Here is a 56,322-nt window from a genome sequence, read left to right as displayed (position 1 = left end):
CACGGTGGTGGGGACCCCCGGCTACCTGCCCCCCGAGGCCTACGAGCTCACCGACCCGGACCCCGCGCAGGACCTCTACGCGGCGGGCATCACCGCGCTGCGGATGCTCGACCCCTCGCTGGAGCCGCAGGAGAGCATGGGACCCGACGACGCGCGCGCGGTGGTGGGGGAGGAGGGCGACCTCGCGGAGCACCTCGCGGCGCTGCTCACCCCCGACCCCGCCCAGCGCCGCGACGCGGCCGTGGCCGTGCTCCACGAGCTCACCGCGGGCGCGGCGCGGCGGCGCTTCGACCCGGCCCGCACGCGTGACGGGGAGCCGTTCGAGGTCTTCGACGTCCTCGAGCCGCTGCCGGAGCCGTGGGCGAGCCGGGTGCGGACCGGGTGGGACGGCGGGGACGGGACGGCCGGCGCCGGGCTCGGCGGCGGAGCCGCCCCGGGCGCGGAGACCGGCGGCCGGTTCCCGGACGGCCCCGACACCCCGGGCACCGGCTCCGCCGGCACCGCTTCCGGAAGCACCGGTCAGCGGACGGTCGGGACCACAGTGGGCGGCAGCGGGGTGGCCGACACCGGCGGCGCCGGCAGCGGAACGACCGGCAGCGGGAGATCCGGCACCGGGGGAGTCGACACCGGGTCGGGCGACGACGAGGTGCCGGACCCCACTGGGTCCGGGCGCAGCGCATCGGGGGACGGGGGGCCCGGGCGCGACGGCTCCGGGCACGGCGGGTCCGGCGCCGGCGACCCCGGCCGGGACCGGGCGGGCCGCGGGCCCGCCGGGGGGAGGGCCACGGAGGCGCTCCCGCGGCCGGCGCGGACCGGGCGGCGCCGCGGGGGCCGAGCCGTGACCGGCGTGTTCGTGGTCCTCGTGGGGATGACCGCGCTGCTCAGCGGCTATCTGCTGCTCGACCCCCTGAACTCCGCGGACCAGGTGCCCGATCCTGGGGCCTCGCCCACGGTGACGCGCAGCACGGACGGGACCCCCAGCCCGGCGCCGGAGGAGAGCCCCGTGGTGCTGGAGCGGGTCTGCGAGGACATCGGTGGCGGGCAGGAGCGCTGCTACTTCCGCGCGCCCTGAGGGCCCGTGTTGGGAACGGACGCGACCGTGGGGGAAAATGGCCCCCATGACGTATTCAGGTGAGCGCGGCCAGCGGCTGGTCGAGGACATCAACAAGGCCGGCTTCTACCCGCAGCTGGTGATCGACGTGGTCCAGGACTCCCTGGACGGCCGGTCCCCGGTCTCCCACCTCGTGCAGCTGGAGACCCACATCGACCGGACCGAGGTGCACCGCCACACCACCGTGCTGGTGCTCGCCGAGGACGTGCTGCACGTGACGCACGTGGACGACGAGGAGTTCGACGAGAGCGGCCGGGACGTCGTGGCACGGGTCTCCACGGAGACGGTCGGCATCTCGCAGATCCGCTCGGTCACGCTCAGCTACTCGTACTACCAGCCGGCCAACTACCGGCCGGACAGCCCGATCTCCGAGGTCACGCTCGCCATCGCGTGGACGGGCACCCTGCACGTGGACCTGGCGCCCGCGCTGTGCGAGGACCCCCAGTGCCAGGCCGACCACGGCTACACCGGCACGGCCGCCCGGGAGGACATCGTGCTGCGGATCAGCGCGGAGGCCGACGGCCCGACCGCCGTGGAGGGGGCGCGGGAGTTCGCGCGCACGCTGCGCCGGGCCAATCTCGCCCCTCTGACCGACGGCGCGCAGATCGCCCAGCCGGCCCACGGGCGCACGCCGGCTCCCCGGCGGGCGGCCGACGCCACCCCCCGCACCCGGTTCACCGACCGGTTCACCGGCCGGGACAGCGGCGCCGCCCGGTGAGGGCGGTCCAGGAGGTCCTGCCCGCGCTGCCCGCCGACCTGCCGGGGCCGCCGCGCTACGGCAGCCGCTCGGTCGCGGAGGTCATGTCCTCGGCCGCGGCGTCCCTGGGCGTGCCCGGCTTCCGGGACGCGCTGGGCCTGCCCTCCGCCCGGAGGGTCGTCGTCGTCATGGTGGACGGACTCGGGCGGGCCCAGCTGCGGGCCCGCGCCGGGCACGCCCCCGGCCTGGCCGGCGCGCAGAACCTGGCCACCCTGGACGCGGCGTTCCCCACGACGACGGCGGCCTCGCTGGCCTCCCTCGGCACGGGCGCCGCCCCCGGGGCGCACGGCCTCGTGGGCTACGACGTGCTGGACCCCGACCGGGACCGGGTCGTGAACCAGCTCGGCGGCTGGGACGCCGCCGTGGACCCCCGCACGTGGCAGCCGCTGCCCACGGTGCTCGAGCGCGCCGCCGAGCACCTCGACGTGGTCACGGTCAGCCGGGGCAAGTTCGCCGGTTCCGGGCTCACCGACGCCGCCCTGCGCGGCGGCCGGTTCGTGGCCGCGGAGGGACCGGCGGCGCGGGTCAGCACCGCCCTCGACCAGCTCGCCGCGGGGCGCGACACCCTCATGTACTTCTACTGGGACGAGCTCGACCGGACCGGCCACGCCCGGGGCTGGGAGTCCTGGGAGTGGACGGCCCAGCTCGAGGAGCTCGACGCGTCCCTGCGCCGCCTGGTCGCCCGGGTGCCGGCCGGCACCACGGTGCTGGTGACCGGTGACCACGGCATGGTGGACGTCCCCCGGGACGCCCGCGTCGACTTCTCCGAGCTGCCGGGGCTGCTGGACGGCGTCCGGCACACGGCCGGCGAGCCCCGCACGGTGCAGCTGCACCTGGAGCCGGACGCGACGGCACAGGACGTCCGCTCGCTCGTGGCCGCCTGGCGGGAGCAGTTCGGGTCCCGGGTGTGGGTCCTCTCCCGGGAGTCCGCCCTCGACGCCGGCTACTTCGGCCCGCCGGCGCTCGTGCGCGACGCGGTGCGCGGGCGCATCGGCGACCTCCTCGTGCTGGCGAGGGAGCCCCTGGCGCTGTTCGACCTGGGCCGGCTCCGCCCGAGCGTCCTGTCCATGGTCGGCCAGCACGGCTCGCTCACCCGCGCCGAGCGGGAGGTCCCGCTGCTGCGCCTGGCCTGAACGGCCCGCGCCCCGGGACCTGCGCGCGGGGAGCGGCGGCCGAGCTGCTGCGGCCCGGGCCCCGACCGGGGGCTCGGGCTCAGGGTGCGGGCGAGGCGTCCCCGTCGGCGTCCTCCCCGGCGGCCGTTGCGGCCCCGGCCGCACCGGCGCCTCCGCCGTCCGCGCCTTCGCCGTCGGGATCCCCTTCGTCCGGGCCGCCGTCCTCCGTGCTGTCCCCGTCGACCTCCGAGGGCGCTCCGGGGGTGGCGGGGCCGGGCTCCGGCGAGGACGGCGGCGGCGCGGACGGAGCGGGCGGAGCGGGCGCCGGTGCGGGCAGCACGGGCTGCGGCGGGGCGGGGGCGGGAACGACGGGTGCGGGCACGACCGGTTCGGGGACCACAGGCGCCGGGGGGACGTACGGTGCCGGCGGCGCCACCGGAGCCGGTGGCGGCGGGGCGGGCTCCTCCGCCGAGGGGCTCGGCGTGGGGGAGGGCGTGCGGGAACGGGACGGCGTGGGCGAGGCGGTGGGTGTGGCGGTCGGCGACCTGGTCACCGTGGGGGCAGGGGTGAAACCGGCCTCCTGGCCCGCGCCGAAGAGGTCGCGCCCCACTCCGCCCAGGTAGAGCGCCGCGACCCCGGCCAGCACCACGAGCACGACCGCGCCGAGGACCAGCCCGGCGACGAACCGTCCGGGGCCGGATCCCCGGACGAGCTCGGCCGGCGTCTCCGGAGTGCCGGAGGCGCCGCGGACGCCGGCGTCGCCGGACTCCGGGTCGGCGGCCTCGCGCTCGTCGTCCCCGAAGAGGTCGTCCTGGATGGAATTGCCCATGTCGTGCTGCCCCTGACGTGGTGTCGTCCGTCCGGGCCGCACGCGGGATGGGGGAGCGCGCGGACCCGGAGGAACGGCGCGGAGCCGTCCCCTGCTGCGTGCACTCTAACCCGTGCCGGCCCGGCGGCGCCGGACGGCACGCACCGGCGCCGGGGCTCAGTCGGACGGGCTGCCGAAGACGATCTCGTCCCAGCTGGGCACCGAGGACCGTGCGGAGCGCCGGGCCTTGGCCGTCTTGTTGCGCGGACGGGGCCGTTCGGGCGTGGCCTCCTCCGCGGGACCGGAGTCCTCGGGCTCCTCGCCGGGGACCGCGGGGGTCCCGGCGGCGGAGCGGTCGCCGGGGGAGTCCTCGCCCGGGACGTCCCGGCCCGTGGAGTCCTCGGCCCCGGGGGCCGCGTCACCGGAGTCGTCCGCGTCCGGCCGCTCCCCGGGACGGGCGGCGTCGACGCCGTCGGTCGGCTCCCGCCCGTCCTGCTGGGCAGCCTCCTGGGCGCCGTTCCGCGCGGCGGGCTCCTCGACGAGCTCTCCGGTGGGCCGGTCGGCGGGCTGCTCGGCGAGCTGGTCGACCCGCTGCTCCGCCGTCCGGGCCGTGGGCTCCCCGACCGGCTCCGGCGCGGTGCCGGTCTCGGGGAACCGGGTGGCCGGCTGGAAGGGGCGGTCGAAGACGGAGCTGTCCTCGGGGGCGGAGAGCGGACGGGGCCGCCGCTCGACGTGCCCCATGCCGCGGCCCAGGATCTCGGCCAGGGCGTCGTCCCCGTCGGCGTCCTCGCCGATGCGCTGCCCGCGGCGGGCCTGCAGGACGTCGAGCAGGTCGTCGGCCTCCACGGCGGACCGGCGCAGCTGCGTGAGCTCGGGGTCGAGGCCTCCGTCCAGGACGCCGAGGCCCGTGCCGAGCGGTGTGTCCGGGGTGCCGGCCTCCGTGAGGGCCTCGGCCCACGCGTTCGCCGGCCGGACGCTCTGGTTCGCCGGGTTGTAGAGCCACTCGGCCAGCGGCTCGTCGTGGGCGGGCGCGGCGGAGCGGTCGACCACCGAGAACCGGGCGACCACCGCCCACAGGTGGTCCTCCCGCTGCCACGAGTCCCACTCGAGGGAGGAGGGGTCCACCCCGAGGTCGGCGGCCCGGTGGGCGACGGCGCGGCCCAGAGTGAGGGGCTCGCCCTCGAAGACGGAGTGGTACCCGCGGTGCGCGGAGCGGTCCTCGATCTCGACCTTCTGGGCCTCTGTGGCGACATGGGCGCGCTCGGCGAGGATCGGCCACTCGTAGCGGCGGACCCGGGCCGCCTCCCAGCCGCTCTCGGCCACGATCTCCTCGACCGTGGCGCCGGAGCGGAACCGGGCCTGGATCTCGCGGGGCCCGAACTGGCCCGTTCCCCGCTGGCGGGCGCCCGGCAGCCGCCGGGCGCGCTGGACGGCCAGGCGCAGCTCCTGGTCGATCCGCAACAGGTGGCGGGTGCCTGCCTCGTCCTCGACGACCAGGTGCTCACCGTCGTCGTGCACACCTGCCAGGCGCAACTGCTCCATGCTGTCATTCCTCCGGGGTGGTTCTCGGGTGCGCTCGGGGTCGTCGAGCGGGCGCTGCGGGGCGGGTCCGTCGGTCGCGGCCGACGTGCCGGCCGGGACCCGCCCCCAATCCTACTGGCCGTCGCACGACCCCGGCCGGAGGCCGTCCGCGGACGGACCCGGCCGCGTGTTCACGGGCCCCGGGGTGGTTGGATTTTTGCCCTCGGATGGTGAACAATCTACGCGACACAGAGCCCGGTGGGCGGCGCAGAGCCGTGCCGGAGCCCGCCCTCGGACCCCCAATGGAGCGAAGACCGGACATGGCCACTGATTACGACGCGCCGCGCAAGCAGGACGACGAGCTCAAGGAGGACTCGATCGAGGAGCTGCAGACGCGCCGCACCGATCCTCAGTCCGGCAGCGTGGACGAGGACGAGGCGGCCGCGGCCGAGACCTTCGAGCTGCCGGGCGCAGACCTGTCCAACGAGGAGCTGTCCGTCGTCGTGCTGCCGGCCCAGGAGGACGAGTTCACCTGCGGCTCGTGCTTCCTGGTGCGCCACCGCTCCCAGATCGCCGAGGACAGGGGCGGGGTGAAGTACTGCGTCGAGTGCGTGGGCTGAGCCCCGCCGGGCCGAGCTCGTCCGAGAACCGGAAGAACCCCGTCGCGACGGTCGTCGCGGCGGGGTTCGTCCGTGCGGAGGTGCCGGCCGCGCTCACGGGCGCTCGGAGAGCACCTCGACGATCTGCTCCGGGTGCCGGGTCGAGGTGAGCCAGTAGGGCGTGGGGTCCACGGGGTCGGTGATGCGGATCCGCACCACCGGGCCCACGGACGCCCGGAAGTTCATGAACGCCCGTCCGTCCAGCTCGGGGCCGCGGACCCGGCGGACGTCGTCGCCGCGGAAGGCCTCGGCCTCGCCCACGAACCGCCGCTCGATGCGGGCCCGGCCGACCTGCAGGGACTCGCCGGTGACGACGATGGTGGTGCTGGAGGCCACGAGGGCCACGGCGGTGCCGCCGCCGACGACGACGGCGGCCGCCCCGGCCACCCACGGGTCGATCGGGGCGAGCGCCACCAGGGCGACGACGGCCGCGAAGAGCACGAGCAGCCACATCCACCACGCGGGGGTGAGCTTCTCCTCGTAGAGGATCTCGGCAGCGGACCGCTCGGAGGAGGGCCGGCGGGGCTCGCGGGGGCCGTCGGCCGGGGATGCACTGGAGGACGCAGAACGGGGCATGGCTCTAGCGTCTCACGACTGCGCCCGGGGTCCGGCGCGTTAGAGTGGGGCACTGTGAACCACCAGTCGACAGGCCACCGGCCCCCGTCGGGCAACGGGCGCCCGCTCAGCATCGCGCTGCAGGCCCTCGACCCGGACCTTCCCCTGCCCGCCTACGCGAAGCCCGGAGACGCGGGCGCCGACCTGCGCTCGCGCCAGGACGTGGTCCTCGGCCCGGGGGAACGGGCCCTGGTGCCCACCGGCGTGGCGATCGCGCTCCCCGAGGGGTACGCCGGGTTCGTGCACCCCCGGTCGGGACTCGCGGCCCGGCACGGCATCACGGTGGTCAACGCCCCGGGCACGGTGGACTCCGGCTACCGTGGCGAGATCATGGTCACCCTGCTCAACACGGACGGGTCCGAGCCCTTCACGGTCCGCCGCGGCGACCGCATCGCCCAGCTCGTCGTCCAGCGCGTCGAGCAGGCCGCCTTCGAGGTCGTCGACGTGCTGCCCGGCTCGGCGCGCGGCGGCACGGGCTTCGGCTCCAGCGGCACCGCCTGAATCCACGAGCCGCCCCCCCCCACGAGCTCACGCCACGAGCCGGCACCGCGTGCCGGCGGAGGAGAACGACAACATGTTCGGTCGCAAGAAGAACAAGTCCGCGACGCAGGACGCCGCCGCCCAGCAGCCGGAGGCCGCGCCGAGCGCGGAGGACGCCGCGGCGGCGCGGCGCCGGGAGCCGCAGGGCCCGCTCGACGTCTCCCAGGTCGACGACCGCGACGGCTACCTCGACCTCGGCGCCGTGCTCGTGCGTCCCCGCAAGGGGCTGGGCGTGCGGCTCGAGGTGGACGAGCGCACGCAGCGCCCCCGCGCCGTCGCCCTGGACCTCGACGGCGGCTCGGTCCAGGTCCAGGCGTTCGCCGCGCCCCGCTCCGAGGGGCTGTGGGACGAGGTCCGCCGCGAGCTCGTGCAGTCGCTGCGCACGAGCAACGGCGAGCCGACGGTCGAGGAGGGGCCCTTCGGGCTCCAGGTCGTGACCCGCTTCCCGGCCACGGCCTCCGACGGGACCCACGGCTTCCGCCTCGCCCGCTTCGTGGGCGTCGACGGTCCGCGCTGGTTCCTGCGGGCCGTCTTCACGGGCACCGCGGCGGTGACCGCGGAGTCGGCCGCGGCCCTCGACGAGGTCGTGCGCGAGCTGGTCGTGGTGCGCGGCGACCGGCCCATGCCTCCCCGGGAGCTCCTCACGCTGGTCGTGCCCGAGGACGCGGTCCGCGGGACCGCCCCGGAGCCGGAGGCCGTGCGCCCGCCGCGGCGGGGCCCCGAGATCACCGAGATCGGCTGAGCCATGTCGAGAGCAGGCAACGGGGACGCCCGGCCGACGCCGGGGACGGGGGCCATCGACGTGGTCGCCGAGGCGCCCGTGTGCGCGGGCGACCTCGATCCCTCGACCGCCGCCGGGGGACGCCGCCGGGTGATGGCGACCGGTCTCGTGGTGGAGGTGACCGTGCCCCCGGTGACCGGCGCGCAGAACTACACCGCCCTGCTCGCGCCGGACTGCCCGCAGGCGCCGGGCGACGCGGACCCGGTCGCCCCCCGGCCGCTGCGCCTCGTGTGGCACGGGCAGCGCACCGTGCCGGGCGTCACCGCGGGCACGCGGCTGCGCTGCGTGGGCGTGGTGAGCTTCCGGGACGGGCGCCCCTCGATGTTCAACCCGCGCTACGAGATCATTGCGAAGCAGGTCAGCAGATGACGGACCCCCAGGACCCCGGGAGCACCGCCGGCGAGCCCGGCCGCGGCCAGGACGTGGAGCGCTCGATGGCCGCCTACGCCGCGCGCTCGGGCATGCGCCGCAAGGACAACGGTCAGCTCGACGTGCTGCACGCCGTCGGCGGCTGGCGCGGACTGGCCGAGACGATCCTGCCGGGCTTCGTGTTCCTCGCCGTGCTGCTCGTCGGCAACACCCTCGGGGTCGCGCTCGTCGCGTCCCTGGGCACGGCCGCCCTGTTCACCGCGCTGCGCCTCGTCCAGCGCCAGAGCCTCGTGCAGGCCGTGTCCGGCCTCGTGGGCGTGGGCGTCTGCGCGCTGTTCGCGCGGGCCACCGGCGAGGCGCTGGACTACTACGTCCCCGGCTTCTGGATCAACGCCGCCTGGTTCGGGGGGCTCGGCGTGTCCCTGCTCGCCGGCTGGCCGCTGCTCGGCGTCTTCTACGGCTACATCCGCGGGGAGGGCGCGCACTGGCGCGACGTCCCGGTGCGCCGTCGCGCCTACCAGGTGGCCACGGTCATGCTCATGGCGCTGTTCGCGGCCCGCCTCCTCGTGCAGGTGCCCCTGTACCTCACGGAGAACCTCACCGGCCTGGGCGTGGCGCGCCTGGTCATGGGCGTACCCCTGTACGCGCTGACCCTGTGGCTCGCGTGGCTCGTCTCCCGGCCCCCGGAGCAGATCGCCGCCCAGGAGCAGGACACCCCCTGAGACCCGCCGCCGGGCTCAGGCCCGGTGGGGCTCGTGCCGTCCGGCGGTCGTGAACATCGCGCGCAGCTGCGCCTCGCCCTCCGTGGTGGAGACGAAGAAGAGCTGGTCGGCGCCCTCGACCACGTCGTCCCCCGAGGGGGTGATGGGGACCCCGTCGCGCAGGATGGCGACCAGCGTCACGTCCGGCGGCCACGGCACCTGGGAGACCATCGTGGCGATGATCGGGTGCTCGTGCGGCACCGTGTAGGCGGACAGGGTCGCCCCGCCGGTCTGCAGGGTCAGCAGCCGCACCACGTCGCCGACCTCGACCGCCTCCTCCACGAGAGCGGTCATCAGCCGCGGCGTGGACACGGCCACGTCCACGCCCCACGCGTCGTCGAAGAGCCACTCGTTCTTGGGGTTGTTGACCCGGCCCACCGTGCGGGGCACGCCGAACTCGCTGCGCGCCAGGAGGGAGACCACGAGGTTCGCCTTGTCGTCGCCCGTGGCGGCGACGACGACGTCGGTCTCCTCCAGCCCGCCCTCCCGCAGCGTGGAGAGCTCACAGGCGTCCCCGATGATCCACTGGGCGCCGCGCAGGTCCGAGCGGCCGATCACCTCGGGCTTCTCGTCGAAGATCACCACCTCGTGCTGGTGGGAGAGCAGCTCCCGGGCGATCGAGGCGCCCACGGCGCCCGCGCCCACGATGACCACGCGCATCAGGATCCTCCCCGGGAGGTGTCGTCGGAGCCGGGCGCGTCGTCGGACTCCCGGCGCAGGGAGTTGGCGAAGTCGAGCACGTCCGGGCCGGGCGGGCGGGACAGCACGCGGGACACGGCCTCGACGTCGTCGGTGCGCATCATGGCGTGCACCACGTCGCCCTGCTGGTAGCTCATGTCGGGGCCCGGCAGGACGCCCTCCCCGAAGCGCGTCACGAACGCGATCCGCACCCCCGTGGCCTCCTGGATCGCGTCCAGGTGCAGCCCGGACCACGAGTCGTCCAGGGACAGCTCGCCGAGCTGCAGCCGTCCCGAGGCCTCGCGGAAGTCGGCCGTGATCGTCTGCTCGGGCAGGATCCGGCGCAGCGCCTGGTCGGCGCTCCAGCGCACGGCGGCGACGGTGGGGATCCCCAGCCGCTGGTAGAACTCCGCCCGGGAGGGGTCGTAGATGCGGGCCACCACGTGGCGGACCTTGAACGTCTCGCGCGCCACGCGCGCCGCGATGATGTTGGAGTTGTCCCCGCTCGAGACGGCCGCGAAGGCGTAGGCCTCCTCGATCCCGGCCCGGCGCAGCACCTCCTGGTCGAAGCCGAGGCCGGTGACCTTCTTGCCCTCGAAGGACCTGCGCAGCCGCCGGAAGGCGCGGTCGTCCTGGTCGATCACCGCCACGGTGTGCCCGGAGTCCTCGAGGGCGTGGGCGACCATCACGCCGACGCGTCCCACTCCCATGATCACGAAATGCGCCATGCCTCTCAGCCTAGGTCACCCCGGGGGCGCGGCTCGCACGGGGTGCGGCGGACAATCGGTGCGGGACGGACTACCGTGGGGAGCCGTGCAGAGCATTCCCCGGGCGCTGAGACGTGCACTCGTCGGCAAGCCCATCCACAACGAGCGGTTCAGCGACGCCGTGCTGCCCAAGCGCACGGCGCTGCCGGTCTTCTCGGCGGACGCCCTCTCCTCGGTGGCCTACGCCCCCGACGAGATCATCCTCACCCTCGCGCTCGCGGGCACCACGGCCGTGGCGGTCTCCCCGTGGGTGGGCCTGGCCGTGCTCGTGGTGCTCACCGTGGTGATCACCGCCTACCGGCAGAACGTGCGCGCCTACCCGTCCGGCGGCGGCGACTACGAGATCGTCTCCAAGAACCTCGGCCGCACCGCGGGGGTGGGCGTGGGCGCGGCCCTGATGGCCGACTACGCCCTCGTCGTGGCGGTGTCCATGGCCACCGCCGCCCAGTACGTCACGGCGGCGCTGCCCGCGCTCGCCGGGCGGCGGGTGGAGCTGGCCGTGGCCGGGATCCTCTTCGTGGGGCTGCTCAACCTGCGCGGCCTGAAGTTCATGGGCCGGGCCGCGGCCGTGCCCACCTACTTCTTCCTCGCCGTCCTGGCCGCGCTGCTGCTCGTCGGCCTGGGCCAGGACGTCACCGGTTCCCTGGGGGACGCCCCCAGCGCCGGGCGGGAGGTCCTGCCGGCCGCAGGCTTCGACGCCGGGCTGGCCGGTCTGGCGGGCGCGCTGCTGGTGCTCCGGGCCTTCTCGTCCGGGGCCGTGGCGCTGACCGGCGTGGAGACCATCACCAACTCGGTGCCGTACTTCCGCAAGCCCCGCGCCGCCAACGCGGCGGCCACGCTGGGCGTGCTCGGCGCGCTCTCGGCGGCCCTGCTGGCGGGCGTGCTGTACCTCGCCGACCGCACGGACGTCGTGGTGGTCGGCGACCCGGAGGAGCAGCTGCTCGTCGACGGCCGGCACCCCGGTCCCCACTTCTTCCAGGACCCCGTGCTGGGCCAGCTCGCCAGGACCGTCTTCGGCACCGACTCCCTGTGGTTCTTCGTGCTCGTCGCCGCGACCGTGGGGGTGCTGATCCTCGCCGCGAACACCGCCTTCTCCGGCTTCCCCACGCTGGCGTCCCGGCTGGCGCGGGACGCCTTCCTGCCCCGGCAGCTGCAGGCGCGCGGGGACCGCTTCGCGTTCACCAACGGCATCCTGCTGCTGCTGCTCGTCGCCGTGGTCCTCACCGTGGCGTTCGGCGCCAACGTCAACGGCCTCATCCAGCTCTACATCGTGGGCGTGTTCGTCTCCTTCACGCTCACCCAGGCCGGCATGGTCCGGCACTGGGCGCGCGTCCGGCGGATGCGCCCGCACCCCGGGGTCCGCCGCGAGCTGTTCCTGCGCCGCGCCGTGGCCCTGATCGCCTTCGTGCTGTGCGCGGCGGTGCTCGTCGTCGTGCTCGTCACCAAGCTCACGCAGGGCGCGTGGATCACCATCGTGGCCATCGTGGTGCTCAGCGCCGTCATGGCGGGGGTCCGGCGGCACTACGACGCCGTGGACGCCGAGCTCGCGCTGCAGCCCGACTCCCCGGTCCGGGCCCTGCCCTCCCGGGTGCACGCCATCATCTACGTCTCCTCCGTGCGCAAGCCCCTCATGCGCGCCCTGGCCTACGCCCGGGCGTCCCGGCCCTCGACCCTCGAGGCCGTCGTGGTGGACACCAACGCCGCCGCCACCCGCCGGATCCTCGACGAGTGGCGGCGCCTCGAGATCCCGGTGCCGGTGACCGTGCTCCACGCGCCCTACCGGGACACCATCGACCCGGTCCTCGACCACGTGCGCGGCGTGCGCCGCAAGTCGCCCCGGGACCTGGTCGTGGTGTACCTGCCCGAGTACGTGGTGCGGCACCGCTGGGAGCGGCTGCTGCACAACCAGGCCATCCGGCCGCTACGGGCCCGCCTGCACCAGGAGCGCGGGGTCATGACGGCCTCCGTGCCCTGGCACCTGTCCTCCGCGTCCGGCCAGGACACGGGCCCCGAGTCCGCCCCCGAGTCCGCCCCAGAACAGAGAGCGCCCCGCCCGTGACCCCGTCCCGCCCCCCGGCCCCCGCCGGGCCCCCGGAGCCCGCCGAACCCGTCGAGCTCGAGCTGCGCCTGGGCCCCGTCGCCCACGGCGGCCACACCGTGGCCCGCACCGGCGAGGGCCGCGTGGTGTTCGTCCGCCACGGCCTGCCCGGCGAGCTCGTCCGTGTCCGCCTCACCGACAGCGGCCCCGCGGCCCGGTTCTGGCGCGGCGACGTCGTGGCCGTCCACGAGGCGGACCCCCACCGGCGGGCCGAGCACGTGTGGGCCCCGGCCGACCCGCTGCTGACCTGGCGGCGCGGCGAGCCGCCCGTCGGCGGCGCGGAGTTCGGCCACGCCGAGCTGGAGGCCCAGCGCGCCCTCAAGGCCGCCGTCGTCACCGAGCAGCTCACCCGCCTGGCCGGGCTCGAGATCGGGCTCGACGTCGAGGCCATGCCGGGGGAGGACCCGCAGGGCCGCGGCTGGCGCACCCGCGCGCACTTCGCCGTCGACCCCGCCGGACGGATCGGGATGCACCCCCACCGCAGCGCGGCCGTCGTCCCGGTGGACGCCTTCCCCCTCGTGGTCCCCGCCATCGACGCCCTGCGGCTCGGGCGGCTCGACCTGCGCGGGACGGAGCGGGTCGACGTCGCGGCCCCCGCCGACGGCGGGACGCCGCTGGTGCACCTGAGTCTCGCCGCCGGGGCCGACCGGCACCGGCTGCGCCGCGAGCTCGCACGACTCACCGCGGACCGGGACGTCTCCGTCACCGCCCGCGCCGAGGGGGAGCGCGAGACCGAGACGTGGGCCGGACAGCCGTCCGTCGTCGAGCACGTGGGCCCGCACCGGTGGGAGGTCTCCGCCGAGGGGTTCTGGCAGATCCACCGTGCCGCGCCCGCGCTGCTGCACCGGGAGGTGCCCGCGGCCGCGGGGGCCCGCCCGGGGGAGCACGCCCTCGACCTCTACGCCGGCGCCGGCCTGTTCACGGCCGCGCTCGCGGACGCCGTGGGGGCGACGGGCACCGTCGTCGCGGTCGAGGGCTCGCCGGTCACCAGCGCCGACGCCCGTCGCGCCTTCGCCGGCCGGCGGGAGATCCGCGTCGAGCGGGGCAGCGTCGACAAGGTGCTGGCGCGGACCTGGCCGCGGGCGGCACCGGCCCGTGGCCGCGGCCGCCCGGCCCGGGGCGGCGGCACGGCCCGCCCCGACGTCGTGGTCCTGGACCCGCCCCGGGCGGGCGCCGGACGGACCGTCGTGGACCAGCTCGTGGCGCTCGCCCCGCGCCGGATCGCGTACCTCTCGTGCGACCCGGCCACGCTGGCGCGGGACCTGGGCCGGTTCCGCCGCGCCGGGTGGCACGTGCGGTCGGTGCGCGCCTTCGACATGTACCCGAACACCCACCACGTCGAGACGCTGGCGGTCCTCGAGCCCTGACGGGCGCACCCGTCCACATGCGTGACGGCGGCCTCCCGGGGCGTATCGGAGTCACCGGGCTCACACGGGCTACACTGACAGGTGACTGTTCACGGGAGAACCTCCGGCGCTCCGCCGGTGTCCTCCCGCGGGCGTTTCCAAGACGGTGGCGAGAGGAGTTCCACGCATATGAGCACGGTGGACAGCTTCGGGGCCAAGGGCGTTCTCGACGTCAAAGGCACCGAGTACGAGATTTTCCGACTGAACACGCTGGAGGGTGCGCAGAAGCTCCCGTACAGCCTGAAGGTTCTGCTCGAGAACCTGTTGCGCACCGAGGACGGCGCCAACATCACCTCCGAGCACATCGAGGCCCTGGCCAACTGGGACCCCGAGGCCGAGCCCAGCATCGAGATCCAGTTCACCCCGGGTCGCGTGATCATGCAGGACTTCACGGGCGTGCCCTGCATCGTGGACCTCGCCACCATGCGCGAGGCCATCGCGGACCTCGGCGGCGACCCCACCCGCGTGAACCCGCTCGCCCCGGCCGAGCTCGTGATCGACCACTCCGTGCAGATCGACTCCTTCGGGACCTCGGACTCGATCGGGATCAACATGGACATCGAGTACCAGCGCAACGGGGAGCGCTACCAGTTCCTGCGCTGGGGCCAGACGGCGTTCGACGACTTCAAGGTCGTCCCCCCGGGCATGGGCATCGTCCACCAGGTCAACATCGAGAACCTGGCCCGCGTCGTGATGACCCGCGAGGTCGACGGCGTGCTGCGCGCCTACCCGGACACCTGCGTGGGCACGGACTCGCACACCACCATGGAGAACGGCCTCGGGGTGCTCGGCTGGGGCGTGGGCGGCATCGAGGCCGAGGCCGCGATGCTCGGCCAGCCCATCTCCATGCTCATCCCGCGCGTGGTCGGCTTCAAGCTGACCGGCCAGATCCCGGCCGGCGCCACCGCCACCGACGTGGTGCTGACCATCACCGAGATGCTGCGCAAGCACGGCGTGGTCGGCAAGTTCGTGGAGTTCTACGGCGAGGGCGTCGGAGCGGTGCCCCTGGCCAACCGCGCCACCATCGGCAACATGAGCCCCGAGTTCGGCTCCACCGCCGCGATCTTCCCGATCGACGACGTCACCCTCGAGTACCTGCGCCTGACCGGCCGCACCGACGAGCAGATCGACCTCGTCGAGGCCTACGTCAAGGAACAGGGCATGTGGCACGACCCGTCCGAGGAGATCGCCTTCTCGGAGTACCTCGAGCTGGACCTCTCCACCGTGGTCCCCTCGATCTCCGGGCCGAAGCGGCCGCAGGACCGGATCGCGCTCACCGAGGCGAAGGCCCAGTTCCACGAGGACCTGCAGAACTACGCCACGAGCGTGGACGAGGACGCCACCGGCAACACCGCGGACGACCAGTCGGCCCAGTCCTTCCCGGCCTCCGACGCCCCGGCCTACATGCCGGAGCACAGCCACACCAAGAACGAGGAGCCGCGCGAGCACCACGCCTACGCGGAGTCCGACCGCCCGACGAAGCTGGTCCCCGTGACCATGCCCGACGGCCGCGAGTTCGAGCTCGACCACGGCGCGGTCTCGATCGCGTCGATCACGTCGTGCACCAACACCTCGAACCCGTCGGTCATGATGGCCGCGGCGGTGCTGGCGCGCAACGCCGTCGAGAAGGGGCTCAAGGCCAAGCCGTGGGTCAAGACCTCGATCGCCCCGGGCTCGAAGGTCGTCACCGACTACTACGAGAAGTCCGGTCTGGTCCCGGCGCTGGAGGAGCTCGGCTTCTTCATCGTGGGCTACGGCTGCACCACCTGCATCGGCAACTCCGGCCCCCTCGAGGACGAGATCTCCCAGGCCATCCAGGACAACGACCTGGCCGTGACCTCGGTGCTCTCGGGCAACCGCAACTTCGAGGGCCGGATCAACCCGGACGTGAAGATGAACTACCTGGCGTCCCCGCCGCTGGTCATCGCCTACGCCCTGGCCGGCAACATGGACTTCGACTTCGAGAACGAGTCCCTGGGCCAGGACGCCGACGGCAACGACGTGTACCTCAAGGACATCTGGCCGGACCCGGCCGAGGTGCAGAAGATCATCGACGCGTCCATCGACACCGAGATGTTCACCTACCAGTACGGCACCATCTTCGACGGCGACGAGCGCTGGCAGAACCTGGACACCCCCACCGGCAAGACGTTCGAGTGGAACCCCGAGTCCACCTACGTCCGCAAGCCCCCGTACTTCGAGGGCATGACGATGGAGACGACCCCGGTCGAGGACATCACGGGAGCCCGCGTGCTGCTGAAGCTGGGCGACTCGGTCACGACCGACCACATCTCCCCGGCGGGCTCGTTCAAGTCCGACACCCCGGCCGGCAAGTACCTCATCGAGAACGGCGTCCAGCGCAAGGACTTCAACTCCTACGGCTCGCGCCGCGGCAACCACGAGGTCATGATCCGGGGCACCTTCGCCAACATCCGGATCAAGAACCAGCTCCTGGACGGCGTGGAGGGCGGCTACACCCGCGACTTCACGCAGGAGGGCGGCCCGCAGGCCGCCGTCTACGACGCCTCGATCAACTACCAGCAGGCCGGCGTCCCGCTGGTCGTGCTGGGCGGCAAGGAGTACGGCTCCGGGTCCTCGCGCGACTGGGCCGCGAAGGGCACCTCCCTGCTGGGCGTCAAGGCCGTCATCGCCGAGAGCTACGAGCGCATCCACCGCTCAAACCTCATCGGCATGGGCGTGCTCCCGCTGCAGTTCCCGGCCGGTGAGTCCGCGGACTCCCTCGGCCTGGACGGCACGGAGACCTTCGACATCCAGGGCGTGACCGGGCTCAACGAGGGCACCACCCCGAAGACGCTCAAGGTCACCGCCACGAAGGAGGACGGCTCCACCGTCGAGTTCGACGCGGTCCTGCGCATCGACACGCCGGGCGAGGCAGACTACTACCGCAACGGCGGCATCCTCCAGTACGTGCTCCGGAACATCGCGAAGTCCTGATCCCAGGGCGTTCGCGGCACGCAGGGGCCCGGTCCGGGAACGGACCGGGCCCCTGCGTGCTGACGGGCCCGTCGGGGCGAACGAGTAGGATCGGGGAAGCGCGCCGCCCCGGACCCCCGGGGGCCAGCGGCGCGAGCGACCACGACGCCGAGGACTGCGGGAGAAACCATGAGCGTGCTGGAGCGGGTGTCCGGGCCCGAGGACCTCGCGGGACTGAGCCGGGCGGAGCTGAGCCGGCTGGCCGAGGAGATCCGCGAGTTCCTCGTCACCCACGTCTCCGCCACGGGCGGTCACCTGGGGCCCAACCTGGGGGTCGTCGAGCTGACCCTCGGGGTGCACCGGGTCTTCGACTCGCCCCGCGACTCCGTCGTCTTCGACACCGGGCACCAGTCCTACGTGCACAAGCTGCTCACCGGCCGCAAGAACTTCGAGACCCTGCGCCAGGAGGGCGGCCTCGCCGGCTACCCGGACCGCCGGGAGTCCGAGCACGACATCGTCGAGTCCTCGCACGCGTCGTCGTCCCTGTCCTGGGCCGACGGCATCTCCCGCGGCTACGCCATGACCGGCCAGCACGACCGGCACACGGTGGTGCTGGTGGGGGACGGGGCGCTGACCGGCGGCATGGCCTGGGAGGCCGTCAACAACATCGCCTCCGACCGCGACCGCAAGGTCGTCATCGTGGTCAACGACAACGGCCGCTCCTACGCCCCGACCGTGGGCGGCTTCGCCAACCACCTCGCGGAGCTCCAGGCCAGCGTGCAGCAGGGCGTGGACGCCGTGCGCACCGACCGCCGCTACGAGCAGACCCTCGAGACTGTCAAGGACCTGCTGAAGCACTCCGGCCCGGTGGGGGAGATGTTCTACCGGGGCCTGCACGGGATGAAGCAGGGCATCAAGGACGTGGTGGTGCCCCAGGGCATCTTCGAGGACCTCGGCATGAAGTACGTCGGCCCCGTCGACGGCCACGACCTCGAGGCCGTCGAGCAGGCCCTGAGCAACGCCAAGAACTACGGCGGGCCGGTCATCGTGCACGCGATCACCGAGAAGGGCCACGGCTACGGGCCCGCGACCGCCAACGTGGACGACCAGTTCCACGCCGTGGGCGTCATCGACCCCGTCACCGGCCGCTCCGCGGCCACGAGCTCCGAGCGCAGCTGGACGGCGGTGTTCCGCGACGAGATCGCCCGGATCGCCGACGAGCGCGAGGACGTCGTCGGCATCACCGGCGCCATGCTCATCCCCGTGGGGCTGCAGAAGATGCAGGCCGCCCACCCCGACCGGGTCGTGGACGTGGGCATCGCCGAGCAGCACGCCATCGCCATGGCCGCCGGCATGGCCTACGGCGGGCTGCACCCCGTGGTGGCCCTCTACGCGACGTTCCTCAACCGCGGCTTCGACCAGCTCCTCATGGACGTGGCGCTGCACCGGGCCGGTGTCACGGTGGTCCTCGACCGGGCCGGTGTGACCGGCCCCGACGGCCCCAGCCACCACGGCATGTGGGACCTGGCCCTGCTCCAGATCGTGCCCGGGCTCCACCTCGCCGCCCCGCGCGACGAGCCGACCCTGACCGAGGAGCTGCGCGAGGCGGTGGCCGTCGACGACGCCCCCACCGTCATCCGGTACCCCAAGGGCGCCGTGGGCACCCCCGTCCCGGCCGTCGAACGGCTGTCGGACGGTGTGGACGTGCTCGTGCGCCGCGGCGGGGAGAGCGGGACGGAGGGCGCCCGGCGGGACGTCCTGCTCGTGTCCGTCGGCGCCATGAGCGGGCTGGCGCTGGACGTGGCCGACCGGCTCGAGGCCCACGGCGTCTCCTCCACCGTGGTGGACCCCCGCTGGGTGCTGCCCGTGCCGGCCTCGGTCATCGAGCTCGCCGCCCAGCACCGGATCGTGGTGGTCGTCGAGGACGGCGTGCGCGCCGGCGGGATCGGCTCCCGGATCCGCCAGGAGATGCGGGCCGCGGGGGTGGACACGGCCCTCAACGAGGTGGGCCTGCCCACGGAGTTCCTCCTGCACGGCTCGCGTTCCCAGGTCCTCGCGCGGGTGGGGCTCACGGCCCAGCGCGTAGCCCAGGACACCCTGGCGTCCGTGCTCGGGACCCGGGTGCCCTACGCGCGCCCGGTGCAGGGCGGGGGCACCGCCTCCGGCCAGGAGACCGTGCCCGACACGGCCGAGGACGCCCGCGGGGCGTCGTTGCCGCGGTCGCACCGGGGCTGAGCCGGCTCAGCCGAGCAGGATCCGTCCGTCCGCCACGCTCGCGGGGTAGGGCTCCAGACCGGTCTCGGCGGGCCCGGCCAGGACCTCGCCCGTCGCGAGGTCGAACTGCGAGGAGTGGCACGGGCAGACGTAGAGCTCCTCCCGCGGGGTCACCATGCACCCCTGGTGCGGGCACACGGGCGAGAACGCGACGACAGTGTCCGGGTCCGGGCGGCTCACGACGGCCTGGACGTCGTCCCGGTCGAACGTCACGGCGGAGCCCACCGGCAGGTCCTCGACGGGGCCGGCGTCCAGGGGGCCGGGCTCCGCGGGAGAGGAGCTTCCGCTCCCACCGGTCGCCGGCGCGTCGGCGGCGGAGCACGCGGTGAGCACCGCGGTCGAGCCGGCCCCGGCCAGGCCGAGGACCGTGCGCCGGGACGGGGCGGACGGGGTGGTCGGAAGATCGGGCATCGGGGTCCTCTCGCCGGCGGGATGCGGTGTCCGCCGCCAGTCTAGGCGCCGCGCTCCCGGGCGCCCGCCCGGCCCCCGCAGCCGTCCCCGCGGGGTGATCGCTGTGAGCGGAGCCGCACGGCGCCGGTGTCCGCGGCGCCGGTTCATCAGTAGGATGATGAAGACATCAGTCAGCGGGACGAGCCGTGCACGACCGGCTCGTCCCCGGGCCCGGCCGCCGCGCCGGGACGGACGGAAGGACAGCACCATGATCAAGAGACTCATCTTCGTCACCGGATTCGGCGTCGGCTTCGTGGTCGGCTCGGCCTCGGGCCGCAAGAGCTACGAGGCCCTGAAGCAGAACGCCGTCAAGACCTGGCACGACCCCAAGGTGCAGGAGAAGGTCTCCGAGGGCACCGACTGGGTGAAGTCCGAGGTGCCGGTGGTCGGCGGCAAGCTGGCCGACAGCGCCAAGAAGGCGGCCGACACCGTGGGCACCAAGGCCGCCGGCGCCTCCTCGTCCGTCAAGGAGAAGGTCTCCGGCTCCTCGGCCGGCGCGAGCTCCTCGAGCGGGGCCGCGTCTACCGGGACCTCGACCACCGGGACCTCGACCACCGGATACGCCGACCTGCAGGACGCGAAGCCGGTCACTCCGGAGAGCCCCCTGGACCCGGCCGAGCCGCACCCGGCCCCCGGCGACACGCAGAGCTGACCTGCGGCACCCGCCCGCGGCCCCGTTCCCCCCGGGACGCGGGTCGTGGGGTGCCCGGATGCACCGATCCGGGCCCGCACAGGGCGACGGGCCCCGGCCGACGGCCGGGGCCCGTCCGCGTCCCCGGGGACGGGCTCAGGCGGCGGGCACGTCCTCGTCCCCGGCCGGCGGCTGGGCGTGCTCCACCTGGCGCGCCGCGCGCTTGCGGGCCCGCAGCTCCCGCCACGCCGGGCCGAGGACCGGTGCCGTCAGCCCGACCTGCCAGCGGCGCGCCCCGAGGTCCCGCAGACGGTCCGCCACCGCCTGGTCCGTGGTGCTCTTGGGCGGCTGCCAGCAGAAGCGCCGCAGGTGCTCGGGGGTGAGCAGGTTCTCGGTGGGCAGCTCGTGCGCCTCGGCGAGCTCGGCCAGGAGCGGCTTCAGGACCCGCAGCCGCGCGGCGGCCTCGGGGCGCTTGACCTCCCACGCCTTCACTGGCGGCAGGGCGTCGGACTTCACCGTGAAGGGGACCAGCTCCGTCGCCGTGCGGGCCTCGGCGACCGCCCGCAGCCACCGGGGTGCCTCGCGCGCCGCGAGCCGGCCGTGGAAGCCGGGGGTGGCGAGGAGCTGCGGCACGGTGCGCGGCATGGCGGTCGCCGCCGCGACCAGGGCGGCGTCCGGCAGCAGCCGCCCGGGGGCGACGTCCTTGTGCTGGGCGAGCCGCTCCCGCTCCTCCCACAGGCCGCGCAGCGCGGTGAGCTGGCGCCGGCCCTTCACCTTGTTGATCCCCGACGTCCGGCGCCACGGGTCCTGGCGCGGGGGAGCCGGCTCGGCCGTGCGCACGGCCTCGAACTCCTCCAGCGCCCACTCGAGCTTGCCCTTCTCCCGCAGCAGCTCCTCCATGGCCCAGCGCAGCTGGATGAGCATCTCCACGTCGAGCGCGGCGTAGTTCAGCCAGTCCTTCGGCAGGGGCCGCTTCGACCAGTCCACGGCGGAGTGCTCCTTCGCCAGCGTGTAGCCCAGCAGCTCCTCCGTCTCCGCGGCCAGGCCCACGCGCCGCAGCCCCGCGATGCGCCCGCCCAACTCGGTGTCGAAGAGCCGATCCGGCTCCATGCCGAGCGCGCGCAGGGAGGGCAGGTCCTGGGTGGCCGCGTGGAGCACCCACTCGACGCCGGAGAGCGCCTCGCCCAGCACGGCCAGCGAGCCGGTGGCCTCCGGGTCGATCAGCACGGTGCCCACGCCCTCGCGCCGCAGCTGCACGAGGAAGGCGCGCTGCCCGTAGCGGAAGCCGGACGCCCGCTCCGTGTCGATGGCCGCCGGGCCGGAGCCGCCGGCGACGACGGCGGCGGCCCGCTCCAGCCCCGCCACGGTGTCGATGACGGGAGGGATCCCGTCGAACGGCGCCGCGAGGTGGACGCTGTCGGGGATCTCGAAGTCCTCGAATCCGGCGACCACGGAGGTCGAGGGCTCGTCGGGCGCGGTGCGGCGGTCGGCTGGGCTGGTCAAGGAGCGTCTTCGATTCTGTGTCGGCCCCGGCGGGGCGCGGTCGGTTCGGTGGTCAGCGGCGCGGGTGCAGCACGGTCACGCCCCGCGGGTACGGCGGCAGGCCCGCGAAGGTGCAGACCGTGTCGGCCCAGGCCGCGAGGTGCGGAGCCACGTCGGAGCCGTCGGGCGTCCAGGAGGCCCGCAGCTCGACGTCGGCCCCCTCCTCCTGGTCGCCGAGCAGACCGAAGCCCTCGGCGAGGACCCGGGACGCGGTGCCGCCCTCCCGAGAATATCCGGCGCGGTGGCGTTGCAGGGCCTCGAGGAGCCAGGTCCAGGTGATGGCGCCCGCCGTGTCGTCGCAGCCGATGTCACGGCTCGCGGCCGCCCGCGCCCAGGTGACGATGCGGAACGGTCCGCCCCACGCGGCCGGTTCGGACGGATCGTGCAGGAGCACGAAGCGACCCGTGGCCAGCTCGTCGTCCGGGGCGCCGGTCACCCGGTCCGGGACGCCGGCCGGACCGGCCGCCGGCACCCCTCCCGGACCGGCCGTGAGGGCCGGGGCGCGGGACGGGACGAGCGGTCGCCGCACCTCGGCGCCCACCGCGGCGGCGAACGGGGCGAGGTGCGTGGGGGCGGGGATCGCCGTGAGCTCCACGCCCTCCCGGTGGCCGGTGCGGCGCAGCTGCTCGAGGGCGTCCTGGAAGTCCTGGTACACCTCGGACAGGCCGTTCACCGCGCTCACACTGGAAGGGTAGGCCGTCGGGGCGCCCGGGGCGGCCGTGCCACGCCGCGAGGACTCGATCGTCGTGGTCCGGGTCACCCGGTCCCGCCCGGGCGGGACCGCTCAGGAGGTGGCGGGCACGAGGCGGACGGAGACGGAGTTGATGCAGTACCGGAGGTCCGTGGGGGTGGGGAAGCCCTCCCCGCCGAAGACGTGGCCCATGTGCGAGTCGCAGGCGGCGCACCGGACCTCCACCCGCTCCATGCCCAGGGCGGTGTCCTTGATGTAGCGGACCCGGTCCTCGGCCAGCGGGGCGTAGAAGGAGGGCCAGCCGCAGTGCGCGTCGAACTTGGTGTCGGAGCGGAACAGCTCCGCGCCGCACGCGCGGCACTCGTAGACGCCCTCGGCCTTCGTGTCCCAGTACTCGCCGGTGAAGGGCCGCTCCGTGCCGGCCTCTCGGAGCACGTGGTACTCCTCCGGGGACAGGATCGAGCGCCAGTCCTCCTCGGTCCGTCCGGTGGCGTCGGGGCGGTCGCCGTGCCTGGTGGTCTCGCTCATGGTGTCGTCCTCCGGGATGTGGTCGGTGCTCCGGGGAGCGGGCCCCGTGCGGGGCCTGCCCGGCGGTCCGCACGGGGCGGCTCGGCGCCGGACGGGCACGGACCGCCCGGCCAGCACAACGACGCGTCCCTCCCGGTTATGCCCGGGCTGCGTGGAAGACTGGGGGGCATGCCTCGTCGCCCCCCGCCGGTCTCCGCCGCCCCCGAGCCCCAGTCCGCGACGCAGTGGGCGCGCGGCGCCGTGGTGGGCGCCGCCGTCACCGTGGGGGCGGCGTCCCTGTCCTTCGGGCTCTCGAGCGCGGCGGCCGCCTACTTCGCGCGGCAGGTGGTGGTCCCGCCGAAGTACCGCTCCGAGGACCTGCAGATCCTCGGCGTCACCCGCACCGGCGAGGACGGCGACCCGTCCGCGACGACGCTCGTGCGGCTCCCGGCCACGGTGGACACGACCGTCGCGGGGACCTACAGCCTGCGCTTCGACGCGGGGCGAGGTCACGCCCGGATCGGCGCCATCCGCTCCTACTCCCCCCAGGAGGGCACCGTGACCCGGGTGGTCGAGGAGGTCTACTCGGGGGACCTCCTCCGGGCGACCCGCGGCTTCTGGTCCGGGACGGTCTACCCGGACCCCGGGGCGGCGGGACTGCCGTTCGAGGAGGTGGAGATACCGATCGAGGTCGGGCCCGCGCCCTGCTGGGTGGTCCCCGCCGACGGCGGCCCGACCCCGGAGGGCGAGCGGCCCCGGGAGCTCCCGGGGCCGTGGGCGATCATGGTGCACGGCCGCGGCGCCAACCGGATGGAGACCGTCCGTGCCGTGCCGGTGGCGCGGGAGCTCGGGCTGAGCTCCCTGCTGATCTCCTACCGCAACGACCGGGAGGCGCCGCCCACGCACGACTTCCGGTACGGGCTGGGCTTCACGGAGTGGAAGGACGTGCAGACGGCGATCAGCTACGCGAAGTCCCGGGGCGCCACCCAGATCGTGCTCTTCGGCTGGTCGATGGGCGGGGCGATCTCGCTGCAGACGGCGGACCTGTCCTTCTACCGGGACGACATCGCGGCCCTCGTGCTGACCGGCCCGGTGGTCGACTGGTTCGAGCTGATCGCCCACCACTCCCGCACCCGCCGCATACCCTCGGGGATCGGCCGGCTGGCCACGAACCTGATCTCCCACCCGGCCGGGCGGATGCTGACCGGTCTCGCCGCGCCGGTGGACCTCCAGGCCCTCGACTGGCTCTCCCGGTCCGAGCACCTGCGCACGCCCACCCTGGTGCTGCACTCCGTGGACGACGAGTTCGTCCCGGCCGCCAGCTCCCGCCGGCTCGCGGAGCTGAACCGGCTCGTGGAGTTCGTCCCCTTCGCCCGCGCCCGGCACACCAAGGAGTGGAACGTGGACCCGCAGCGGTGGGAGGACGCCGTGCGGCGCTGGCTGCCGGGCCGGCTGGCCCAGGACGCCCGGACCTTCGAGCCCGTGCGCGCGCGGCGGCGCTGAGGACCGCTCAGGACCGCAGCGCGGCGGTGCGCCCGCCCGTGAGCCGCAGCAGCTCGGCCGGCGGCAGCTCCACGTCGAGGCCGCGGCGCCCGCCGGAGACGAGGACCGTGGACCACGCCTCCGCGGAGTCGTCGAGCAGGGTGGGGGAGGGCGTCCTCTGCCCGAGGGGCGAGATCCCGCCCACCACGTAGCCGGTGCGCCGCTCCGCGAGCCGGGGCTCGGCCATGGCCGCCCGCTTCCAGCCCAGGGCGGCCGCGGCCGCCCGCAGGGACAGTCGCGCGGAGACGGGCAGCACCGCGACCGCCCACTCCCGCTCGTGCACGACCAGCAGCGTCTTGAACACCTGCCCCGGGTCGCGCCCGAGGGCGGCGGCGGCCTCCAGGCCGAAGGACGCCGCCGCCGGGTCGTGGGCGTACTCGTGCAGGGTGAAGGCCACCCGCTCGCGCGCCAGGAGCGCGACCGCGGCGGTGGGGCCCGCGCCGCGGGACGCCTTCGCCATCCGGGTGCCCCGGGTCCTCAGGCGTCCTGGAGCTCGCGGACGCGCCGCTTGATGCGGGCCAGCATCGCGGACATCCCGCGCATCCGCAGCGGCGACACCAGCTGGGTGAGCCCGAAGCGCTCCGGCAGGTCGTCGGGCACGTCCAGGACCTGCTGGGCCGGGAGCCCGTCGAGGCCCTCGTGCAGGATCGAGGCGAAGCCGCGGGTGGTCGGGGCCTCGGCCGGGGCGGAGAAGAACAGCCGCACCGGGGCGCCGGGGCCGGGGACGGCGCCCTCCTCCCACTCGACCGTCAGGAACAGCGGGGACTGGCACTCGACGACCTGCTCGAGCTCCTCCGGGTGCTCGCCCAGGCGGTCCGGCAGCGCCGGCAGGGAGCGGGAGAAGTCGAGCAGCAGCTCGAGCTTGTCCTCCTGCGGCACGGCCGTGAAGTCCGCGACGAGCTCCTCGAGCTGGGCGGGCAGCGCCCCGCTCATCGGCGCGACCCCGGGACCTCGCCGCGCTCCTCGCCGAGGACGATCGGCACCCGCACGGAGTTGCCCCACTCGGTCCAGGAGCCGTCGTAGTTGCGGACCTTCTCGTAGCCCAGCAGGTGCTTGAGCACGAACCAGGTGTGGCTGGAGCGCTCGCCGATGCGGCAGTACGCGATGATGTCGTCGTCGTCGGAGAGCCCGACCTCGTCGCGGTAGATCGCCTCGAGCTCCGCGCGCGAGCGGAACGTGGCGTCCTCGGCGGCGGCCCGCGCCCACGGCACGGACGCCGCGGTCGGGATGTGCCCGCCGCGCAGGGTGCCCTCCTGGGGGTACTCGGGCATGTGCGTGCGCTCGCCCGTGTACTCCGGCAGGGACCGGACGTCGATCAGCGGCTGCTCGCCCAGGTGCGCCAGCACGTCCTCCTGGTAGGCGCGGATCGGCGCGTCGTCGCGCTCGACCACGGGGTAGTCGGCGCGCTCGGGCACGACCTTCTCCGTGGACAGCTCCCGCCCCTCGGCGGCCCACTTGTCCCGCCCGCCGTTCATGAGCCGCACGTCCGGGTGGCCGAACAGCTCGAACACCCACAACGCGTAGGCGGCCCACCAGTTGGACTTGTCCCCGTAGACCACGATCGTGGTGTCGCGGGAGATGCCCTTGCGCGCCATGAGCTCGGCGAACTCCGCCGCGTCGACGTAGTCGCGGGTGTCGGGGCGGTTGAGGTCGGTGTGCCAGTCGATCTTCACGGCACCGGGCACGTGGCCGGTCTCGTAGAGCAGGACGTCCTCGTCCGACTCGACCACGACGACTCCCGGGTCGTCCAGGTGCTCGGCGACCCACTGGGTGGACACGAGTCGTTCGGGGTGCGCGTACTGCGCGAATTCTTCGTTGTTCTCCACGGCAACGCCCATGGGGACTCCTTCCGGGGTGGGGATCAGGGGCACGGGTCCTCGCGGACCGGTATCCCCTCCAGGGTAGTGGTCCCGGCGGCGGGCCGCCCCGCCGGGGGAGTCGCCGCGGCGCTGTCGCGCCGCCGCCGCCGGCCGGATTTCGCGGCGGGCGCACCCCGGGAGACGGGCAGCCGGTAAAATCGCCGGAGCACGCGCGTGCGCCGCTCGGCGCGCCGTACCAGCGAACCGCCGTGCCCGGCGGACAGAGAGGTCTCCTACGTGAGCATCCAGATCGAACACCTCACCGAGCGGCGCCCCCAGGTGTCGGCCGACGAACTGCTGTCGGCGTTCCGGCCCTCGGAGCGCTTCGGGGAGGTCTCGTTCGACACCTACCGCCCCGACCCGCAGCAGCCGTCCCAGGCGGAGGCGGTGCGGGAGCTGCGGAAGTTCGCGGACTCCGTCAACCGCTCGACCGGCTCCGGCGGCGGGTTCTTCACCAAGCTCTTCGGCGGGGGGCCCCGCAAGGACGAGGTGCGGACGGGGGTCTACCTCGACGGCGGCTTCGGGGTGGGCAAGACCCACCTGCTCGCCTCGCTGTGGCACGCGGTCCCCGGCCCGAAGGCGTTCGGCACCTTCGTGGAATACACCAACCTCGTGGGAGCCCTGACGTTCCGCAAGGCCGTCGACGCCCTGAGCGCCTACAAACTGGTGTGCATCGACGAGTTCGAGCTCGACGACCCCGGGGACACGGTCCTTATGTCCCGGCTGATGCGCGAGCTCGCCGACTCCGGCGTGCGGATCGCGGCGACGTCCAACACGCTGCCCGGCTCCCTCGGTGAGGGCCGCTTCGCCGCCCAGGACTTCCAGCGGGAGATCCAGGTGCTGGCCGACCAGTTCGAGGTGCAGCGCATCGACGGCGAGGACTTCCGGCACCGGGGTCTGCCGCAGGCCCCGGCGCCGCTGTCGGACGCCGAGCTCGACCGGGCCGTGGAGGAGCACTTCCCGGACCGCGTCGTGGCCGCCGACCGGTTCGCCGACCTCGTGGAGCACCTCGCGGGTGTGCACCCCTCCCGGTACCGCAAGCTGCTCGAGGGGATCGACGCCGTGGTCTGGCGCGACGTCCACACCATCGAGCAGCAGGCCGTGGCCCTGCGCTTCGTGGTGCTGGCGGACCGGCTCTACGACAAGAACCTGCCGATCATCGCCTCCGGCCGGCCCTTCGACGAGGTCTTCACCGCGGAGATGATGGCCGGCGGCTACCAGAAGAAGTACTTCCGCGCCGTCTCCCGCCTCACGGCCCTCGCCCGCGAGGGCATCCTCGGGGACGTCTCCGCCGTCTGAGGGCCCGTGCCCGTCCTCCCGGGCGCCGCGGCGCACGGAGGGCGGGCACCGTCCCGGGGCCAGTGACCGGACCCGCGACGGTCGCGGCGCCGCACGGCGACGACGACAGAGGGCCCCGGCTGAGAATCTCAGCCGGGGCCCTCTGTGCGGAACTCGTGCGCGATACTGGGTTCGAACCAGTGACCTCTTCGGTGTGAACGAAGCGCGCTACCACTGCGCCAATCGCGCTCACTGCTCGAAAACCATAACCCACATCCCGGCCGCGGGCCAATTCGGAGGCGGGCGCGGCCCGCCAGTCCCCGCCGCGCTCCGGCGGCCGAGGGGATTTGGCGTTTCGGAAATGGGTCCCGTAAAGTCTCCACCTGTCAGGAACACCGACGGGTTCCGGCGAGAGGACCGGCCGCCAGGCCGCCCTGGACCCCGAGTCCGTCGACCCCGGCACGCCCCGATCCGGCACGAACACCGCCGGAACGGGTTGTGCTAGAGTTCCTGTTCGGAAGATCGAGAGATCGGCCGAAGCAAGACATGCGGACGTAGCTCAGCTGGTAGAGCACCACCTTGCCATGGTGGATGTCGCGGGTTCGACTCCCGTCGTCCGCTCGCAGTGATCGGCATGAACGATGTCGTGACCGACGGCCCTGTCCGCAAGGACCAGGTCCCGGTGGGGTGGCCGAGTGGTTAGGCAGCGGCCTGCAAAGCCGTCTACGCGGGTTCGAATCCCGTCTCCACCTCGGTGCACACCCACCACGCTTGACGGTCTCCCTCGGGAACCGCCGGTCGAGCGCGATTGGCGCAGCGGTAGCGCGCTTCCCTGACACGGAAGAGGTCACTGGTTCGATCCCAGTATCGCGCACCACCTGGAAGGCCCCGGCTCCACGAGCCGGGGCCTTCGTCGTGCCCCGGGTCCGCCCCGGTCCCGGACCGGGCCCCTGCGCAGGAGCAGCACCGTGCCGGGCGCAGGGACGGCACCGCACGGCGGGCTCCTCGGCGTCCCGTGTCCGAGGCGGTCGGTAGCCTGCGGGTCAGGACCCGGAGCATCGGGACCGCCCCGGGCCCCGGGGCGACGCGAGGGAGAGGCGACGAGCAGCGTGACACAGCCCAGGCTGGCGGAACAGACCGAGTACGGACGGATGTACGCGAGATCCGTCGCGGACCAGGCGACCGTCCCCTCCATCACCACGGTCCTCTCCCGGGCCGCCACGGACCTGGACGGCTGGTACGGCTACTCCGCCGCGCAGGCCGCCGTGCGGGACGAGCGGCTGCGCGCGGCCCTGGGCTCGCCGGCCCAGCTGCGCGCCGTGGTGCGCGACGCGGCCAAGGCCGCCGAACGGCACCGCGACGAGGCCGCGGCACGCGGGGACCGCGTGCACACCTACGCCGAACAGATCGCCCTGCGGGCCCTCGGCCGGCCCCACCGGGCGGCGGACGCCCGTGCCGCCCTGGCCGAGCACGGCGAGGAGCGCTTCGCCTCGCGCTTCGACGAGTGGTGGGACCTCTACGCCCCCGAACCGCTCGCGGTGGAGGTCACGGTGTGGAACTCCACCGTGGGCTATGCGGGGACCCTCGACCTCGTGGCCCGGATCGCCGGCAAGGTGTGCCTGATCGACTACAAGACGAAGGGCACGGACCGGGACGGGCGCGTGAAGTCCCTCGACCCGAAGGTCGTGACCCAGCTCGTGGCCGGTCTCAAGGCGGAGGAGTCCCTCGTGGACGCGGAGGCCGGCACCTGGGAGCCGTGGGCGTACGGCAGCGCGGACCTGCTGCTGGGCGTGGCGGTCGGCGAGACGGAGGTCGTGCCCGTGCAGGCGGTTCCGGCGGTGCTCGAGCAGCACTGGTACAAGTTCTGCGCCCTGCACCGGCTGTGGACCCAGGAGACGGCCCTCGCCGCGGCCGGGCCGGCCCTGCGCCCGGTGCCGCCGCCGCCGCTGCGCGAGCAGCCGTAGCCCCGGAGCGCCCCGCGTGCCCGCGGGGGACGGACGGCCCGTAGACTTGCCGGGTCGAGAGCGAGGTCCCTCCATGTCCGTCCTGCCCATCCGCACCATCGGTGACCCCGTCCTGCGCACCCGCGCGGAGGAGGTCACGGCCTTCGACGACGCCCTGCGCCGCCTCGTCGCGGACATGCACGAGACGATGCTCGACGTCGGCGGCGTCGGCCTCGCTGCGCCCCAGGTCGGCGTCAGCGTGCGGCTGTTCACCTGGGCGGTCGAGGGCAGCGAGGGGCACGTGGTCAACCCGGTCCTGGAGGTGGGCGAGGAGCCCCAGGAGGGCGGCGAGGGCTGCCTCTCCGTCCCGGGCCTGGCCTACGACACCCCGCGCCGGAACTGGGCCAGGGTCACGGGCCTCGACCAGCACGGCGCTCCCGTGGCCGTCGAGGGCACCGGTCTGCTGGCGCGCTGCCTGCAGCACGAGACCGACCACCTGGACGGGCGCCTCTACGTCGACCGCCTGGTCGGTGCGGCGAAGAAGGACGCCATGCGGGCCATCCGCGCCGCCGACTACGACGGCGTGGTGCGCGGTGTGGCCGGGCAGCGGGCCGCGCACGTGGGCACCTCCTTCGGCGCGGGATCCTTCGGCGCCGGCCCGTCCCGCCCCGCCTGAGTCCCGCCCCCTCCCCACCCGTCAGGAGAGCCGTGAAGATCCTCTACGCCGGCACGCCGTCCGTCGCCGTGCCGTCCCTGGTCCACCTGGCCGAGCGGCCCGACGTCGAGATCGTGGCCGTGCTCACCCGCACCGACGCCCCGGTGGGGCGCAAGAAGGTGCTGACCCCCTCGCCCGTGGCCGAGGAGGCCGAGCGGCGGGGCCTGCCCGTGCTCAAGGCCAACCGGGTGGACGCGGAGCTGACCGAGCGGATCCGGGAGCTGGGCGCGGACGTGGCCGCCGTCGTCGCCTACGGGGCCCTGGTCCCGCAGGCCGCCCTGGACGCCGTGCCGCACGGCTGGATCAACCTGCACTTCTCCCTGCTGCCGCAGTGGCGCGGCGCCGCCCCCGTCCAGCGCGCCCTCATGGCCGGGGACACGGTGGTCGGGGCCAGCACCTTCCTGCTGGAGGCCGGTCTCGACACCGGGCCCGTCCTGGGCACCATGACCGACGAGGTCCGTCCCGACGACACCGCCGGGACGGTCCTGGAGCGACTGTCCCGCACCGCGGCGCCGCTGCTGGCGGACTCCCTGCGCGCCGTGGTCGACGGCTCCGCCCGCCCGGCGCCGCAGCAGGGCGACGCGACCCACGCCCCGAAGCTCACCGCCGAGGACGGGCGGGTCCGCTGGACGGACCCCGCCGTGGCCGTGTCCCACCGGGTGCGCGGGGCGACGCCCGAGCCCGGGGCCTGGACCCTGCTCGACGACCGCCGGCTCAAGCTCGACCGCGTGGCGCCCCGGCCCGACGTCCGGGACCTCGCCCCGGGCCGGTGCGTCCTGCGCGGGGACGCCGTGCTCGTGGGCACGGGCTCGTACGCGGTCCAGCTGACGCGGGTGCAGCCGGCGGGGAAGAAGACCATGGAGGCCACCGCCTGGGCGCGGGGCCGCAGCACGGAGGACGAGGTGGTGTTCCAGTGAGCGAGCGCGAGGACGGGCAGCGCGGCGATCGGCGAGGCGACCGCGACCGGCGGCCGGGAGGCGCGCGGCGCAACGCGAGGGGGCACGAGCGCAACCGGCGGGCGCAGACCGACCGGGCCTTCTCCTCCGCCGCGCCCGCGGGGCGGACGCGGCGGGCCGATCCGGCCCGCCTGGCGGCGTTCGAGACCCTGCGCGCGGTGTCCGAGGAGGGCGCCTACGGCAATCTCGTGCTCCCGAAGCTCGTCCGGGCCCACCGCCTGGACCGGCGGGACGCGGGCTTCGCCACGGAGCTGGCCTACGGGGCGCTGCGCTGGCAGGGCACCTGGGACGCCGTGCTGGCCCGCTGCGTCGACCGCCCCCTGGCCGAGCTCGACGCCGCGGTGCTGGACGCCCTGCGCCTGGGCACCCACCAGCTGCTGGCCATGCGGGTGCCCGACCACGCGGCCCTCGACCAGACGGTGGGCCTCGTCCGGGCCGTCGTCGGGGCGGGCCCCGGCGGGCTCGTCAACGCGGTGCTGCGCAAGGTCGCGGCCCGGGACCTGGCCGCGTGGGTGGAGGAGCTCACCGCCGACGCCCCCGACGAGACCGCCCGCCTCGGCCTGGCCCACGCCCACCCGGCGTGGGTGGTCCGCGCCCTGCGCCAGGCGCTCACCGCCCACGGCCGGGACGCCGCCGAGATCGAGGCCCTGCTCGAGGCGGACAACGCCGCCCCCGTGGTCAACCTCGTCGCCCTGCCCGGTCTCGGCGACCTCGACGAGGCTCTCGCCGCGGGCGCCGAGCAGGGGACCCTCGTCCCGGGCTCCGCGCTGAGCAGCGGCGGCGACCTGCACCGGCTGGCGTCCGTGCGCGAGGGCGGGGTCCGCGTCCAGGACGCCGGGTCCCAGCTCGTGGCCCGCGCCCTGGTGGCCGCCGGGCAGGACGCCGGCGGCGGGGCGGAGGGCGGTCGCTGGCTGGACCTGTGCGCCGGCCCGGGCGGGAAGGCGGCCCTGCTCGCGGCGCTCGCCGACCGGCAGGGGGCCCACCTGACGGCCAACGAGGTGGCTCCGCACCGGGCCGAGCTCGTGCGCCGGGCCCTGCGGCCCGTCCCGGAGCACGCCTGGACGGTGCGCACGGGGGACGGCCGCAGCGCCGACGAGCTGCTCGGCGGACGACCCGCGGTGGAAGCCGGCTTCGACCGGGTGCTCGTCGACGCCCCGTGCACGGGCCTCGGGGCGCTGCGCCGCCGCCCGGAGTCCCGCTGGCGGCGCAGCCCCCGGGACCTGGCCGAGCTCGGGCCGCTGCAGCGGGAGCTGCTGCACGCCGCCCTGGACGTCGCCCGCCCCGGCGGCCTGGTCGCCTACGCGACCTGCTCCCCGCACGCGGCCGAGACCCTCACCGTGGTCCAGGACGTGCTGGCCGGACGCCGGGACGCCGAGCTGGTCGACGCCCTGGAGCCGGTCCGGGCCGCGGCCCTGCCCGGCAGCCTCGACGGGGACCGCGACCCGTCCCGCCCGTGGGCGGGGGACACCGGCCCCGCGACCGTGCAGCTGTGGCCGCACGTCCACGGCACGGACGCCATGTTCCTGGCCCTGCTGCGCAAGCGCTGACGCCCCGACCGACCACCCACCAGGAGTCCCCGTGCCCCGAACCTGCATCCACCCCTCGATCCTCTCCGCCGACTTCGTCAACCTCGAGTCCGAGCTGGACCGGATCGCCGCCGCCGACGCCGTGCACGTGGACGTCATGGACAACCACTTCGTCCCGAACCTGACGCTGGGCATGCCCCTCGTGGAACGGATCCTGGCCGTCAGCCCCCTCCCACTGGACGTGCACCTCATGATCGAGGACGCGGACCGCTGGGCCGCCGGCTACGCCGAGCTCGGCTGCGAGTCCGTCACCTTCCACGCCGAGGCCGCCCGCGCCCCGCTCAAGCTGGCCCGTGAGCTGCGCGCCCACGGGGCCCGGGCCGGGATGGCCCTGCGCCCCGCGACCCCCGTGGAGCCGTACCTCGACCTGCTGCCCGAGCTGGACATGCTCCTGGTCATGACGGTGGAGCCGGGCTTCGGCGGCCAGGCCTTCCTCGACGTCACGCTGCCGAAGATCCGGCGGGCCGCCGAGGCCATCCGGGCGGGCGGGGGACGGGTGGCCCTGCAGGTGGACGGCGGGATCACGGCGGAGACCATCGTGCGGGCCGCGGAGGCGGGGGCCGACACGTTCGTGGCGGGCTCCGCCGTCTACGGCGCGGAGGACCCCGGGGCCGCGATCACGGCCCTGCGCGGCGCGGCCCGCGCCGCGCAGGCCTGAGCCGTCCGGCGGCGGGCCGCCCGGGGCACGCCCTGTGACATAATCGGGGCACGAACAACGTGTTCCGGGGTCGGTGCAAGTCCGAACCGGCGGTCACAGTCCGCGAACCGGACGGCCACGTCCGTGCGGGAGCGCAGCTCCTGCACCGACAGGTCGTCCGGCCGAATCGGTGGAACTCCGGTACCGACAGTCACAGTCTGGATGGAAGGCAACACGTTCAACGGCCCTCGTGGCGTGCCGTCGACGGCACCGCCACGGCGCCGTCCGGACCCGCGGGTCCCGACGGCGGCACCGTTGTCCTGCGCCCCGGTTCCACCCCCGGGAAAGGACGACGCGATGGACCCGCAGCACCGGACCGGCGACGACGCCGAGCGGTCGGTCATGCGGACCGCCCTGCACGCGGCGGCGCGCGGCCCGCGCGGGGCCAATCCCCTCGTCGGGGCCGTCCTCGTCGGCGGCGGGGGCCGGATCCTGCACGTCGGCCACCACCGCGGGGCGGGCACCGTCCACGCCGAGGTCGACGTCCTGGAGCGCGCCGGGTCCGCCGGGACCGACCTGCGCGGCACCACCATGTACGTGACCCTCGAGCCGTGCAACCACTGGGGCCGCACCGGCCCGTGCGCCGAGGCGATCGTGGAGGCGGGCGTGCCCCGGGTGGTCTACGGCGCCCCCGACCGCACGGCCGCCGCCTCCGGCGGAGCCGCCACCCTGCGCGCCGCGGGCCTCGAGGTCCGTTCGGGCCTGCTGGCCGAGGAGGCGGAGCGGCTCAACGACCGCTGGGGCGAGACCGTGCGCGCCCAGCGCCCGTTCGTGACCCTCAAGGTCGCCCAGAGCCTGGACGCCCGGATCGCCGCCGCGGACGGGACCAGCCGGTGGATCACGTCGTCGTCGGCCCGCGAGCACGGGCACGACCTGCGCGCCCGGGCCGACGCCGTCCTCGTGGGCAGCGGCACGGTCCTGGCCGACGACCCCCGTCTCACCGCCCGCACCGGCGACGGGGACGTGGTCCCCCGGCAGCCCCTGCGCGTGGCCATGGGCCTGCGCCCCGTGCCGCCGACCGCCGCGATCCGCGGGACCGACGGGCGCTTCCGGCACGTCGCGACCCACGACCCCCACTCCGCCCTGGCCGAGCTCTACGACGCCGGCGTGCGCCATGTGCTGATCGAGGGCGGGGCCACCGTCGCCGCGGCCTTCCTCCGCGCGGGACTCGTCGACGAGCTCAGCCTCTACCAGGCGCCCCTCGTGCTCGGGGCGGGACGGCCCGCCTTCGAGGAGCTCGGCATCGGCACCCTCGCGGACGCCTCCCGGTGGCGGCTCGACCCCGCCGGCGGCGGCCCCGTGCAGCAGCTCGGCCCCGACCTGTGGGTCCACCTGCGGCCCGTCCCGCCGGACTGAGCGGCGCCCGGCCCCGCGCACGCCGACAGCAGCGGACCGGGACCCGGGACCCCGACACCGAAGACCGACAGACCAGAGAGACAGAGGAAGCACCGCATGTTCACAGGAATCGTCGCCGGCCAGGGCACCGTGCGCTCGGTCGACCCCCGCCCGGACGGCACGAGCGCCCGCCTCCTCGTGGACGCCGGGCCCCTCGTGGCCGACCTGCCGCACGGCGGCTCCCTCGCCGTCAACGGGGTCTGCCTCACGGCCACGCGCACCGAGGAGATCGGCCCCGGGCAGTTCCTGGCCGACGTCATCGGCGAGACGCTCGTGCGCACCACCCTCGGGGCGCTCGCCGCCGGCGACTCCGTGAACCTGGAGCGTTGCGTGCCCGCCGGCGGGCGGCTCGACGGGCACGTGGTCCAGGGCCACGTCGACGGCACGGGCACCGTCTCGGTCCGCGAGGACCTGGGGGAGTGGGAGCGGGTCCGGGTCGCCGTGCCCGCCGAACTGGCACCGTTCGTCGCCGAGAAGGGGTCGATCGCCGTGGACGGCGTGTCCCTCACCGTGACGGCGGTCAGCGCGCCCGGTGCCGCGGAGCACTGGTTCGAGGTCGGGCTCATCCCGGCCACCCTCGCCGAGACCACCCTCGGACGCCGCCCCGTCGGCGCGTCCGTCAACCTCGAGGTCGACGTCCTCGCGAAGTACGCCCAGCGCCTGCTGGCCTTCGCCCGGACCGACAGCACCCCGGCGCCGGGCACGGCCCGGCCCACGGCAGGAGAAGGAGCATGATGCGGACCAGCAGCACCCACGAGGGAACGGGCCACGGGGCGAACGGGGCGAACGGGGCGGCCGGGGAGATCCGGCTCGACCCCGTGGACGCGGCCGTCGAGGCCATGGCCCAGGGCCGGCCCGTCGTCGTCGTGGACGACGCCGACCGGGAGAACGAGGGCGACATCGTCTTCGCGGCCGAGCACGCGACGCCCGCGCTGATGGGCTTCACCGTCCGGCACACCTCCGGGGTCGTGTGCGTGCCCATGACCGGGGCGCGGGCCGACGCGATGCGGCTGCCCCCGATGGTCGACGTCAACGAGGACTCGAAGGGCACCGCCTACACCGTCACGTGCGACGCCCGCCTCGGGGTGAGCACCGGCATCAGCGCCGCCGACCGCGCGCTCACCGCCCGGGTGCTCGCCGACCCCTCGGCAGGACCCGCGGACATCACCCGGCCCGGGCACGTGCTGCCCCTGCGCGCCGCCGACGGCGGGGTCGCCGTCCGCCGCGGGCACACCGAGGCCGCCGTCGAGCTGTGCTCCCTCGCGGGCCTCGAGCCGGTCGCCGTGATCGCCGAGCTCGTCCACGACGAGGGGGAGATGATGCGCCTGCCCGCCCTGCGCGCCTTCGCCGACCGGCACGGCATCCCGCTCGTGAGCATCGAGGACCTGGCGGCGCAGCTGCAGGAGGGCCGCCGATGAGGCCGGATCCCCCCCTGGTCAGCTCCGAGCCCGTGGTCGTGCCCACGCCCGAGGGCCGGTTCGAGGTGATCGGCTGGCAGCTGCCCGGCGGGCCAGGGGACCCGGTCGCCGAGCACCTCAGCCTCACCGCGCCGTCCTCAGACCGCGTGCCCGTGGGCAGCCCGCCGCTCGTGCGACTGCACTCCGAGTGCCTCACGGGCGACGTCTTCGGCTCCTACCGGTGCGACTGCGGGCCCCAGCTGCACCTCGCGCTGCGGCGGATCGCCGACGACGGCGGCACCCTGCTCTACCTGCGCAACCACGAGGGCCGGGGGATCGGCCTGGTCAACAAGCTGCGCGCCTACAAGCTCCAGGACGGAGGGGCGGACACGGTCGAGGCCAACGAACTGCTCGGCCTGCCCGCCGACGCCCGGGACTACACCGCGGCCGCGGCCATCCTGCACCGGCTCGGACTGACCCGGATCCGGCTGCTGAGCAACAACCCCGCCAAGGCCGAGCGCCTGGCCGACCTGGGCATCGACGTCGTCGCGATGGTGCCCAACGAGGTGCCGGCCCGCCCGGAGAACCACGACTACCTGGTGACCAAACGGGACCGCATGCGCCACCGCCTGCGCCACGTCGACGACACCACCGCCCACCGCGCCGGCGCTGCGGACCCAGCCGGCCGGACCGACCGCACCATCGACCGAACCACCGACCGCACCACCGACAGCACCACCGACAGCACAGGAGACCTCACCCCATGAGCGGACACGGCGCCCCCGACATCGACCTCAGCACCGCCGACGCGAGCGGCCTGCGCGTCGCCGTCGTCGCCTCGAGCTGGCACACGGAGATCATGGACGGGCTGGTCGACGGCGCCCGCCGCGCGCTCGCCGACGCCGGCGTGCGGGACGCGCCGATCGTGCGCGTGCCCGGCAGCTTCGAGCTGCCCGTCGCCGCCGCCCGCCTCGCCCCGGGCCTCGACGCCGTGGTGGCCCTCGGCGTCGTCGTGCGGGGCGGCACCCCGCACTTCGACTACGTCTGCTCGGCGGCCACGCAGGGCCTCACGGACGTGTCGGTGCGCACCGGCGTGCCCGTGGGCTTCGGCGTGCTCACGTGCGACACCGAGCAGCAGGGCCTGGACCGCGCCGGGCTCGAGGGCTCCCGGGAGGACAAGGGCTACGAGGCCACGGCCGCCGCGGTGCGGACCGCGCTGCTGCTGCGCTCCCTCGGCGTCTGAGCCCCGGACCGTGCGGGTCCCGGCCGGTCGGGAGGCCGTCGCGGACCCATTACCCTGGTAGTCGTGAAAACCTTTGAGACCCTCTTCGCCGAGATCAGTGACAAAGCCGTGACCCGACCGGAGGGCTCCGGCACGGTCCGCGAGCTCGACACCGGCGTGCACGGCATCGGCAAGAAGGTCGTCGAGGAGGCCGCCGAGGTCTGGATGGCCTGCGAGTACGAGACCCCGGAGCAGGCCGCGGAGGAGATCTCGCAGCTGCTCTACCACCTGCAGGTGATGATGGTCGCGAAGGGCCTGCGGCTCGAGGACGTCTACCGCTACCTCTGAGCGCCCCGCCGCACCGGCGTCCCCGCCCCACCGAAGCCCCTGAGCCGAGAAGGAACCCCATGCTGCGTGTCGCAGTGCCCAACAAGGGCGCCCTGTCCGAGTCCTCCGTCACCATGCTCAAGGAGGCCGGCTACCGGCAGCGGCGGGACTCCCGCGAGCTGGTGCTCGTGGACCCCGAGAACAACGTCGAGTTCTTCTACCTGCGCCCCCGGGACATCGCGGTGTACGTGGGCGGGGGCATCCTCCACGTCGGGATCACCGGCCGGGACCTGCTCCTGGACTCCGGCGCCCACGCCGACGAGGACCTCGGGCTTGACTTCGCCCGGTCCACGTTCCGCTTCGCGGGCCCGGCGGGCGAGTACTCCTCGATGGCCGAGCTGGCGGGCCGGAGGATCGCCACGAGCTACGACGGCCTGCTGCGCGACTACCTCGCCGAGCGGGGCGTGGAGGCGGACGTGGTCCGCCTCGACGGCGCCGTGGAGTCCTCCATCCGGCTGGGCGTGGCCGACGCGATCGCCGACGTCGTGGAGACCGGCAACACCCTGCGCGCCGCGGGCCTGCAGGTCTTCGGCGACCCCATCATGACCTCCGAGGCGCTGCTCATCCGCAGCCGCGCCGCCACTGAGCCCGAGGGCCTGGCCGTGCTGCGGCGGCGCCTGCAGGGCGTGCTCGTGGCCCGGCAGTACGTGATGATGGACTACGACGTCGCCGAGGAGTACGTCGAGGCCGCCACCCAGATCACCCCCGGCATGGAGGGTCCCACCATCTCCCGGCTCGGCCGCGGCAACGCCTGGGCCGTGCGCGCCATGGTCCCCAAGTCCGAGACCAACAAGGTCATGGACGCCCTCTACGAGGTCGGGGCCCGTGCCATCCTGGTCTCCCCGATCCAGGCCGCCCGGATCTGAGCCCTGCTTCCCGCCCCCATCCCCGCAGCCGAGGAGGTGCCGCCCGTGGGCGTTGCCGTACGTGTCATCCCGTGCCTGGACGTCGACGCCGGTCGAGTCGTCAAGGGCGTGAACTTCGAGAATCTGCGCGACGCCGGTGACCCGGTGGAGCTCGCCAAGCGCTACAACGAGGCCGGCGCGGACGAGCTGACGTTCCTCGACGTCACGGCGTCCTCGGCGGCCCGGGCGACGACCTTCGACGTGGTCTCCCGCACCGCCGAGCAGGTCTTCATCCCGCTCACCGTGGGCGGCGGCGTCCGCGCGGTCGCCGACGTCGACCGGCTGCTGCGCTGCGGCGCGGACAAGGCCTCCATCAACACCGCGGCGGTCGCCCGTCCCGGCGTCATCGACGAGATCACGGGGCACTTCGGCAGCCAGGTGCTCGTCCTCTCCCTCGACGCCCGGCGCACGGGCAACACCCCCTCGGGCTTCGAGGTCACGACCCACGGGGGGCGCACGCTGACCGGCCTCGACGCCCTGGACTGGGCGCGGGAGGCCGAGGACCGCGGCGTGGGGGAGATCCTGCTCAACTCCATGGACGCGGACGGCACCCGAACGGGCTTCGACCTGGAGATGATCCGGGCCGTGCGCGCACGGGTGCACGTGCCCCTGATCGCCTCCGGCGGCGCGGGCGCCCCCGAGCACTTCCCGCCGGCGGTGGACGCGGGCGCCGACGCCGTGCTCGCCGCCTCGATCTTCCACTTCGGGCCCGTGCACGCGATCGCCGAGGTCAAGGACGCGCTGCGCGCGGCGGGCCACGAGGTCCGCTGAACGGCCCCGTGGCCCGGGACGGCCACCGGGCGTAGAGTCGACAGTGAGCTGACGTCAGTCGCTCGACAGGCCGACCCGAAGGAGAGTCCACCGTGGGACTGAACAGCATCATCAGGAGTGTCACCGGGCGTGCAGGCGGGGGGACCGCCGGTCGGCCCGCCGGAGGACGCCGGGGCACCCGCGGCATGAACGCCGCGGGCCAGGCGGGCGCGGGGAGGACCAGCGGCCGCGGCCTCGGGGGCAAGCTTCGGGGCCTCCTCAACCGTCGATAGCGCACCGTGCGGTAGCGGCCCCGTCCCGGGGCCGCTCTCCACGTGCCGAGGACACCGATGACCACGTCCGGGCCGGAGGAGGCCCCCCGCCCCGCGGAGGACCCGGTCCGCCGGACGTCGTTCTCCACGCACGACGCCGACCGGGGCATCGCCGCCATGTCCGAGCTCTACACGGGTCTCGGCATGCGCGCGCCCACCGACGGCTCGTTCGAGCTGCGCATGGCGGCGGCCTCGATCGGCCCGCTCCTGGCGCACCGGTTCCGGCTCTGCACCTCCGAGTCCTCCGGCACGGGTGACGTCTCGGGCACGTACTCGGTCGTGCACGTGCTGAACGGGCACCTGACGGTCAGCTCCGGCAAGGAGCGCATCGCCACGCCCCTGCCGTTCCTGCTGCCGCAGGGACTGTACGGCGGCCGGTGGGACGGGCTCCTGGAACTGAGCACCGTGGTCCTGGACGCCCGCGCCGTCGAGGACACCGCCCGCGACCTGCTCGGCGCGCCGGACTTCGGGCTGCGCTTCACGGGCAGCACCCCCGTGTCCCCGCAGATGACCCGCTTCTGGCTCACCCAGGTCCGGCACTTCCACCGGGACCTGCTGCCCAACAAGGAGGCGCTGAGCACGCCCCTGGTGCGGGCCGAGGCGTTCCGGTCCCTCGCCGCGGCCCTGCTGCACTGCTTCCCGAACACCTTCCTGGCGCAGCCGGCGCCGTCCGGGACCACAGCGGCGCTGCCGGCGCAGGTGCGCCGGGCGGTCGCGTTCGTCGACGAGCACCTGCACGAGGACGTCGGGCTCGCCGAGATCGCCGCGGCGGCACGGATGAGCCCCCGCGGGCTGCAGGCCGCCTTCCGCCGGGAGCTCGGCCGCACCCCCGTCGGCTACCTGCGGGAGGCGCGCCTGGACGCCGCCCACCGGGACCTGCTCCGCGCCGACCCGGCCGCGGGCGAGACGGTCGCCGCCGTCGCGGCACGCTGGGGCTTCGCCCACCCCGGGCGCTTCGCGACCGTCTACCGGACCCGGTTCGGGGAGCCGCCCGGCACCACGCTGCACCGCTGACCCCTCCGGCTCGGTCCCCGCCCCGCGCGGGGCGAGGGCCTCGGGCCACCGGGCGGTGGGCACCTGCGCCCTCGGGCTGTCCGTGCTCACCCTCGCGGTCTTCTTCCTGACCGTCGCCGCCACCCGGCTGCCCACCGTCCCGGTAGGGTCGGGCCATGGACGACTCCGCCCCCGCCGACAGGACCCCCGACCCGGACGACGCCCGGCTCCTGCGCTCGGTCCGACGACTCGTGGACCGCCTCTCCGCTCTGCCGCCCGAGCGCGGGGACGAGCCCACGCCGCTCGGGCGGCACCTGTCCGCCGTGCTCGGGGCGGACGTGCGCACCCTGCCGGTGGTCTCGGAGGACTTCGCCCCGCACCGCCTGGCCGACGTCGACATCGCCCTCGCCGAGCTGGCGGGGAGCGGGCCGGGCTCCCTCCTCGGCGTCAGCGGGGGCCAGGCCCGCCATGACCTCGGCTTCGCCGAGCTGCTCACGGCCTCGTACTCCGGGGCCGGCATCGGCCCCGTCGACTACGCGAGCCGTGCCACGGGCCCGGCCACGGACCGGCAGGTCGTCGCGCTCGGCATCCGCTGCCTCACCGTGGACGGGGTGCCGGTGGCCGTGCTCCAGCGCATGCCCCGTCCCGAGTACGGCCGGCCGCGAGTGCTCCTGGAGGTGGTCGCGGCGGACCCGGCGGTCTGCGGCACGTTCCTCGCCCGGCTGCGGGCGCTGATGCTGGAGCGGAGCGTGCTGCGCGGCCAGGTGCTCTCGTTCGCCGCCACCGAGTACGGCAGCGAGGCGGGGGCCACGTTCCTGCCGCGCCCGCACGTGCTCGCCGACGAGATCGTGCTGCCCGCGGGTCTGCTGGAGCAGGTCGTGGGGCACGTCGTGGGCATCGGGGAGCACCGCGACGCCCTCCGGGCCGCGGGCCAGCACCTCAAGCGGGGGATCCTGCTCCACGGCCCGCCGGGCACCGGCAAGACCCTCACGGTCCGTCACCTGCTTTCCGTGACCCCGGGGACCACGGCCATCCTGCTGACCGGGTCGAGCCTGCACCTCATCGGGGCCGCCGCGGAGGTGGCCCGCACCTTCCAGCCGTCGATCGTGGTGCTCGAGGACGTCGACCTCGTGGCGATGGACCGGGACTTCGGGGCCGGACCCGAGCCGGTGCTCTTCGAGGTGCTCGACGCGCTGGACGGGCTCGACGGCGACGCCGACGTCGCATTCGTGCTCACGACCAATCGCGTGGCCGTGCTGGAGCGGGCGCTCGCCGAGCGCCCGGGCCGCGTGGACCTCGCCGTCGAGGTGCCGCTGCCGGACACGGACGCCCGGTCCCGGCTGTTCCGCCGGTACGCGGGGGAGCAGCGCTTCACCGCGGCCGCCCTCGACACCGCGGCGGCGCGCGCGGAGGGGACCACCGGGTCCTTCCCGAAGGAGCTGGTCCGCCGGGCCGTCCTCGCGGCGGCCGTGCGGGGTGCGGACGTGACGGACGCGGACCTGTCCGCGGCACTGGACGAACTCCTCTCCGGCCGGGAGGCGCTGACCCGCCGGCTGCTCGGCCACGCGGACGCCGGGGAGGCCCCGGACGAGGACACGGACGGGCTCCAGGCGGACGGCCCACCGGAGCACTTCTGACGGCTCCGGAGGATGCCGGTGGGCCCGGGCGCAGACCGGGGGACCGGGCCGCCAGGTCAGGTCGATAGGATGGGGACGATGAGCGAGCAGACCCCCGACACCGGAACCGACGTCCTCGATCCCGCCGTGGCCCGGCGGCTCAAGCGCGACCCCGCGGGCCTCGTGGCCGCCGTGGTGCAGCAGCACGACACCAAGGAGGTGCTGATGCTGGGCTGGATGGACGACGAGGCCCTGCGCCGGACCCTCACGGAGGGCCGCGTGACGTTCTGGTCCCGCTCCCGCCAGGAGTACTGGCGCAAGGGCGACACGTCCGGGCACGTCCAGGCCGTGCACAGCGTGAGCCTCGACTGCGACGGCGACGCCCTGCTCGTCCGGGTCGACCAGACCGGGGCGGCCTGCCACACCGGCACCCGCAGCTGCTTCGACGGCCGGGACCTCGGCGCCGTCACCGCCGTCTGAGCCGCGCCACCCTCCGCACTCCCGTCCGCCACCAGGAAGTCAGGTCGACACCCATGCAGGACCTGGGCACCATCAGCCCCACGCTCGAGGAGTTCCGCGCCCTCGCCGCGGAGCGCCGCGTCATCCCCGTCCGCGTCAGGATCCTCGCGGACGCCATGACCCCGATCGGGCTCTACCGGGCGCTCGCCCTCGAGAACGGGGCGGCCCGGCCGGGCACCTTCCTCCTCGAGTCCGCCGCGGAGGGCGGGGTCTGGTCCCGCTACTCCTTCATCGGCGCCAACTCCCGGGCCACGCTCACCGCCCGGGACGGCGAGGCGCACTGGATCGGACAGGCCCCGGCCGGCGCCCCCACCGGCGGCAGCCCCGTCGAAGCGCTGCGGGACACCATGGCGCTGCTGCACACGGAGCGCTTCGAGGACGTCCCCCCGCTGACCTCTGGGCTCGTGGGCTTCGTGGGGTGGGAGGCCGTGCGCCGCTGGGAGAAGCTCCCGCACCCGCCGGAGGACGACCTGCGCATCCCCGAGCTGGCCATGAACCTGGTCTCGGACATCGCGATCCACGACAACACGGACGGCACCGTGATGCTCGTGGCCAACGCGATCAACTTCGACGACACCGACGAGCGCGTCGACGAGGCCTGGGCCGACGCCGTGGACCGGGTGCACGCCATGCTGGAGAGGCTCGCCCGGCCCCTCGGCCGCACCACGGTCTCCACCCTCACCGGCAGCGACGAGATCCGCGGGGACCTGGAGTCCAAGGTCGCCCAGAGCTGGGACCGCACCCTGTTCATGAACTCCATCGTGGAGGGCAAGAAGGCCATCGTGGACGGGGACGTCTTCCAGGTGGTCGTCTCCCGGCGCTTCGAGACCGAGTGCACGGCCGACTCCCTCGACGTCTACCGGATGCTGCGCGCCATCAACCCCAGCCCGTACATGTACCTGTACAGCTTCGAGGACGCCGGGGGCCGTCCCTTCTCGATCGTGGGCTCGTCGCCGGAGGCGCTCGTGACCGTCACGGGCGACCAGGCCGTGACGCACCCCATCGCCGGGTCCCGCCCGCGCGGGCGCACGGTGGAGGAGGACCTCGTCCTGGAGCGGGACCTGCTCCAGGACGAGAAGGAGCGCTCCGAGCACCTCATGCTCGTGGACCTCTCCCGCAACGACATCTCCAAGATCGCCGTCCCCGGCTCCGTGGAGGTCACCGAGTTCATGGAGGTCGAGCGCTTCAGCCACATCATGCACCTGTGCTCCAACGTCGTGGGCCGGGTGCGCCCGGACGCCAGCGCCTACGACGTGCTCGCGGCGACGTTCCCCGCCGGCACCCTCTCGGGGGCGCCCAAGCCCAGGGCCCTGCGCCTGCTCGACGAGTACGAGCCGCTGCGCCGCGCCGTCTACGGCGGCGTGGTCGGCTACCTCGACTTCGCGGGGGACATGGACATGGCCATCGCCATCCGCACGGCCCTGCTCGTCGACGGCAAGGCCTACGTCCAGGCCGGCGGCGGGATCGTCGCGGACTCCGACCCCGAGACCGAGGCCCTCGAGTCCCTCAACAAGGCCACCGCACCGCTGCGGGCGGTGCTGCTCGCCGAGCGCCTGCACGCCCTGGACCTCGACCGGGTGGCCGTGCCGGAGACGGGCGCCGGGCGTGCCTGAGGGCCGCGGCTCCCGGCGGGCGATGCTGTCCCGGCGGTCCACGGTGGTGCTCGCCACCCTGGCCGCCGCCCTCGCCGTGTTCGCCTGCTCGGCCGCCACGTGGATCTCCGCCACGGTGCAGACCACGCTCCAGCCCGTGACCGTGGACGTCGCCGGGTCCGACGCCGCGCCGGCCGTGACCGCCCTGGGTCTCGTCGCGGCCGCCGGCGCCCTCACCACGGCGATCTCCGGGCGGGTGCTGCGCGCCGTGGTGGCGGTGGTGGTCCTGCTCGCCGGCCTCGGCGCCCTGGCCGCGTCCGTGGCTGTGCTGGCCGACCCGGCCGGCGCCGCGCAGACCGCCGTGGGCGAGGCCACCGGGATGATCAACGCCGGCGGCGACTTCGCCGTCACCGCCTGGCCCTCGCTCGCGGCGGCCGCCTCGGCGCTCGTGACCCTGTGCGGCGCCTGGGCCCTCGTGGCCGGGCGGTCGTGGACCGCGGCCCGGCGCTACGAGCGCTCCGGGGCGGACGGGGCCCCGGCCGGGACGCCCCGCCCCGGCGACGAGATCGACTCGTGGGACGCCCTCACCGAGGGCCGCGACCCCACCGCCTGAGCCCGGTGCCCGCACCGGGACTCCGGGCCCGCCGCAGCGGCGGACCGCACGCCCCGAAGCCCCGTGGGGCGTGCGCGGGCGCGGGCCGAGGGGTGGCACAATGGGGCGGGACAGACCGTCAGCAACCGCCGCGCCCCGCCGGGGCCGTGCGAGCGGAGCCGGCCGGCTCCGGCAGGGAAATCGGGAGTGCAACAACATGGCAAACGGAAACGAGATCGTCCTCGACCACACCGGCTTCGTAGGGCACGGCAACACGCTGGCCGCGTGGGTGACCGTCGGCATCATGTCGGTGGGCGTCATCGTGGGCGTGGTGGGCTTCACGGTGGGCAGCACCGCCGTGCTGATCGCGGGCATCGTGCTGGTCGTCGTCGGGCTCGTCGCCGGCTTCGTGCTCAGCAGGATGGGCCACGGCAGCGGTTCCGAGCAGCGCAAGCACGAGGCGCGCAACCACCAGGGCTGAGACCGGGCCGGCGCGAGCCGGCCCCGGGAGCCCGGCACGCGCACGGGCCGGCCGGTCCGCGTCCAGGGCCGGTCGCCGTCCCCGCCCGCCCCGGGCACGGCCCGCACCCACGAACGCACCAGGGCGGCCAGCGCCGTCGAGAGGACAGGAAACCATGTCGCAACAGAGCACCGGGACGGTCCTGGACGCCATCATCGAGGGCGTCCGGGCAGATCTGACGGAGCGCCGTGAGCGCGTCGGCCTCGACGAGCTCCGCCGGGCGGCCGCGCAGCAGCCCCCGGCCCTGGATGCCGAGTCGGCGCTGCGGGGACCGAGCGCGGACGCCGTGCAGGTCATCGCCGAGGTCAAGCGCTCGAGCCCCTCCAAGGGTGCGCTGGCCCCGATCGACGACCCGGCGCGCCTGGCCGCGGCCTACGAGCACGGCGGGGCGTCGGTGATCTCCGTGCTGACCGAGCAGCGACGCTTCAACGGCTCCCTGGCCGACCTCGACGCCGTGCGCGCGGCCGTGGGGGTGCCCGTGCTGCGCAAGGACTTCACGGTCGACGAGTACCAGATCTGGGAGGCGCGGGCCCACGGGGCGGACCTCGTCCTGCTGATCGTCGCCGCCCTCTCCGACGACGAGCTGCGCCGCTTCCTCGCGCTCACCCACGAGCTGGGCATGCACGCCCTGGTGGAGACGCACACGCCCGAGGAGATCGAGCGCGCGGTGGCCGTGGGCGCCCGCATCGTGGGCGTCAACGTCCGCAACCTCAAGACCCTCGACACCGACGTCGAGACCTTCGGCCGGCTCGCCGGGCTGCTGCCCCAGGACGCGGTCGTCGTGGCCGAGTCCGGGGTCGAGGGCGAGGAGCAGATCGCCCTCTACGCCTCGCACGGGGCCAAGGCCGTCCTGGTCGGCGAGGCCCTCGTGCGCAGCGCCGACCCGGCCTCGGCCATCGCGGCCTTCTGCGCGGCGGGCACGGCAGCCCGAGCCCGGCGGCACGTCCCCGAGGCCGAGGCCACCGCCGCGAAGGCGTCCTCCCTGCGCGAGGCCCCCGGACCGTACTTCGGGGACTTCGGCGGCCGGTGGATGCCCGAGTCCCTCATCGCCGCCCTCGACGAGCTCACGGACGTGTTCGAGAAGGCGAAGGCCGATCCGGAGTTCATCGCGGAGTTCCAGCGGCTCTCCCGCGACTACTCGAACCGGCCCTCCCTGCTGACCGAGGCCCAGCGCTTCGCCGCCGAGGCCGGGTGCCGGATCTTCCTCAAGCGGGAGGACCTCAACCACACCGGCTCGCACAAGATCAACAACGTGCTCGGCCAGGCCCTGCTGGCGCGGCGGATGGGCAAGACCCGGCTGATCGCCGAGACCGGCGCCGGCCAGCACGGCGTGGCCTCGGCCACCGCGGCCGCGCTGTTCGGCATGGAGTGCGTGGTCTACATGGGTGAGGAGGACACGCGGCGACAGGCCCTCAACGTCGCGCGCATGGAGCTGCTGGGTGCCACCGTGGTGCCCGTGACCAACGGCTCCCGCACGCTCAAGGACGCGATCAACGAGGCCCTGCGGGACTGGGTCGCCTCCGTCGAGCACACCCACTACCTGCTGGGCACCGCGGCGGGCCCGTACCCGTTCCCCGCGATGGTTCGCTACTTCCACGAGCAGATCGGCGAGGAGACGCGCGAGCAGATCCTGGCACAGGCCGGGCGCCTCCCGGACGCCGTCGCGGCCTGCGTGGGCGGTGGGTCGAACGCGATCGGCATCTTCCACGGCTTCCTGGACGACCCCGCGGTGGAGCTCTACGGCCTCGAGGCCGGCGGGGACGGCGTGGAGTCCGGACGTCACGCCGCCACGATCTCCCTGGGCCGTCCCGGCGTGCTGCACGGGGCCCGGACCTACCTCATGCAGGACGAGGACGGGCAGACGCTCGAGTCCCACTCGATCTCCGCGGGCCTCGACTACCCCGCCGTGGGCCCCGAGCACTCGTACCTGCACGACATCGGGCGGGCGCGCTACGAGGCGATCACCGACGTGGAGGCCATGGAGGCCTTCCGGCTCCTGTGCCGCACCGAGGGCATCATCCCCGCCATCGAGACCTCCCACGCCCTGGCCGGGGCGCTGAAGATCGGCCGCCGCTGGGTCGAGGAGCTCGGACCGGAGGCGGCCGCTGAGAAGATCGTCGTGGTCTCCCTCTCGGGGCGCGGCGACAAGGACGTGGCGACCGCCGCGGAATGGTTCGGGATGCTCCCGGACGACAGTGCCGAGGCTGAGCTCGGCGAGAAGGGCGAGCGACTGTGACCACCACCCGACACGAGACCTCCGGCCCGGACCTCGCCTCCCGCATCCTGCCGCCGGGGCTGAGCGCCGACCCCGGCTCGCGGCTCGCCGCCCGCATCGCCGAGTGCCGGGCGCAAGGGCGGCCGGCCCTGGTCGGCTACCTCCCGGCGGGCTTCCCGACCGTGGACGAGTCCATCGAGGCGGCCGTGGCCCTCGGCGCCAACGGCGCGGACGTGATCGAGATCGGCATCCCGTACTCGGACCCCGTCATGGACGGGCCGGTGATCCAGCACGCGACCACGACGGCCCTCGCCAACGGATTCCGGGTGGCCGACGTGTTCCGGGTGGTCCGTGCCGTGGCCGAGCGCACCGACGCGGTGCCCGTGGTGATGACCTACTGGAACCCCGTCCTGCAGATGGGCGTCGACACGTTCGCCCAGCGGCTCGCCGAGGCCGAGGGAGCGGGGATCATCACCCCCGACCTGATCCCCGACGAGGCCGGGGAGTGGTTCGCCGCATCCGCGGCCCACGGCCTGGACCGGATCTTCCTGGTGGCGCCCTCTTCCTCGCGGGAGCGGCTCGACCTGGTGGTCAAGGCCGCGAGCGGCTTCGTCTACGCGGTCTCCGTGATGGGCGTCACCGGCGCCCGGGACGCCGTCTCCGACGTCGCCGAGCAGCTCGTCGCGGACACGCGCGCGGCCGGCGCCCAGCACGTGTGCGTGGGCCTGGGCGTCTCCCGCCGGGAGCACGTCGAGGAGATCGGCGCCTACGCGGACGGCGTCATCGTGGGCACCGCCCTCGTCCAGGCGCTGGCCGACGGCGGCCCCGAGGCCGTGGGCGCGCTGGCCCGGGAACTGGCCGGGCGCGCCTGATAGCGTGACGGGCGGCCCCGCCCCGCGCGGGCGGGGCCGCCCCTCCCGACGACCCCACGAGCCGAGGCCCCACCGCATGCTGCTGAGCGCCGTTCCCCCCGTGCCCGCCCTGATGAGCGCCCCGCTCCGGCAGGGCATCCCCTCCCCGGACTGGTCCGGCTTCTCGGTCGGCCCGCTGACCGTGCACGCCTACGCCCTGTGCATCCTCGCGGGCATCGCGGCGGCCCTGTGGCTGACCACACGCCGCTGGGCGGCCCGGGGACTGGACCCGGAGATCGTGTGGGACGTCGTGATGTGGGCCGTCCCCGCCGGGATCGTGGGCGCCCGCGTCTACCACGTCCTCATCACCGACCCCGCCGGCTACTTCGGCCCGGGCGCGGACCCCGTCGACGCGCTGCGGATCTGGGAGGGCGGTCTCGGGATCATGGGCGCCGTGGCCTTCGGCGCCCTGGCCGCGTGGTGGGTGTGCCGCCGGCACGGGGTCTCCCTGGCCGTGTTCGCCGACGCCGCGGCGCCCGGCCTGCTGCTCGCGCAGGCGATCGGGCGCTGGGGCAACTGGTTCAACCAGGAGCTCTTCGGGCGGCCCACCACCCTGCCGTGGGGACTCGAGATCGACCCCGGCAGCGCCAACTTCCCGGCCGGGGTGCCGGCAGACACCCTCTTCCACCCCACGTTCCTCTACGAGTCCCTGTGGAACCTGCTCGGCGTGGTGCTGCTGCTGGCCCTGGACCGGCGGTTCCGGCTGGACGGCGGCCGTCTGTTCGCGCTCTACCTGATCCACTACGGCCTGGGCCGGATGCTCATCGAGCTGTTCCTGAGGATCGACCCGTCCCTCATGGTGCTGGGCCTGCGCGTGCACGTGTGGACCGCCCTGGGGGTCGTGCTGCTGGGGCTGGCCCTGTTCGCGGCGGTGGTGCTCCGCCGCCGCAGGGCCCGCGGCGGCGCCGTGGAGGCCTCGCGCGCCTGATACCGCACCGGGGGCGGGAACGGGGGCCCTGGCTGGAGAGTTTTCAGAGCTGTAACATCTGAATGCTAGATTCTTCTGGCGCCTGACCGGCGGACGGGTGAACCACGTCCTCGGCTCCGGCGCACGCCACGATCGTCCATCGTCGGACATTCCTGGAACGGGGCCCTTCCGCCGTCCGGCACCACCTCGATCACCGCTCGAGGACGTCGGCGGCAGCTCACGATCCGGCGGCACCTCCCGACCGGAGCTCTGCCGCGGGGGCCGCTCCTGTTGACCGCATCCCATGGTGAGGAGACGTCAGTCATGACCTCTACCCCGGCCGGCACCCCCGGTGACACTTCTGCCCAGGGCGGCACGGACCCCCGTCCGGACGCTCCCGCCGAGACCGCGCAGGAGCAGGCGGAGTCCCCGTTCGAGCAGTTCTCCAACGCGCCCGAGGAGCAGGGCCTCTACCACCCGGACGAGGAGAAGGACGCCTGCGGCCTCGCCGTGGTCGCGACCCTCAACGGCGCCCCGAGCCACGAGATCGTCGACGCCGCGCTGACGGCCCTGCGCAACCTGGAGCACCGCGGCGCCGTGGGCGGCGACGAGGGCACCGGTGACGGCGCCGGCCTGCTGACCCAGCTGCCCGATGCGTTCTTCCGCGCCGTGCTGGACTTCGAGCTGCCGCCCCTGGGCGGCTACGCGGTGGGCACCGCGTTCCTCCCGCACGGCGGTGCGAACGCGGAGCGGATCCAGGGCGCCCTCGAGGAGCTCGCGCGCTCCGAGGAGCTGCAGGTCCTCGGCTGGCGGCCCGTCCCGGTGGCCGAGTCCGTGGTGGGCCGGTCCGCGCGGGAGGTCATGCCGTACTTCGTGCAGCTCTTCGTGGCCGAGACCACGCCGGCGCCCGAGGACGAGGCGGCCCGGCGGCGCCTGGACCAGAAGGCGTTCCGGCTGCGCAAGCGGGCCCAGAACCGGTCGGGCGTCTACTTCCCCTCGCTGTCCTCGCGCACGATCGTCTACAAGGGCATGCTGACCACCCAGCAGCTCGAGCCCTTCTACCCGGACCTGTCCGACGACCGGTTCACCACCGAGCTCGCGATCGTGCACTCCCGGTTCTCCACCAACACCTTTCCGTCGTGGCCGCTGGCCCAGCCCATGCGCACGCTCGCGCACAACGGCGAGATCAACACCGTCAAGGGCAACCGGAACTGGATGCGCGCCCGCCAGTCGCAGCTGAAGTCCCCGCTGCTGGGCCGCAACCCCGAGGAGCTCTTCCCGATCTGCTCCGAGGGCGCGTCCGACTCGCAGTCCCTGGACGAGGTCGCCGAGCTGCTCGTGCTCTCCGGCCGGCCGGTCACCCAGGCCATGATGATGATGATCCCGGAGGCCTGGGAGAACCACGAGACCATGGACCCCGCCCGCAAGGCGTTCTACCGCTACCACGCCTCCTTCATGGAGCCGTGGGACGGCCCGGCCGCGGTGGCCTTCACCGACGGCGTGCAGGTCGGGTCGCTGCTGGACCGCAACGGGCTGCGCCCCGGCCGGTTCTGGGTCACGGACGACGGCCTGGTCGTCTTCGCCTCGGAGGTCGGCGTCGTCGACGTCGGGGACCGCAAGATCGTGCGCAAGGGCCGCGTCTCCCCGGGCACGATGTTCCTCGTGGACACCGCACGGGGCCGGATCGTGGAGGACGCCGAGATCAAGGCCCAGATCGCCTCCGCCGCCCCGTGGGAGGAGTGGGCCGACGGCAACATCATCGACATCACCGACCTCCCCGAGCGTGAGCACATGATCCACCCGCGCTCCTCCATCACCCTGCGCCAGAAGACCTTCGGGTACACGCAGGAGGAGCTGAAGATGATCGTCGGGCCCATGGCGGCCAAGGGCGCCGAGCCGATCTACGCGATGGGCACCGACACCCCGATCGCCGTGCTCTCCGAGAAGTCCCGCACCCTGTTCGACTACTTCGTGCAGTCCTTCGCCCAGGTCACCAACCCGCCGCTGGACGCCATCCGCGAGGAGCTCGTGACGAGCCTGCGCGGCTCCGTGGGCCCGTCGGGGAACCTGCTGACCACCGAGCGGGTGCGCACCCGCCAGGTCGCGCTGGACTTCCCGGTGATCGACAACGACCAGCTCGACCAGTTCCTGCACATCGAGGGCGAGGACGGGATGCCCGCGGCCCTCAAGGTGCGGGGCCTGTACCGTCCCGACGGCGGCGCGGAGTCCCTGCGCGCCCGGATCGCGGAGATCTGCGAGAAGGTCTCCGCGGCCGTGGCCCGCGGCGTGGAGTACGTCATCGTCTCCGACCGCGACTCCAACGGCGCGTGGGCCCCGATCCCGTCGCTGCTGCTCACCTCGGCCGTGCACCACCACCTCCTGCGCTCGGCGACCCGCACCAAGGTGGCCCTGGTCGTGGAGGCGGGCGACGTGCGCGAGGTCCACCACGTGGCACTGCTCATCGGCTACGGCGCGTCCGCGGTGAACCCGTACCTGGCGATGGAGTCGGCGGAGGAGCTGGTGCGCTCGGGCGACCTCACCGGGATCACCACGGAGCACGCGGTGCACAACCTGATCAAGGCCCTGGGCAAGGGCGTGCAGAAGATCATGTCCAAGATGGGCATCTCCACGGTCTCCTCCTACTGCGGCGCCCAGGTCTTCGAGGCGCTCGGCCTGTCGCGGGAGCTCGTGGACGACTACTTCACGGGCACCCACACCCAGATCGGCGGCATCGGCCTCGACGTGATCGCGGAGGAGACGGCCTCCCGCCACCGCCGGGCGTACCCGGCGGACGGCGTGACCGAGCCCCACCGGGACCTCGAGACCGGCGGTGAGTACGACTGGCGCCGGGACGGCCCGCCCCACCTGTTCAACCCCCAGACCGTCTTCCGGCTGCAGCACGCCACCCGCACCGGCCGCTACGACATCTTCAAGTCCTACACGAAGCTCGTGGACGACCAGACGAAGAAGCTGCTGACCCTGCGCGGGCTGCTCGGCTTCTCCTCGGACCGCAAGCCCGTGCCGCTCGAGGAGGTCGAGCCCGTCAGCTCGATCGTCAAGCGCTTCCAGACCGGGGCGATGAGCTACGGCTCCATCTCCCAGGAGGCGCACGAGACCCTGGCGATCGCCATGAACCGGCTCGGCGCGAAGTCGAACACCGGTGAGGGCGGCGAGGACGTCGACCGCCTGCTCGACCCGCAGCGGCGCTCGGCGATCAAGCAGGTGGCCTCCGGCCGGTTCGGCGTCACGAGCCTGTACCTGACCAACGCCGACGACATCCAGATCAAGATGGCCCAGGGGGCCAAGCCCGGCGAGGGCGGCCAGCTCATGGCCCAGAAGCTGTACCCGTGGATCGCCCGGACGCGCCACTCCACCCCGGGCGTGTCCCTGATCTCGCCGCCGCCGCACCACGACATCTACTCGATCGAGGACCTGGCGCAGCTGATCTACGACCTCAAGCGCTCCAACCCGCAGGCCCGCGTGCACGTCAAGCTGGTCTCCGAGATCGGCATCGGCACCGTGGCCTCCGGCGTCACCAAGGCCAAGGCCGACGTGGTGCTCGTCTCCGGGCACGACGGCGGCACCGGCGCGGCCCCGCTGAACTCGCTCAAGCACGCCGGCGCCCCGTGGGAGCTCGGCCTTGCCGAGACCCAGCAGACCCTGATGCTCAACGGGCTGCGGGACCGCGTGGTCGTCCAGGCGGATGGGCAGATGAAGACCGGCCGGGACGTGACCGTCGCCGCGCTGCTCGGGGCCGAGGAGTTCGGCTTCGCCACCGCCCCGCTGATCGTCGAGGGCTGCATCATGATGCGCAAGTGCCACCTGGACACCTGCCCGGTGGGCGTGGCCACGCAGAACCCGGAGCTGCGCAAGCGGTTCACGGGGCGGGCGGAGCACGTGGTGAACTTCTTCGAGTTCATCGCCGAGGAGGTCCGGGAGTACCTGGCCCAGCTCGGCTTCCGCTCGATCGAGGAGGCCGTCGGGCACGCCGAGGTCCTCGAGACCAAGGCCGCCATCGACCACTGGAAGGCGCACGGGCTCGACCTCTCGCCGATCCTGCACTCCACGGTGCTCGAGCACCGGGGCGCGGCGGTGCGCAACATGCGCGGCCAGGACCACGAGCTCGACAAGCACTTCGACAACGAGCTCATCCGGCTCTCCCGGGCCGCCCTGGAGAAGCGGGAGCCCGTGCGGATCCAGCAGCACATCATCAACACGGACCGCGCGGTCGGCACGATGCTCGGCCACGTGGTCACGAGGACGTTCGGCACGGACGTCCTCGCGCACGACACCATCGACGTGACGCTCACGGGCCAGGCCGGCCAGTCCCTCGGCGCGTTCCTCCCGCAGGGCATCACCCTGCGGCTCGAGGGCGACGCCAACGACTACAGCGGCAAGGGCCTCTCCGGCGGCCGGATCATCGTGCGCCCGGAGCGGGACGCGGTGTTCGAGGCCTCGGAGAACGTCATCGCGGGCAACGTGATCGGCTACGGCGCCACGAGCGGGGAGATCTTCCTGCGCGGCACCGTGGGCGAGCGGTTCCTGGTGCGCAACTCGGGCGCCACCGCGGTGGTCGAGGGCATCGGCGACCACGGCTGCGAGTACATGACCGGCGGCACCGCCCTGGTGCTCGGCCGCACCGGGCGCAACTTCGGCGCCGGCATGTCCGGCGGCGTCGCCTACGTCATCGACCTCGCCGAGACCTCGGTCAACAAGCAGGCGCGCGACAGCGGCGAGCTGCAGCTGCTGCCGCTGGACGAGGCGGACGCCGAGACCGTGCTGGCGCTCATCACGAAGCACGCCGAGGAGACCGGCTCCGAGCTCGCGGACCGGCTCCTCGCCGACCCCGTGGCCACGCTCGGGCGTTTCACCAAGATCCTGCCGCGGGAGTACGCCGCCGTGCAGGGCATCCGCGAAGCGGCCCGGATCCAGGGGCAGGACCCCGACGGCGACGAGGCCTGGCACAAGATCCTGGAGGTGACGACCCGTGGCTGATCCGCGCGGTTTCATGAAGGTGACCGAGCGCGTCGACCGCCCCAAGCGGCCGGTGCCCGTCCGGATCATGGACTGGAAGGAGGTCCAGGAGGCCCAGGACCGGGGGGTCCTGCAGAAGCAGGCCGGCCGGTGCATGGACTGCGGGATCCCCTTCTGCCACGAGGGCTGCCCCCTGGGCAACCTGATCCCCGAGTGGAACGACCTCGTGTGGCGGGGCCTCGACGCCGAGGCGGTCGAGCGCATGCACGCCACGAACAACTTCCCGGAGTTCACCGGGCGGGTCTGCCCGGCGCCGTGCGAGTCGTCGTGCGTGCTCGGCATCAACCAGCCCGCCGTGACCATCAAGCAGATCGAGTACTCGATCGGCGAGATGGGCTTCGACGAGGGCATCGTCAAGCCGTTCGTCCCGCAGCGCCTGGTCGGCAAGACCGTGGCGGTCGTGGGCTCCGGGCCCGGCGGCCTCGCGGTGGCCCAGCAGCTGACCCAGGCCGGGTTCACAGTGGCGGTCTACGAGCGCGACGACCGGATCGGCGGGCTGCTGCGCTATGGCATCCCCGACTTCAAGATGGAGAAGGAGGTCCTCGACCGGCGCCTCGACGTGATGCGCGCCGAGGGCACCCGCTTCCGCCCGGGGGTGGAGATCGGCAAGGACATCACCTGGGACCAGCTCAAGCGCCGCTACGACGCCGTGGTGGTCGCCACCGGCGCCACGGTGCCGCGGGACCTGCAGATCCCGGGCCGGGACCTCGACGGCGTCCACTTCGCGATGGACTACCTGGTGCAGGGCAACCGCGTGGTGGCCGGCGACGAGGTCGAGGACCAGATCTCCGCGGCGGGCAAGCACGTCATCGTCCTGGGCGGCGGCGACACCGGCTCCGACTGCATCGGCACCGCCAACCGCCAGGGCGCGGCCTCGATCACGTCCCTGGCGATCGGCCGGCAGCCGGCCGCGGACCGCTCCGACGCCGACCCGTGGCCCATGATGCCGAAGATGTTCGAGGTCTCGACCTCCCACGAGGAGGGCGGCGACCGCACCTACATGGCCTCCACCGTGGAGTTCGTGGGGGAGGACGGCAGGCTGACCGGCCTGAGGGTCGCCGAGACCGAGTACCTGCCGGACGGGCGGCGCGCGCCGAAGAGCGGCACCGAGCGGGTGATCCCGGCCGACCTGGTCTTCCTGGCGCTGGGCTTCACCGGCAACGAGTCCGAGGACATCACCGAGCAGATCGGCGCGGAGCTGGACGGCCGGACCAACCTGGCCCGCGACGACCGGTACATGAGCAACGTGGACGGCGTGTTCGCGTGCGGCGACGCCGGCCGCGGCCAGTCCCTGGTCGTCTGGGCGATCGCCGAGGGCCGCGCCTGCGCGGCCGCCGTCGAACGGTTCCTCATGGGCTCGACCCGCCTGCCGGAGCCCGTGGCCCCGACCGACCGGGCCATCGACCTCACCCTGTAGGACGGCACCACGGCGCGGGCCGCCCCCTTC

At 74.3% G+C, this 56,322-nt stretch carries 51 protein-coding genes, 4 tRNA genes and 1 riboswitch (1 of these 56 only partly in view); of the genes, 42 read left to right on the top strand and 13 right to left on the bottom strand.

Annotated elements, in window-relative coordinates:
• The 3 genes in view from ACYVM4_RS00730 to ACYVM4_RS00720 are tightly spaced (at most 46 nt apart) and all read left to right on the top strand, a layout consistent with a single transcriptional unit that may run on beyond the window.
• Positions 1 to 1,072, top strand: partial view of a serine/threonine-protein kinase gene (locus tag ACYVM4_RS00730; RefSeq protein WP_460667333.1) — the 3' portion only. It extends 494 nt beyond the left edge of the window; only the last 1,072 of its 1,566 coding nucleotides appear in the window; its start codon lies off the left edge, out of view; it ends in the stop codon at positions 1,070 to 1,072.
• Between the two features lie 46 nt (positions 1,073 to 1,118).
• Positions 1,119 to 1,829, top strand: coding sequence for a DUF5998 family protein (locus ACYVM4_RS00725; protein ID WP_368821222.1), 711 nt, complete (start codon positions 1,119 to 1,121; stop codon positions 1,827 to 1,829).
• Positions 1,826 to 3,001, top strand: coding sequence for an alkaline phosphatase family protein (locus ACYVM4_RS00720; RefSeq protein ID WP_460667332.1), 1,176 nt, complete (start codon positions 1,826 to 1,828; stop codon positions 2,999 to 3,001). Before ACYVM4_RS00725 ends, ACYVM4_RS00720 begins: the two co-directional genes overlap by 4 nt.
• A gap of 79 nt (positions 3,002 to 3,080) precedes the next feature.
• On the opposite strand, the gene ACYVM4_RS00715 is transcribed toward ACYVM4_RS00720, so the two are convergent.
• Positions 3,081 to 3,809 (bottom strand): hypothetical protein, encoded by a 729-nt coding sequence (locus ACYVM4_RS00715; protein WP_460667331.1) that lies wholly within the window; start codon positions 3,807 to 3,809, stop codon positions 3,081 to 3,083.
• A 156-nt stretch (positions 3,810 to 3,965) separates the two neighbouring features.
• The gene (gene sepH / locus ACYVM4_RS00710) at positions 3,966 to 5,330 is read right to left on the bottom strand and encodes a septation protein SepH (RefSeq protein ID WP_460667330.1); all 1,365 of its coding nucleotides are present in this window, start codon (positions 5,328 to 5,330) and stop codon (positions 3,966 to 3,968) included.
• 299 nt (positions 5,331 to 5,629) lie between these two features.
• Here sepH and ACYVM4_RS00705 point away from each other — a divergent pair, with 299 nt between their 5' ends.
• On the top strand, positions 5,630 to 5,929 hold the full coding sequence (locus tag ACYVM4_RS00705) for a DUF4193 domain-containing protein (protein ID WP_368821225.1): 300 nt from the start codon (positions 5,630 to 5,632) through the stop codon (positions 5,927 to 5,929).
• A gap of 93 nt (positions 5,930 to 6,022) precedes the next feature.
• On the opposite strand, the gene ACYVM4_RS00700 is transcribed toward ACYVM4_RS00705, so the two are convergent.
• A complete protein-coding gene (locus tag ACYVM4_RS00700) occupies positions 6,023 to 6,544 on the bottom strand; it encodes a DUF3093 domain-containing protein (RefSeq protein ID WP_460667329.1) in 522 nt (173 codons plus the stop codon).
• A gap of 111 nt (positions 6,545 to 6,655) precedes the next feature.
• Here ACYVM4_RS00700 and dut point away from each other — a divergent pair, with 111 nt between their 5' ends.
• The 4 genes from dut to ACYVM4_RS00680 all read left to right on the top strand — a co-directional run bounded on the left by dut (position 6,656) and on the right by ACYVM4_RS00680 (position 8,995).
• On the top strand, positions 6,656 to 7,084 hold the full coding sequence (gene dut, locus ACYVM4_RS00695) for a dUTP diphosphatase (RefSeq protein ID WP_460667392.1): 429 nt from the start codon (positions 6,656 to 6,658) through the stop codon (positions 7,082 to 7,084).
• Positions 7,085 to 7,157: 73 nt separating this feature from the next.
• Complete coding sequence (locus ACYVM4_RS00690) at positions 7,158 to 7,865, top strand: DUF3710 domain-containing protein (RefSeq protein ID WP_460667328.1); 708 nt, start codon at positions 7,158 to 7,160, stop codon at positions 7,863 to 7,865.
• Positions 7,866 to 7,868: 3 nt separating this feature from the next.
• Positions 7,869 to 8,273 (top strand): single stranded DNA-binding domain-containing protein, encoded by a 405-nt coding sequence (locus ACYVM4_RS00685; protein ID WP_368821229.1) that lies wholly within the window; start codon positions 7,869 to 7,871, stop codon positions 8,271 to 8,273.
• Positions 8,270 to 8,995 (top strand): DUF3159 domain-containing protein, encoded by a 726-nt coding sequence (locus tag ACYVM4_RS00680; protein ID WP_460667327.1) that lies wholly within the window; start codon positions 8,270 to 8,272, stop codon positions 8,993 to 8,995. Before ACYVM4_RS00685 ends, ACYVM4_RS00680 begins: the two co-directional genes overlap by 4 nt.
• Positions 8,996 to 9,010: 15 nt before the next feature.
• Here ACYVM4_RS00680 and ACYVM4_RS00675 read toward each other — a convergent pair whose 3' ends face one another.
• On the bottom strand, positions 9,011 to 9,694 hold the full coding sequence (locus ACYVM4_RS00675) for a potassium channel family protein (protein ID WP_368821231.1): 684 nt from the start codon (positions 9,692 to 9,694) through the stop codon (positions 9,011 to 9,013).
• Entirely contained in the window at positions 9,694 to 10,440 is a 747-nt protein-coding gene (locus ACYVM4_RS00670) for a potassium channel family protein (RefSeq protein ID WP_368821232.1), read from the bottom strand. The genes ACYVM4_RS00675 and ACYVM4_RS00670 overlap by 1 nt, the downstream gene beginning before the upstream one ends.
• Before the next feature lie 85 nt (positions 10,441 to 10,525).
• Here ACYVM4_RS00670 and ACYVM4_RS00665 point away from each other — a divergent pair, with 85 nt between their 5' ends.
• The 4 genes from ACYVM4_RS00665 to dxs all read left to right on the top strand — a co-directional run bounded on the left by ACYVM4_RS00665 (position 10,526) and on the right by dxs (position 19,152).
• Entirely contained in the window at positions 10,526 to 12,538 is a 2,013-nt protein-coding gene (locus tag ACYVM4_RS00665) for an APC family permease (protein WP_460667326.1), read from the top strand.
• On the top strand, positions 12,535 to 13,944 hold the full coding sequence (locus ACYVM4_RS00660) for a class I SAM-dependent RNA methyltransferase (RefSeq protein WP_368821234.1): 1,410 nt from the start codon (positions 12,535 to 12,537) through the stop codon (positions 13,942 to 13,944). Before ACYVM4_RS00665 ends, ACYVM4_RS00660 begins: the two co-directional genes overlap by 4 nt.
• A 168-nt stretch (positions 13,945 to 14,112) precedes the next feature.
• Positions 14,113 to 16,938: an aconitate hydratase gene (locus ACYVM4_RS00655; protein WP_460667325.1), complete on the top strand. Its 2,826-nt coding sequence runs from the start codon at positions 14,113 to 14,115 to the stop codon at positions 16,936 to 16,938.
• Positions 16,939 to 17,106: 168 nt separating this feature from the next.
• A complete protein-coding gene (gene dxs, locus ACYVM4_RS00650; RefSeq protein ID WP_460667324.1) occupies positions 17,107 to 19,152 on the top strand; it encodes a 1-deoxy-D-xylulose-5-phosphate synthase in 2,046 nt (681 codons plus the stop codon).
• Between the two features lie 6 nt (positions 19,153 to 19,158).
• Here the strand turns inward: dxs and ACYVM4_RS00645 are convergent, their stop codons facing one another.
• Positions 19,159 to 19,602, bottom strand: coding sequence for a Rieske (2Fe-2S) protein (locus ACYVM4_RS00645; RefSeq protein ID WP_460667323.1), 444 nt, complete (start codon positions 19,600 to 19,602; stop codon positions 19,159 to 19,161).
• A 247-nt stretch (positions 19,603 to 19,849) separates the two neighbouring features.
• Here ACYVM4_RS00645 and ACYVM4_RS00640 point away from each other — a divergent pair, with 247 nt between their 5' ends.
• Positions 19,850 to 20,293 (top strand): hypothetical protein, encoded by a 444-nt coding sequence (locus ACYVM4_RS00640; RefSeq protein ID WP_460667322.1) that lies wholly within the window; start codon positions 19,850 to 19,852, stop codon positions 20,291 to 20,293.
• A 135-nt stretch (positions 20,294 to 20,428) separates the two neighbouring features.
• Here ACYVM4_RS00640 and ACYVM4_RS00635 read toward each other — a convergent pair whose 3' ends face one another.
• From ACYVM4_RS00635 to msrB, 3 genes are all read right to left on the bottom strand, one after another.
• Positions 20,429 to 21,724, bottom strand: coding sequence for an HRDC domain-containing protein (locus ACYVM4_RS00635; RefSeq protein ID WP_460667391.1), 1,296 nt, complete (start codon positions 21,722 to 21,724; stop codon positions 20,429 to 20,431).
• A gap of 103 nt (positions 21,725 to 21,827) precedes the next feature.
• Positions 21,828 to 22,496 carry a DUF3000 family protein gene (locus ACYVM4_RS00630; RefSeq protein ID WP_368821239.1) on the bottom strand — a complete coding sequence of 223 codons (669 nt, stop codon included), beginning with the start codon at positions 22,494 to 22,496 and terminating at the stop codon, positions 21,828 to 21,830.
• 102 nt (positions 22,497 to 22,598) lie between these two features.
• Positions 22,599 to 23,033 carry a peptide-methionine (R)-S-oxide reductase MsrB gene (msrB, locus tag ACYVM4_RS00625; protein ID WP_368831738.1) on the bottom strand — a complete coding sequence of 145 codons (435 nt, stop codon included), beginning with the start codon at positions 23,031 to 23,033 and terminating at the stop codon, positions 22,599 to 22,601.
• A 168-nt stretch (positions 23,034 to 23,201) separates the two neighbouring features.
• Between msrB and ACYVM4_RS00620 the strand changes: the two genes are divergently transcribed.
• Positions 23,202 to 24,515, top strand: a complete 1,314-nt coding sequence (locus ACYVM4_RS00620) for an alpha/beta hydrolase family protein (RefSeq protein WP_460667321.1) — start codon at positions 23,202 to 23,204, stop codon at positions 24,513 to 24,515.
• A 7-nt stretch (positions 24,516 to 24,522) separates the two neighbouring features.
• Here the strand turns inward: ACYVM4_RS00620 and ybaK are convergent, their stop codons facing one another.
• Genes ybaK through ACYVM4_RS00605 form a run of 3 tightly spaced genes read right to left on the bottom strand, consistent with a single transcriptional unit; the run spans position 24,523 to position 26,392 of the window.
• Positions 24,523 to 25,014, bottom strand: coding sequence for a Cys-tRNA(Pro) deacylase (ybaK, locus tag ACYVM4_RS00615; protein ID WP_368821242.1), 492 nt, complete (start codon positions 25,012 to 25,014; stop codon positions 24,523 to 24,525).
• Positions 25,015 to 25,031: 17 nt separating this feature from the next.
• A complete protein-coding gene (locus ACYVM4_RS00610) occupies positions 25,032 to 25,487 on the bottom strand; it encodes a SufE family protein (protein WP_035924019.1) in 456 nt (151 codons plus the stop codon).
• The gene (locus tag ACYVM4_RS00605) at positions 25,484 to 26,392 is read right to left on the bottom strand and encodes a sulfurtransferase (RefSeq protein ID WP_368821243.1); all 909 of its coding nucleotides are present in this window, start codon (positions 26,390 to 26,392) and stop codon (positions 25,484 to 25,486) included. The genes ACYVM4_RS00610 and ACYVM4_RS00605 overlap by 4 nt, the downstream gene beginning before the upstream one ends.
• A 258-nt stretch (positions 26,393 to 26,650) precedes the next feature.
• Here ACYVM4_RS00605 and zapE point away from each other — a divergent pair, with 258 nt between their 5' ends.
• A complete protein-coding gene (gene zapE / locus ACYVM4_RS00600) occupies positions 26,651 to 27,712 on the top strand; it encodes a cell division protein ZapE (RefSeq protein ID WP_460667320.1) in 1,062 nt (353 codons plus the stop codon).
• A gap of 156 nt (positions 27,713 to 27,868) precedes the next feature.
• On the opposite strand, the gene ACYVM4_RS00595 is transcribed toward zapE, so the two are convergent.
• Positions 27,869 to 27,940 (bottom strand) — tRNA-Val (locus ACYVM4_RS00595).
• A gap of 299 nt (positions 27,941 to 28,239) precedes the next feature.
• On the opposite strand from ACYVM4_RS00595, the gene ACYVM4_RS00590 reads away from it, so the two are divergent.
• From ACYVM4_RS00590 to ACYVM4_RS00460, 27 genes are all read left to right on the top strand, one after another.
• A tRNA-Gly gene (locus ACYVM4_RS00590) sits at positions 28,240 to 28,312 on the top strand.
• A gap of 60 nt (positions 28,313 to 28,372) precedes the next feature.
• A tRNA-Cys gene (locus tag ACYVM4_RS00585) sits at positions 28,373 to 28,443 on the top strand.
• A 50-nt stretch (positions 28,444 to 28,493) separates the two neighbouring features.
• Positions 28,494 to 28,568 (top strand) — tRNA-Val (locus tag ACYVM4_RS00580).
• Between the two features lie 232 nt (positions 28,569 to 28,800).
• Complete coding sequence (locus ACYVM4_RS00575; protein ID WP_368821245.1) at positions 28,801 to 29,655, top strand: cytochrome; 855 nt, start codon at positions 28,801 to 28,803, stop codon at positions 29,653 to 29,655.
• Between the two features lie 73 nt (positions 29,656 to 29,728).
• Positions 29,729 to 30,310 carry a peptide deformylase gene (gene def / locus ACYVM4_RS00570; protein WP_460667319.1) on the top strand — a complete coding sequence of 194 codons (582 nt, stop codon included), beginning with the start codon at positions 29,729 to 29,731 and terminating at the stop codon, positions 30,308 to 30,310.
• A gap of 32 nt (positions 30,311 to 30,342) precedes the next feature.
• Positions 30,343 to 31,266, top strand: coding sequence for a methionyl-tRNA formyltransferase (gene fmt / locus ACYVM4_RS00565; RefSeq protein ID WP_460667318.1), 924 nt, complete (start codon positions 30,343 to 30,345; stop codon positions 31,264 to 31,266).
• Positions 31,263 to 32,852, top strand: coding sequence for an RsmB/NOP family class I SAM-dependent RNA methyltransferase (locus ACYVM4_RS00560; RefSeq protein WP_460667317.1), 1,590 nt, complete (start codon positions 31,263 to 31,265; stop codon positions 32,850 to 32,852). The genes fmt and ACYVM4_RS00560 overlap by 4 nt, the downstream gene beginning before the upstream one ends.
• A gap of 31 nt (positions 32,853 to 32,883) precedes the next feature.
• Complete coding sequence (rpe, locus tag ACYVM4_RS00555) at positions 32,884 to 33,549, top strand: ribulose-phosphate 3-epimerase (RefSeq protein ID WP_460667316.1); 666 nt, start codon at positions 32,884 to 32,886, stop codon at positions 33,547 to 33,549.
• 55 nt (positions 33,550 to 33,604) lie between these two features.
• A riboswitch (FMN riboswitch) is annotated at positions 33,605 to 33,768 on the top strand.
• A 117-nt stretch (positions 33,769 to 33,885) separates the two neighbouring features.
• Complete coding sequence (gene ribD, locus ACYVM4_RS00550) at positions 33,886 to 34,944, top strand: bifunctional diaminohydroxyphosphoribosylaminopyrimidine deaminase/5-amino-6-(5-phosphoribosylamino)uracil reductase RibD (RefSeq protein ID WP_460667315.1); 1,059 nt, start codon at positions 33,886 to 33,888, stop codon at positions 34,942 to 34,944.
• Between the two features lie 96 nt (positions 34,945 to 35,040).
• A complete protein-coding gene (locus ACYVM4_RS00545) occupies positions 35,041 to 35,718 on the top strand; it encodes a riboflavin synthase (RefSeq protein WP_460667314.1) in 678 nt (225 codons plus the stop codon).
• A complete protein-coding gene (gene ribB, locus ACYVM4_RS00540; RefSeq protein WP_368821272.1) occupies positions 35,718 to 36,401 on the top strand; it encodes a 3,4-dihydroxy-2-butanone-4-phosphate synthase in 684 nt (227 codons plus the stop codon). The genes ACYVM4_RS00545 and ribB overlap by 1 nt, the downstream gene beginning before the upstream one ends.
• Positions 36,398 to 37,147 carry a GTP cyclohydrolase II gene (locus ACYVM4_RS00535; protein ID WP_460667313.1) on the top strand — a complete coding sequence of 250 codons (750 nt, stop codon included), beginning with the start codon at positions 36,398 to 36,400 and terminating at the stop codon, positions 37,145 to 37,147. Before ribB ends, ACYVM4_RS00535 begins: the two co-directional genes overlap by 4 nt.
• Positions 37,144 to 37,623, top strand: coding sequence for a 6,7-dimethyl-8-ribityllumazine synthase (ribH, locus tag ACYVM4_RS00530; protein WP_368821253.1), 480 nt, complete (start codon positions 37,144 to 37,146; stop codon positions 37,621 to 37,623). Before ACYVM4_RS00535 ends, ribH begins: the two co-directional genes overlap by 4 nt.
• A gap of 63 nt (positions 37,624 to 37,686) precedes the next feature.
• Entirely contained in the window at positions 37,687 to 37,950 is a 264-nt protein-coding gene (locus ACYVM4_RS00525; protein WP_368821254.1) for a phosphoribosyl-ATP diphosphatase, read from the top strand.
• A 59-nt stretch (positions 37,951 to 38,009) separates the two neighbouring features.
• Positions 38,010 to 38,855, top strand: coding sequence for an ATP phosphoribosyltransferase (hisG, locus tag ACYVM4_RS00520; RefSeq protein ID WP_460667312.1), 846 nt, complete (start codon positions 38,010 to 38,012; stop codon positions 38,853 to 38,855).
• A gap of 45 nt (positions 38,856 to 38,900) precedes the next feature.
• On the top strand, positions 38,901 to 39,665 hold the full coding sequence (gene hisF / locus ACYVM4_RS00515; protein ID WP_460667311.1) for an imidazole glycerol phosphate synthase subunit HisF: 765 nt from the start codon (positions 38,901 to 38,903) through the stop codon (positions 39,663 to 39,665).
• A gap of 329 nt (positions 39,666 to 39,994) precedes the next feature.
• Positions 39,995 to 40,990, top strand: a complete 996-nt coding sequence (locus tag ACYVM4_RS00510) for a helix-turn-helix transcriptional regulator (RefSeq protein ID WP_368821257.1) — start codon at positions 39,995 to 39,997, stop codon at positions 40,988 to 40,990.
• Between the two features lie 155 nt (positions 40,991 to 41,145).
• Positions 41,146 to 42,606 (top strand): AAA family ATPase, encoded by a 1,461-nt coding sequence (locus ACYVM4_RS00505; protein WP_460667310.1) that lies wholly within the window; start codon positions 41,146 to 41,148, stop codon positions 42,604 to 42,606.
• 78 nt (positions 42,607 to 42,684) lie between these two features.
• Positions 42,685 to 43,065, top strand: coding sequence for a phosphoribosyl-AMP cyclohydrolase (gene hisI / locus ACYVM4_RS00500; protein ID WP_368821259.1), 381 nt, complete (start codon positions 42,685 to 42,687; stop codon positions 43,063 to 43,065).
• Between the two features lie 53 nt (positions 43,066 to 43,118).
• On the top strand, positions 43,119 to 44,717 hold the full coding sequence (locus ACYVM4_RS00495) for an anthranilate synthase component I (RefSeq protein ID WP_460667309.1): 1,599 nt from the start codon (positions 43,119 to 43,121) through the stop codon (positions 44,715 to 44,717).
• Positions 44,710 to 45,309: a Trp biosynthesis-associated membrane protein gene (locus ACYVM4_RS00490; RefSeq protein WP_368821261.1), complete on the top strand. Its 600-nt coding sequence runs from the start codon at positions 44,710 to 44,712 to the stop codon at positions 45,307 to 45,309. Before ACYVM4_RS00495 ends, ACYVM4_RS00490 begins: the two co-directional genes overlap by 8 nt.
• 196 nt (positions 45,310 to 45,505) lie before the next feature.
• Positions 45,506 to 45,769, top strand: coding sequence for an HGxxPAAW family protein (locus ACYVM4_RS00485; protein WP_368821262.1), 264 nt, complete (start codon positions 45,506 to 45,508; stop codon positions 45,767 to 45,769).
• A gap of 154 nt (positions 45,770 to 45,923) precedes the next feature.
• Positions 45,924 to 48,044 carry a tryptophan synthase subunit beta gene (trpB, locus tag ACYVM4_RS00480; protein WP_460667308.1) on the top strand — a complete coding sequence of 707 codons (2,121 nt, stop codon included), beginning with the start codon at positions 45,924 to 45,926 and terminating at the stop codon, positions 48,042 to 48,044.
• A gap of 44 nt (positions 48,045 to 48,088) precedes the next feature.
• Positions 48,089 to 48,895, top strand: coding sequence for a tryptophan synthase subunit alpha (gene trpA, locus ACYVM4_RS00475; protein WP_460667390.1), 807 nt, complete (start codon positions 48,089 to 48,091; stop codon positions 48,893 to 48,895).
• Positions 48,896 to 48,971: 76 nt separating this feature from the next.
• Positions 48,972 to 49,862 carry a prolipoprotein diacylglyceryl transferase gene (gene lgt, locus ACYVM4_RS00470; protein WP_460667307.1) on the top strand — a complete coding sequence of 297 codons (891 nt, stop codon included), beginning with the start codon at positions 48,972 to 48,974 and terminating at the stop codon, positions 49,860 to 49,862.
• A 303-nt stretch (positions 49,863 to 50,165) separates the two neighbouring features.
• The gene (gene gltB / locus ACYVM4_RS00465) at positions 50,166 to 54,836 is read left to right on the top strand and encodes a glutamate synthase large subunit (RefSeq protein WP_460667306.1); all 4,671 of its coding nucleotides are present in this window, start codon (positions 50,166 to 50,168) and stop codon (positions 54,834 to 54,836) included.
• Positions 54,829 to 56,292, top strand: a complete 1,464-nt coding sequence (locus tag ACYVM4_RS00460; RefSeq protein WP_460667305.1) for a glutamate synthase subunit beta — start codon at positions 54,829 to 54,831, stop codon at positions 56,290 to 56,292. Before gltB ends, ACYVM4_RS00460 begins: the two co-directional genes overlap by 8 nt.
• The last annotated feature ends 30 nt before the right edge of the window (positions 56,293 to 56,322 follow it).

This window comes from Kocuria himachalensis (assembly GCF_054784195.1).
The sequence above is the reverse complement of the archived record's forward strand: the minus strand, read 5'-3'. Positions and strand labels throughout refer to the sequence as shown.

Excerpts from the sequence above, each read along its gene's own strand:
- ACYVM4_RS00610 (WP_035924019.1), bottom strand. The coding sequence starts at position 25,487 with ATGAGCGGGGCGCTGCCCGCCCAGCTCGAGGAGCTCGTCGCGGACTTC.
- def (WP_460667319.1), top strand. The coding sequence starts at position 29,729 with ATGTCCGTCCTGCCCATCCGCACCATCGGTGACCCCGTCCTGCGCACC.
- ribD (WP_460667315.1), top strand. The coding sequence starts at position 33,886 with ATGGACCCGCAGCACCGGACCGGCGACGACGCCGAGCGGTCGGTCATG.
- ribH (WP_368821253.1), top strand. The coding sequence starts at position 37,144 with ATGAGCGGACACGGCGCCCCCGACATCGACCTCAGCACCGCCGACGCG.
- ACYVM4_RS00655 (WP_460667325.1), top strand. The coding sequence starts at position 14,113 with ATGAGCACGGTGGACAGCTTCGGGGCCAAGGGCGTTCTCGACGTCAAA.
- dxs (WP_460667324.1), top strand. The coding sequence starts at position 17,107 with ATGAGCGTGCTGGAGCGGGTGTCCGGGCCCGAGGACCTCGCGGGACTG.
- hisI (WP_368821259.1), top strand. The coding sequence starts at position 42,685 with ATGAGCGAGCAGACCCCCGACACCGGAACCGACGTCCTCGATCCCGCC.
- sepH (WP_460667330.1), bottom strand. The coding sequence starts at position 5,330 with ATGGAGCAGTTGCGCCTGGCAGGTGTGCACGACGACGGTGAGCACCTG.
- ybaK (WP_368821242.1), bottom strand. The coding sequence starts at position 25,014 with ATGGCGAAGGCGTCCCGCGGCGCGGGCCCCACCGCCGCGGTCGCGCTC.
- ACYVM4_RS00620 (WP_460667321.1), top strand. The coding sequence starts at position 23,202 with ATGCCTCGTCGCCCCCCGCCGGTCTCCGCCGCCCCCGAGCCCCAGTCC.
- ACYVM4_RS00680 (WP_460667327.1), top strand. The coding sequence starts at position 8,270 with ATGACGGACCCCCAGGACCCCGGGAGCACCGCCGGCGAGCCCGGCCGC.
- ACYVM4_RS00705 (WP_368821225.1), top strand. The coding sequence starts at position 5,630 with ATGGCCACTGATTACGACGCGCCGCGCAAGCAGGACGACGAGCTCAAG.
- ACYVM4_RS00505 (WP_460667310.1), top strand. The coding sequence starts at position 41,146 with ATGGACGACTCCGCCCCCGCCGACAGGACCCCCGACCCGGACGACGCC.
- ACYVM4_RS00605 (WP_368821243.1), bottom strand. The coding sequence starts at position 26,392 with ATGGGCGTTGCCGTGGAGAACAACGAAGAATTCGCGCAGTACGCGCAC.
- ACYVM4_RS00495 (WP_460667309.1), top strand. The coding sequence starts at position 43,119 with ATGCAGGACCTGGGCACCATCAGCCCCACGCTCGAGGAGTTCCGCGCC.
- ACYVM4_RS00675 (WP_368821231.1), bottom strand. The coding sequence starts at position 9,694 with ATGCGCGTGGTCATCGTGGGCGCGGGCGCCGTGGGCGCCTCGATCGCC.
- ACYVM4_RS00510 (WP_368821257.1), top strand. The coding sequence starts at position 39,995 with ATGACCACGTCCGGGCCGGAGGAGGCCCCCCGCCCCGCGGAGGACCCG.
- ACYVM4_RS00700 (WP_460667329.1), bottom strand. The coding sequence starts at position 6,544 with ATGCCCCGTTCTGCGTCCTCCAGTGCATCCCCGGCCGACGGCCCCCGC.
- ACYVM4_RS00725 (WP_368821222.1), top strand. The coding sequence starts at position 1,119 with ATGACGTATTCAGGTGAGCGCGGCCAGCGGCTGGTCGAGGACATCAAC.
- ACYVM4_RS00670 (WP_368821232.1), bottom strand. The coding sequence starts at position 10,440 with ATGGCGCATTTCGTGATCATGGGAGTGGGACGCGTCGGCGTGATGGTC.
- ACYVM4_RS00640 (WP_460667322.1), top strand. The coding sequence starts at position 19,850 with ATGATCAAGAGACTCATCTTCGTCACCGGATTCGGCGTCGGCTTCGTG.
- hisG (WP_460667312.1), top strand. The coding sequence starts at position 38,010 with ATGCTGCGTGTCGCAGTGCCCAACAAGGGCGCCCTGTCCGAGTCCTCC.
- ACYVM4_RS00685 (WP_368821229.1), top strand. The coding sequence starts at position 7,869 with ATGTCGAGAGCAGGCAACGGGGACGCCCGGCCGACGCCGGGGACGGGG.
- msrB (WP_368831738.1), bottom strand. The coding sequence starts at position 23,033 with ATGAGCGAGACCACCAGGCACGGCGACCGCCCCGACGCCACCGGACGG.
- ACYVM4_RS00690 (WP_460667328.1), top strand. The coding sequence starts at position 7,158 with ATGTTCGGTCGCAAGAAGAACAAGTCCGCGACGCAGGACGCCGCCGCC.
- ACYVM4_RS00645 (WP_460667323.1), bottom strand. The coding sequence starts at position 19,602 with ATGCCCGATCTTCCGACCACCCCGTCCGCCCCGTCCCGGCGCACGGTC.
- lgt (WP_460667307.1), top strand. The coding sequence starts at position 48,972 with ATGCTGCTGAGCGCCGTTCCCCCCGTGCCCGCCCTGATGAGCGCCCCG.
- ACYVM4_RS00545 (WP_460667314.1), top strand. The coding sequence starts at position 35,041 with ATGTTCACAGGAATCGTCGCCGGCCAGGGCACCGTGCGCTCGGTCGAC.
- gltB (WP_460667306.1), top strand. The coding sequence starts at position 50,166 with ATGACCTCTACCCCGGCCGGCACCCCCGGTGACACTTCTGCCCAGGGC.
- ACYVM4_RS00715 (WP_460667331.1), bottom strand. The coding sequence starts at position 3,809 with ATGGGCAATTCCATCCAGGACGACCTCTTCGGGGACGACGAGCGCGAG.
- ACYVM4_RS00485 (WP_368821262.1), top strand. The coding sequence starts at position 45,506 with ATGGCAAACGGAAACGAGATCGTCCTCGACCACACCGGCTTCGTAGGG.
- trpB (WP_460667308.1), top strand. The coding sequence starts at position 45,924 with ATGTCGCAACAGAGCACCGGGACGGTCCTGGACGCCATCATCGAGGGC.
- ACYVM4_RS00535 (WP_460667313.1), top strand. The coding sequence starts at position 36,398 with ATGAGGCCGGATCCCCCCCTGGTCAGCTCCGAGCCCGTGGTCGTGCCC.
- ribB (WP_368821272.1), top strand. The coding sequence starts at position 35,718 with ATGCGGACCAGCAGCACCCACGAGGGAACGGGCCACGGGGCGAACGGG.